The sequence below is a fragment of the Citrobacter sp. JGM124 genome (assembly GCF_018257795.1).
Lineage (GTDB): Bacteria > Pseudomonadota > Gammaproteobacteria > Enterobacterales > Enterobacteriaceae > JGM124.
This window is the reverse complement of sequence record NZ_JAERJD010000003.1, coordinates 288,358-346,028: the sequence shown is the minus strand read 5'-3', so window position 1 is coordinate 346,028 and position 57,671 is coordinate 288,358. Positions and strand designations below refer to the sequence as shown.

At 47.7% G+C, this 57,671-nt stretch carries 48 protein-coding genes and 1 riboswitch (2 of these 49 only partly in view); of the genes, 20 read left to right on the top strand and 28 right to left on the bottom strand.

The window, feature by feature from the left end:
* Together hisF and hisIE are read left to right on the top strand one after the other, a co-directional pair.
* Positions 1-362: the 3' end of an imidazole glycerol phosphate synthase subunit HisF gene (gene hisF / locus JK154_RS06245; RefSeq protein ID WP_211991646.1), read on the top strand. 415 nt of this gene lie to the left of the window's left edge; 362 of the gene's 777 nt are visible here — the last part of the coding sequence; the start codon falls outside the window, past its left edge; the stop codon is at positions 360-362.
* Entirely contained in the window at positions 356-976 is a 621-nt protein-coding gene (gene hisIE, locus JK154_RS06240) for a bifunctional phosphoribosyl-AMP cyclohydrolase/phosphoribosyl-ATP diphosphatase HisIE (RefSeq protein ID WP_211991645.1), read from the top strand. The genes hisF and hisIE overlap by 7 nt, the downstream gene beginning before the upstream one ends.
* Positions 977-1,165: 189 nt before the next feature.
* Here the strand turns inward: hisIE and wzzB are convergent, their stop codons facing one another.
* Positions 1,166-2,143, bottom strand: coding sequence for an LPS O-antigen chain length determinant protein WzzB (wzzB, locus tag JK154_RS06235; RefSeq protein ID WP_211991644.1), 978 nt, complete (start codon positions 2,141-2,143; stop codon positions 1,166-1,168).
* 512 nt (positions 2,144-2,655) lie between these two features.
* On the opposite strand from wzzB, the gene JK154_RS06230 reads away from it, so the two are divergent.
* Positions 2,656-3,660, top strand: coding sequence for an NAD-dependent epimerase (locus JK154_RS06230; RefSeq protein ID WP_211991643.1), 1,005 nt, complete (start codon positions 2,656-2,658; stop codon positions 3,658-3,660).
* A gap of 122 nt (positions 3,661-3,782) precedes the next feature.
* Here JK154_RS06230 and ugd read toward each other — a convergent pair whose 3' ends face one another.
* The 15 genes from ugd to udk form a co-directional block, all read right to left on the bottom strand.
* Positions 3,783-4,949, bottom strand: coding sequence for a UDP-glucose 6-dehydrogenase (gene ugd, locus JK154_RS06225; RefSeq protein WP_211991642.1), 1,167 nt, complete (start codon positions 4,947-4,949; stop codon positions 3,783-3,785).
* 79 nt (positions 4,950-5,028) lie between these two features.
* Entirely contained in the window at positions 5,029-5,907 is an 879-nt protein-coding gene (gene rfbA, locus JK154_RS06220) for a glucose-1-phosphate thymidylyltransferase RfbA (protein WP_211991641.1), read from the bottom strand.
* The gene (rfbB, locus tag JK154_RS06215) at positions 5,904-6,986 is read right to left on the bottom strand and encodes a dTDP-glucose 4,6-dehydratase (protein WP_211991640.1); all 1,083 of its coding nucleotides are present in this window, start codon (positions 6,984-6,986) and stop codon (positions 5,904-5,906) included. Before rfbB ends, rfbA begins: the two co-directional genes overlap by 4 nt.
* Before the next feature lie 143 nt (positions 6,987-7,129).
* Complete coding sequence (gene gndA, locus JK154_RS06210) at positions 7,130-8,542, bottom strand: NADP-dependent phosphogluconate dehydrogenase (protein ID WP_211991639.1); 1,413 nt, start codon at positions 8,540-8,542, stop codon at positions 7,130-7,132.
* Between the two features lie 235 nt (positions 8,543-8,777).
* Positions 8,778-9,560: a hypothetical protein gene (locus JK154_RS06205; RefSeq protein ID WP_211991638.1), complete on the bottom strand. Its 783-nt coding sequence runs from the start codon at positions 9,558-9,560 to the stop codon at positions 8,778-8,780.
* Positions 9,553-10,782 carry a hypothetical protein gene (locus JK154_RS06200; RefSeq protein ID WP_211991637.1) on the bottom strand — a complete coding sequence of 410 codons (1,230 nt, stop codon included), beginning with the start codon at positions 10,780-10,782 and terminating at the stop codon, positions 9,553-9,555. Before JK154_RS06200 ends, JK154_RS06205 begins: the two co-directional genes overlap by 8 nt.
* On the bottom strand, positions 10,766-11,974 hold the full coding sequence (locus JK154_RS06195) for an O-antigen ligase family protein (RefSeq protein ID WP_211991636.1): 1,209 nt from the start codon (positions 11,972-11,974) through the stop codon (positions 10,766-10,768). Before JK154_RS06195 ends, JK154_RS06200 begins: the two co-directional genes overlap by 17 nt.
* Complete coding sequence (locus tag JK154_RS06190; protein ID WP_211991635.1) at positions 11,971-13,092, bottom strand: glycosyltransferase; 1,122 nt, start codon at positions 13,090-13,092, stop codon at positions 11,971-11,973. The genes JK154_RS06195 and JK154_RS06190 overlap by 4 nt, the downstream gene beginning before the upstream one ends.
* Before the next feature lie 183 nt (positions 13,093-13,275).
* On the bottom strand, positions 13,276-14,031 hold the full coding sequence (locus tag JK154_RS06185) for a glycosyltransferase (protein WP_211991634.1): 756 nt from the start codon (positions 14,029-14,031) through the stop codon (positions 13,276-13,278).
* 13 nt (positions 14,032-14,044) lie between these two features.
* Positions 14,045-15,151 carry a glycosyltransferase gene (locus tag JK154_RS06180; RefSeq protein ID WP_211991633.1) on the bottom strand — a complete coding sequence of 369 codons (1,107 nt, stop codon included), beginning with the start codon at positions 15,149-15,151 and terminating at the stop codon, positions 14,045-14,047.
* 460 nt (positions 15,152-15,611) lie between these two features.
* Positions 15,612-16,508 (bottom strand): UTP--glucose-1-phosphate uridylyltransferase GalF, encoded by an 897-nt coding sequence (gene galF / locus JK154_RS06175; protein ID WP_211991632.1) that lies wholly within the window; start codon positions 16,506-16,508, stop codon positions 15,612-15,614.
* Between the two features lie 481 nt (positions 16,509-16,989).
* Positions 16,990-18,090, bottom strand: coding sequence for a glycosyltransferase family 9 protein (locus tag JK154_RS06170; protein ID WP_211991631.1), 1,101 nt, complete (start codon positions 18,088-18,090; stop codon positions 16,990-16,992).
* A gap of 747 nt (positions 18,091-18,837) precedes the next feature.
* The gene (gene asmA / locus JK154_RS06165; RefSeq protein ID WP_211991630.1) at positions 18,838-20,670 is read right to left on the bottom strand and encodes an outer membrane assembly protein AsmA; all 1,833 of its coding nucleotides are present in this window, start codon (positions 20,668-20,670) and stop codon (positions 18,838-18,840) included.
* 28 nt (positions 20,671-20,698) lie between these two features.
* A complete protein-coding gene (gene dcd, locus JK154_RS06160) occupies positions 20,699-21,280 on the bottom strand; it encodes a dCTP deaminase (RefSeq protein ID WP_211991629.1) in 582 nt (193 codons plus the stop codon).
* 151 nt (positions 21,281-21,431) lie between these two features.
* On the bottom strand, positions 21,432-22,073 hold the full coding sequence (gene udk / locus JK154_RS06155; protein WP_211991628.1) for a uridine kinase: 642 nt from the start codon (positions 22,071-22,073) through the stop codon (positions 21,432-21,434).
* 344 nt (positions 22,074-22,417) lie between these two features.
* Here udk and JK154_RS06150 point away from each other — a divergent pair, with 344 nt between their 5' ends.
* The 10 genes from JK154_RS06150 (at position 22,418) to yegS (ending at position 41,224) form a co-directional block, all read left to right on the top strand.
* Complete coding sequence (locus tag JK154_RS06150) at positions 22,418-25,750, top strand: diguanylate cyclase (RefSeq protein WP_211991627.1); 3,333 nt, start codon at positions 22,418-22,420, stop codon at positions 25,748-25,750.
* 209 nt (positions 25,751-25,959) lie between these two features.
* Positions 25,960-27,312: a molecular chaperone gene (gene yegD, locus JK154_RS06145; protein ID WP_211991693.1), complete on the top strand. Its 1,353-nt coding sequence runs from the start codon at positions 25,960-25,962 to the stop codon at positions 27,310-27,312.
* 222 nt (positions 27,313-27,534) lie between these two features.
* A complete protein-coding gene (locus JK154_RS06140) occupies positions 27,535-28,764 on the top strand; it encodes an MdtA/MuxA family multidrug efflux RND transporter periplasmic adaptor subunit (RefSeq protein ID WP_211991626.1) in 1,230 nt (409 codons plus the stop codon).
* A complete protein-coding gene (locus JK154_RS06135; RefSeq protein WP_211991625.1) occupies positions 28,761-31,883 on the top strand; it encodes an MdtB/MuxB family multidrug efflux RND transporter permease subunit in 3,123 nt (1,040 codons plus the stop codon). Before JK154_RS06140 ends, JK154_RS06135 begins: the two co-directional genes overlap by 4 nt.
* The gene (gene mdtC / locus JK154_RS06130; protein ID WP_211991624.1) at positions 31,884-34,970 is read left to right on the top strand and encodes a multidrug efflux RND transporter permease subunit MdtC; all 3,087 of its coding nucleotides are present in this window, start codon (positions 31,884-31,886) and stop codon (positions 34,968-34,970) included. It abuts the gene before it with no gap.
* A gap of 119 nt (positions 34,971-35,089) precedes the next feature.
* On the top strand, positions 35,090-36,505 hold the full coding sequence (gene mdtD / locus JK154_RS06125; protein WP_211991623.1) for a multidrug transporter subunit MdtD: 1,416 nt from the start codon (positions 35,090-35,092) through the stop codon (positions 36,503-36,505).
* Entirely contained in the window at positions 36,502-37,896 is a 1,395-nt protein-coding gene (gene baeS, locus JK154_RS06120; protein WP_211991622.1) for a two-component system sensor histidine kinase BaeS, read from the top strand. Before mdtD ends, baeS begins: the two co-directional genes overlap by 4 nt.
* Positions 37,893-38,615 (top strand): two-component system response regulator BaeR, encoded by a 723-nt coding sequence (baeR, locus tag JK154_RS06115; protein WP_211991621.1) that lies wholly within the window; start codon positions 37,893-37,895, stop codon positions 38,613-38,615. The genes baeS and baeR overlap by 4 nt, the downstream gene beginning before the upstream one ends.
* Before the next feature lie 120 nt (positions 38,616-38,735).
* On the top strand, positions 38,736-40,100 hold the full coding sequence (gene yegQ / locus JK154_RS06110; RefSeq protein ID WP_211991620.1) for a tRNA 5-hydroxyuridine modification protein YegQ: 1,365 nt from the start codon (positions 38,736-38,738) through the stop codon (positions 40,098-40,100).
* Positions 40,101-40,324: 224 nt separating this feature from the next.
* On the top strand, positions 40,325-41,224 hold the full coding sequence (gene yegS / locus JK154_RS06105; protein ID WP_211991619.1) for a lipid kinase YegS: 900 nt from the start codon (positions 40,325-40,327) through the stop codon (positions 41,222-41,224).
* 42 nt (positions 41,225-41,266) lie between these two features.
* Here the strand turns inward: yegS and fbaB are convergent, their stop codons facing one another.
* Positions 41,267-42,319, bottom strand: coding sequence for a class I fructose-bisphosphate aldolase (gene fbaB / locus JK154_RS06100; RefSeq protein WP_211991692.1), 1,053 nt, complete (start codon positions 42,317-42,319; stop codon positions 41,267-41,269).
* A gap of 328 nt (positions 42,320-42,647) precedes the next feature.
* Between fbaB and JK154_RS06095 the strand changes: the two genes are divergently transcribed.
* The 5 genes from JK154_RS06095 to JK154_RS06075 are packed head-to-tail and all read left to right on the top strand — an operon-like array spanning position 42,648 to position 46,059.
* Entirely contained in the window at positions 42,648-43,088 is a 441-nt protein-coding gene (locus JK154_RS06095) for a PPC domain-containing DNA-binding protein (protein ID WP_211991618.1), read from the top strand.
* 35 nt (positions 43,089-43,123) lie between these two features.
* Entirely contained in the window at positions 43,124-43,702 is a 579-nt protein-coding gene (locus tag JK154_RS06090; protein WP_349291097.1) for an ECF transporter S component, read from the top strand.
* 2 nt (positions 43,703-43,704) lie between these two features.
* Entirely contained in the window at positions 43,705-44,409 is a 705-nt protein-coding gene (locus tag JK154_RS06085) for an energy-coupling factor transporter transmembrane component T (protein WP_211991616.1), read from the top strand.
* Positions 44,400-45,245 (top strand): energy-coupling factor ABC transporter ATP-binding protein, encoded by an 846-nt coding sequence (locus tag JK154_RS06080; RefSeq protein ID WP_211991615.1) that lies wholly within the window; start codon positions 44,400-44,402, stop codon positions 45,243-45,245. The genes JK154_RS06085 and JK154_RS06080 overlap by 10 nt, the downstream gene beginning before the upstream one ends.
* A complete protein-coding gene (locus JK154_RS06075; protein WP_211991614.1) occupies positions 45,229-46,059 on the top strand; it encodes an ABC transporter ATP-binding protein in 831 nt (276 codons plus the stop codon). Before JK154_RS06080 ends, JK154_RS06075 begins: the two co-directional genes overlap by 17 nt.
* A gap of 19 nt (positions 46,060-46,078) precedes the next feature.
* Here JK154_RS06075 and thiD read toward each other — a convergent pair whose 3' ends face one another.
* From thiD to JK154_RS06055, 4 genes are all read right to left on the bottom strand, one after another.
* A complete protein-coding gene (gene thiD, locus JK154_RS06070) occupies positions 46,079-46,879 on the bottom strand; it encodes a bifunctional hydroxymethylpyrimidine kinase/phosphomethylpyrimidine kinase (RefSeq protein ID WP_211991613.1) in 801 nt (266 codons plus the stop codon).
* Positions 46,876-47,646: a hydroxyethylthiazole kinase gene (gene thiM / locus JK154_RS06065; RefSeq protein ID WP_211991612.1), complete on the bottom strand. Its 771-nt coding sequence runs from the start codon at positions 47,644-47,646 to the stop codon at positions 46,876-46,878. Before thiM ends, thiD begins: the two co-directional genes overlap by 4 nt.
* A 36-nt stretch (positions 47,647-47,682) precedes the next feature.
* Positions 47,683-47,780: riboswitch (TPP riboswitch) on the bottom strand.
* A gap of 523 nt (positions 47,781-48,303) precedes the next feature.
* Positions 48,304-49,641, bottom strand: a complete 1,338-nt coding sequence (locus JK154_RS06060; RefSeq protein WP_211991611.1) for a GGDEF domain-containing protein — start codon at positions 49,639-49,641, stop codon at positions 48,304-48,306.
* A gap of 276 nt (positions 49,642-49,917) precedes the next feature.
* Positions 49,918-50,106, bottom strand: a complete 189-nt coding sequence (locus JK154_RS06055) for a hypothetical protein (RefSeq protein ID WP_211991610.1) — start codon at positions 50,104-50,106, stop codon at positions 49,918-49,920.
* A gap of 187 nt (positions 50,107-50,293) precedes the next feature.
* On the opposite strand from JK154_RS06055, the gene JK154_RS06050 reads away from it, so the two are divergent.
* The gene (locus tag JK154_RS06050) at positions 50,294-51,160 is read left to right on the top strand and encodes a hypothetical protein (protein ID WP_211991609.1); all 867 of its coding nucleotides are present in this window, start codon (positions 50,294-50,296) and stop codon (positions 51,158-51,160) included.
* Here the strand turns inward: JK154_RS06050 and JK154_RS06045 are convergent.
* On the bottom strand, positions 51,144-51,746 hold the full coding sequence (locus JK154_RS06045; RefSeq protein WP_211991608.1) for a hypothetical protein: 603 nt from the start codon (positions 51,744-51,746) through the stop codon (positions 51,144-51,146). The two genes, JK154_RS06050 and JK154_RS06045, sit on opposite strands and share 17 nt — an antisense overlap.
* Before the next feature lie 354 nt (positions 51,747-52,100).
* Between JK154_RS06045 and JK154_RS06040 the strand changes: the two genes are divergently transcribed.
* Positions 52,101-52,442 (top strand): hypothetical protein, encoded by a 342-nt coding sequence (locus JK154_RS06040; RefSeq protein ID WP_211991607.1) that lies wholly within the window; start codon positions 52,101-52,103, stop codon positions 52,440-52,442.
* A 147-nt stretch (positions 52,443-52,589) separates the two neighbouring features.
* Here the strand turns inward: JK154_RS06040 and JK154_RS06035 are convergent, their stop codons facing one another.
* The 6 genes from JK154_RS06035 to dgoR all read right to left on the bottom strand — a co-directional run.
* Positions 52,590-53,534, bottom strand: a complete 945-nt coding sequence (locus tag JK154_RS06035) for a 2-hydroxyacid dehydrogenase (RefSeq protein ID WP_211991606.1) — start codon at positions 53,532-53,534, stop codon at positions 52,590-52,592.
* Between the two features lie 14 nt (positions 53,535-53,548).
* On the bottom strand, positions 53,549-54,856 hold the full coding sequence (locus tag JK154_RS06030; protein ID WP_211991605.1) for an MFS transporter: 1,308 nt from the start codon (positions 54,854-54,856) through the stop codon (positions 53,549-53,551).
* Positions 54,857-54,970: 114 nt separating this feature from the next.
* Positions 54,971-56,119, bottom strand: a complete 1,149-nt coding sequence (dgoD, locus tag JK154_RS06025) for a galactonate dehydratase (RefSeq protein WP_211991604.1) — start codon at positions 56,117-56,119, stop codon at positions 54,971-54,973.
* Positions 56,116-56,733, bottom strand: coding sequence for a 2-dehydro-3-deoxy-6-phosphogalactonate aldolase (locus JK154_RS06020; RefSeq protein ID WP_211991603.1), 618 nt, complete (start codon positions 56,731-56,733; stop codon positions 56,116-56,118). The genes dgoD and JK154_RS06020 overlap by 4 nt, the downstream gene beginning before the upstream one ends.
* Positions 56,717-57,592 carry a 2-dehydro-3-deoxygalactonokinase gene (locus JK154_RS06015; RefSeq protein ID WP_211991602.1) on the bottom strand — a complete coding sequence of 292 codons (876 nt, stop codon included), beginning with the start codon at positions 57,590-57,592 and terminating at the stop codon, positions 56,717-56,719. Before JK154_RS06015 ends, JK154_RS06020 begins: the two co-directional genes overlap by 17 nt.
* A protein-coding gene (gene dgoR / locus JK154_RS06010) for a D-galactonate utilization transcriptional regulator DgoR (protein WP_211991601.1) crosses the window boundary here: on the bottom strand, positions 57,589-57,671 show its final stretch. 607 nt of this gene lie beyond the right edge of the window; 83 of the gene's 690 nt are visible here — the last part of the coding sequence; the start codon falls outside the window, past its right edge; the stop codon is at positions 57,589-57,591. The genes JK154_RS06015 and dgoR overlap by 4 nt, the downstream gene beginning before the upstream one ends.

Genomic DNA, 57,671 nt, shown 5'->3' with positions numbered 1-57,671 from the left:
AATACCACGTCAACCAATATACCGGGGACGAGAATCGCACCCGGGTAACCCAGTGGCAGACCGAAGACTGGGTGCAAGAAGTACAACGCCGGGGAGCGGGGGAAGTCGTCCTGAATATGATGAACCAGGATGGGGTGCGCAACGGTTACGACCTGGAGCAACTGCGTAAAATCCGCGCCCTGTGCCATGTCCCCCTTATTGCTTCTGGTGGTGCTGGCACCATGGAACATTTCCATCAAGCCTTCCGCGATGCGGACGTTGACGGCGCTCTGGCCGCATCCGTATTCCATAAGCAAATCATTAATATTGGCGAACTGAAAACCTATTTAGTTCACCACGGAGTGGAGATTCGAGTATGTTAACGGAACAGCAACTGGCCCGGCTTGACTGGGAAAAAACGCAGGGTTTGATGCCAGCCATTGTGCAACACGCCCAGTCAGGTGAAGTGCTGATGCTGGGTTATATGAACCCGGAAGCCCTGACACAAACCCTGGCAAGCGGCAAAGTGACCTTTTTCTCACGCAGCAAACAACGCCTGTGGACCAAAGGGGAAACCAGTGGCCATGTATTACGCCTGGTGAGCATCACCCCGGACTGCGATAACGATACACTGCTGATCCTCGCCAACCCAGTGGGGCCAACCTGTCATTTGGGTAACAGCAGTTGCTTTGCCGACACCCACCACGACTGGCACTTCCTGTATCAACTGGAACAGCTGCTGGCATCCCGTAAAACAGCCGATCCCGACAGTTCCTATACGGCGAAACTCTATGCCAGTGGCACCAAGCGGATTGCACAAAAGGTCGGGGAAGAAGGGGTCGAAACTGCCCTGGCTGCCACCGTCAACGACCGGGAAGAGCTGACAAACGAAGCCTCGGATCTGGTTTATCACTTACTGGTTCTGCTTCAGGATCAACAACTGGACTTGGGTGCGGTGATCAACAACCTGCGCCAGCGTCATCAGGGCAAAAAATAAAGCAGCAGAACACGGCGCCTGCCCCCGCAGGCGTCATGGCTGGCCGTGGAGGCCAGGAGAGTGTGAATAACCGGGGCGTGCCGACAGGACAGGGCAATATCAGGCACCGCCCGATTAAGCGGATAAGCAAAAGAGCCTGATCAGACAGGCTCTGAAACGATCTGACCACCACCCGGCCGCGCCCCCGGATTAATGGGATTTTTTGTAGTCCCGTAAGGCCTTACGCCCCATCACCACCCCACAGCCAATAAATAACCCCAGTACCCCCCCCAGCATCAGGGAGAGCACCTTTCTTGGGCCATCACGATGAATCGGCAGCGTGGGCTTTAACACATAGCGATAGGCGCTGAGTGTGATTTTGTCGGCATTCAGATCTGTTATTTCAAACAGCTGCTGACGGGTAAGAAAGTAACTGCCCGGGTAGGTCAGTGGCCGCGTGGACTCACGCTCCACCATAGCACTTAAAGCCTCACTGCCCAGTAACAACAGGGTGTCCTGGGTGGCATTCTCCCCCTGACGGATCTGGGGGTAGCTAATGTTCGCCGCCTCAGCAAATTTAAGGGCTTCTTTAATTTGCTCAATACGCAAATCCTTCTGCTCCTGGGCAATTTTTTCCTGGGTGACTAACGAGCTGTTCAGCGTCGTCACTTTCTGCCGCAGATTTTCCTGCAGGTCAGCCAGCAGATCATGGGCTATTTTTTGGTCCGTCTGATCAATATAGGCCGCTAACTTTGCCTGTGCCTCCCGGGCACTGGTAGCCTGATATGACACTTTTAACGGTAAACTCTGCCCTTTCACGGAAGGATCAATAGTGAGATTTTCCTGATGCTGCTGGTTATGCAGCGTATCCGCCAGGGCCGCAAAGGCCACGGCAAAACGGCTAATCGCCCGGGACTCTATCTCCCGTGAATCCGGGGCACTTCTGCCGTCCAGCACACTGATTGCGTGAGTATAACTGGCAATCTGGGCGCTGTCCGGGCGTGTGATAATCGCCACCGAGCTCCATTTTTGTGGTGCCAGACTCACCCACACCCCGCTGATGACCAGCCCCAGCACCACAAACAGTGCAATAACCCCCCTGGAACGCCACAACTGTAACATTAGCTCAATAATATCAATTTCATCCGCATCCCGACCCCGGGGTTGCGTTTTATCGTTCTCTTTCATATGCACTCCATGCATTGAGTTAAACCAGACAACAGACTATCCGTTGTATCAGAAACACGTTTAAACCAAAGCCAAATAAGCCTAGACTAAATTGGCGAAAAAAGGAGGGTGACCACTGCCAACTGATTATTGACTGAGCAGTTTAACAAATTCCCCGCCTGTAGCGCCAGAAGTCACACATAAGTCACCTGTTGCGAATTGGGCAACTCAGTCACACAACGCGCTATGCTAGCTTAAAGCAAGGCTTTTTTTAGCCAGAATAAACCGAATAATTCCAGAAAACGGGCGTTAATCAGCCCCACTCCTGATTTTGTTTATAGGACAGATAGCGGTATGATGGCTGCGCTAAATTTTCATCATAAGGGCTTATCCCCGCAGGCATTGTGATGCCCGTCAATGTGGGCACACACGGCAGGCAAAAATCTGGCCTGTTCGTCCCGGGCCAGCATGGCTGGTAAAACAGCCTTTATGGGATAAGTGCCAAGAATAATATCAGTGTGTAAAGGAGTGGTATGAAATTTCTGGTCACAGGCGCTGCTGGCTTTGTAGGTTCGCAAGTATGCCAGCGTCTTCTCGACATGGGGCATCAGGTTGTGGGTATCGACAACCTGAATGTCTATTACGATGTGACGCTCAAACAGGCTCGTCTTGACGCCATATCAGGCCATGCCTTTACTTTTCATAAAATTGATATCGCTGAAAAAGAGACAGTGGCCGCCCTGTTTGCCGCCGAACAGTTTGACCGGGTAATACACCTTGCCGCCCAGGCGGGCGTGCGTTACTCACTGGAAAACCCGTCCATCTATGCTGAAGCCAACCTGATTGGCCACCTGAATATCCTTGAAGGTTGCCGGCATAATCAGGTCGGGCACCTGTTGTATGCCTCTTCCAGCTCCGTGTATGGCATGAATAAAAAGATGCCCTTTTCCACCGATGATACGGTGGACCACCCCGTTTCGTTATATGCCGCCACCAAAAAAGCCAACGAACTGATGTCCCACACCTACTCTCACCTGTACCAGCTGCCCACCACCGGGTTGCGTTTCTTCACGGTATATGGCCCCTGGGGGCGCCCGGATATGGCCCTGTTTAAATTTACCAAGGCGATGCTGGAAGGGAAGCAGATTGATGTCTACAACTACGGGAAGATGAAACGGGACTTCACCTACATCGATGATATCGTGGAAGCCATTGTCCGCCTGCAGGACGTGATCCCCACACCGGATGCAAACTGGACGGTGGAAACGGGTGCCCCTTCCCACAGCTCCGCCCCTTATGTGGTATACAACGTGGGGAACAGTAATCCGGTTGAGCTGATGGACTATATCACCGCCCTGGAAGAGGCCTTAGGGGTTGAGGCGGATAAAAATATGATGCCTATCCAGGCAGGGGATGTGCTGGAAACCAGTGCCGATACCCGGGCCCTGTATGAGGTGATTGGCTTCAGGCCGCAGACCACCGTAAAAGAGGGTGTGAAGAAGTTTGTTGACTGGTATCGGGACTTTTATAAAGTCTGATGCGAACCGGGGAATAAACATTGCGGGGATAAACTCATGCAGGACGCATGGCGATAACCCCAAATATGTAAACCTGACGCGGTATCCCCAGTACGGTATACCGCTGATTGATTTACACAGACTCAGTCATTGCCAAACAGATCCCGGGTATACACCTTATCCGCCACATCCCGCAATTCGTCTGACATACGGTTGGAAATGATCACATCAGACTGCTGCTTGAATGCTTCCAGGTCACGCAGCACTTTGGAGTGGAAAAACTCTTCTTCCTCCATCACGGGTTCATAAATAATGACCTGCACCCCTTTGGCCTTGATCCGCTTCATGATGCCCTGAATGGAAGAAGCACGGAAGTTATCGGAATCGGTTTTCATAATTAACCGATACACCCCCACCACTTTGGGTTTACGGGCGAGGATCGAGTCCGCAATAAAGTCTTTGCGGGTGCGGTTCGCATCCACAATCGCGGAAATCAGGTTGTTGGGCACGGACTGGTAGTTGGCCAGCAGCTGCTTGGTATCCTTCGGCAAGCAATAACCACCATAACCAAAAGAAGGGTTGTTATAGTGGTCCCCAATGCGCGGATCCAGGCAGACGCCCTGAATAATTTGTTTGGTATTCAGCCCGAGGCTTTCTGCGTAGCTGTCCAGCTCGTTAAAGTAGGCCACGCGCATGGCCAGGTAGGTATTGGCAAACAGTTTAATGGCTTCCGCTTCGGTAGAGTCAGTAAACAGCACATCAATATTTTCTTTAATTGCCCCTTCCTGCAACAAGGCGGCAAAACGTTCCGCACGGGCTGAACGCTCACCAATCACAATACGTGAAGGGTGCAGATTGTCGTAAAGTGCCCGCCCTTCCCGTAAAAACTCCGGCGAGAAAAACAGATTATCAATGCCCAGCTGTGCTTTTATTCCCTGAGTAAACCCCACCGGAATGGTGGATTTAATCACCATCACCGCCGCGGGGTTAATGGCTAACACATCTTTAATCACGGACTCCACACTGGTGGTATTAAAGTAGTTAGTCCTGGGGTCGTAGTCAGTGGGGGTGGCAATAATCACATAGTCCGCTCCCTGGTACGCCTCTTCTTTATTGGTAGTAGCACGAAAATTCAGCGGCTTATTGGCTAAATAAGACTCAATTTCCTTATCCGCAATAGGGGAACGCTTATTATTAAGCAGATCCACCTTCGCCTGGACAATATCCAGCGCCACCACTTCGTGGTGCTGGGCAATTAAAATCCCGTTGGAAAGCCCAACGTAACCGGTTCCGGCAATAGCAATTTTCATTCAGTTCACTTCTCTTGGTTCGGCCCCTGGAATAACTCAGGGTAATTATTTCACTTTCTGTTAAGCTCGCAGACGGGGGTTATACAGCACGCGAGGCGCCAATTAACTGCAGCAGATACTGCCCGTAAGCCGTTTTTTCCATCTGGGCTGCGCTTTCTTTCACTTGCTCTGCCGTTAACCACCCTTTACGGAAGGCTATCTCTTCCAGACAAGCGACTTTAAAACCCTGTCGTTTTTCTATGGTATGAACAAACTGTGAAGCTTCGATCAAACTGTCATGGGTGCCTGTATCAAGCCAGGCAAACCCCCGCCCCAGTAATTCCACATTTAACTGATTCATCTCCAGATACATTTGATTGATGCTGGTAATTTCCAGTTCGTTACGGTGGGAAGGTTTAACCTGACGAGCTAAATCCGTCACTTGATTATCGTAAAAATAAAGCCCAGTCACAGCCCAATTAGATTTAGGTTTGAGGGGTTTTTCTTCTATCGATAGCGCACGGTAGTTATCATCAAACTCAACTACCCCAAAACGCTCGGGTGACATAACCTGATAACCGAAAACTGAAGCCCCTTTGGTTCGCTGCGCGACCATTTCAAGCTTGCCACCAAATCCCTGACCAAAGAAAATATTGTCACCTAAAACCAGGGCACAAGGCCCGCCATTGATGAACTCCTCACCAATAATAAAAGCCTGTGCCAGACCTTCTGGCCGGGGTTGTATCTGATAACTTAATTGAATGCCTAAATGACTACCATCCCCCAGAAGACGCTGAAAAGAAGGTAAATCATCCGGTGTCGTGATCAATAATATTTCCCGAACCCCCGCCAGCATCAGCACCGAGAGGGGATAATAGATCATCGGCTTGTCATAAATCGGCAGTAGCTGCTTGGAAACCCCTTTAGTAATAGGGTAAAGCCGGGTACCTGAGCCACCAGCAAGAACAATGCCTTTCATATTATATCCTTCACATAATATTCAGATGCTAACCCCTGGCGTTCGCGAGCATAAGAGCCGTCTTTAATTCTTTGCCACCATGATGGGTTATCCAGATACCATTCTACCGTTTTTCTAATGCCTGACTCGAATGTTTCCTGAGGGGTCCAGCCCAGTTCACGCTCAATTTTACTGGCATCAATCGCATACCGCTGATCGTGCCCTGGCCGATCGGCCACAAAGGTTATTAACTGTTCAAACTGCGTGATACCAACAGGCTTATCCGTAATAATGTCATCCAGCAAATGGCAGATGGTATGCACAACATCAATATTTTTACGTTCATTATGCCCACCAATATTATAGGTCTCCCCTGTTTGCCCCCTGGTCAGCACCCTATAGAGTGCTCGGGCATGGTCTTCAACATATAACCAGTCGCGCACTTGTCCGCCGTCACCGTAAACCGGTAACGGCTTCCCTTCCAGGGCATTCAGAATAATCAGTGGGATCAGTTTTTCAGGAAAGTGATAAGGGCCATAATTATTGGAACAGTTAGTGACCAGAACAGGGAAACCGTAAGTTCGGGCCCAGGCTCGAACTAAATGATCACTGGCCGCTTTTGAAGCAGAGTAAGGGCTGCTAGGGTCATAGGGAGTACTTTCCGTAAACAACGCACTACTCTGGTCAAGGTCGCCATAGACTTCATCAGTAGAAATATGATGGAAACGAAACCGCTGCTTATCGTTAAGCCCGTTCCAGTAACCACGGGCAGCCTCAAGCAAGGTATACGTCCCAAGAATATTGGTTTCGATAAAAGCAGCAGGACCATCAATAGATCGGTCCACATGGCTTTCAGCGGCCAGATGCATTACTGCATCTGGCTGAAAACGTTGAAAAATATTGTCAAGCATGGGCCTGTCACAAATATCAGCCTGCTGAAATGAATAACGCTTGTTTTCAGCAACCGGGAGCAGTGACTCAAGATTACCGGCGTAAGTCAGTTTATCGACAACCAGAACTTCATCTGGCGTATCATTAATCAGGTAGCGAACCACCGCAGAACCGATAAACCCGGCCCCACCCGTTACAATAATTTTCATACTGCCTTTGACCCTTAACCGTTTATCCTGCCAGCTGATGATAGCAGTTATCTGACATAAACTTTTCGGCATATAATAACAAAAAACCAGTGAGGAAACCCCACTGGTTTACAAGTAAAAAGATGCCGTATCAGTAAGTTGGCTTAGTCTTGCAGCCACTCGGTGTGGAACACACCTTCTTTATCTGTACGCTTATAAGTATGGGCACCAAAGTAGTCACGCTGGGCCTGGATCAGGTTAGCCGGCAGCACTGCGGCACGGTAGCTGTCGTAATAGGTAATGGCGGCGGCAAAGGTCGGCACCGGGATACCATTCTGTACGGCGTAGGCCACCACATCGCGCAGGGCTTGCTGGTATTCATCCGCGATATTTTTAAAATAAGGGGCCAGCAGCAGGTTGGCGATGGCCGGGTTAGCGGCATAGGCGTCGGTAATCTTCTGCAGGAACTGGGCACGAATAATGCAACCCTCGCGGAAGATCTTCGCAATTTCGCCGTAGTTCAGATCCCAGTTATGCTCCTCAGAAGCGGCACGCAGCTGAGAGAAGCCCTGAGCGTAAGAGACGATTTTACCCAGGTAAAGGGCGCGACGCACCTTCTCACTAAATTCAGCTTTGTCGCCGGCGAAGGCATTAACCTGTGGGCCAGTCAGTACTTTAGAGGCTGCCACACGCTGATCTTTCAGGGAAGAAATATAACGGGCAAAAACGGATTCCGTGATCAGTGACAGGGGTTCCCCCAGGTCAAGGGCGCTTTGGCTGGTCCACTTACCGGTGCCTTTGTTAGCCGCCTCATCGAGGATCACATCAACCAGGTATTTACCTTCTTCATCTTTTTTGGTGAAGATATCTTTGGTGATATCAATCAGGTAGCTACTGAGCTCGCCCTGGTTCCACTCAGTAAAGGTGGTGGCCAGTTCTTCATTAGACAGGCCCAGGCCGTGTTTAAGCAGGGAGTAGGCTTCCGCAATCAGCTGCATATCCCCGTACTCAATACCGTTATGCACCATCTTCACATAGTGGCCGGCACCGTCAGGACCGATATAGGTCACACAAGGCTCGCCGTCTTCCGCCACGGCGGCAATTTTGGTCAGGATAGGGGCGACCAGCTCATAGGCATGTTTCTGCCCGCCAGGCATAATGGATGGGCCTTTTAATGCCCCCTCTTCACCACCGGAAACACCAGTGCCGATAAAGTTAAACCCTTCCGCAGACAGTTCACGGTTACGACGTATGGTGTCCTGGAAGAAGGTATTCCCGCCATCGATAATAATATCGCCTTTTTCAAGGTAAGGCTTCAGGGAGTCGATGGCACTGTCCGTCCCTGCACCGGCTTTGACCATCAGCAGAATACGACGTGGGGTCTCCAGGGACTCAACAAACTCTTTAACGGTATAGTAAGGAACCAGCTTTTTACCTGGGTTCTCTGCCACGACTTCTTCAGTCTTGTCGCTGGAACGGTTAAAGATGGACACAGTATAGCCACGGCTTTCGATATTAAGCGCCAGGTTGCGCCCCATAACGGCCATACCGACAACGCCGATTTGTTGCTTGGACATTCTTTACTCCTGTCAGGTGATAGCTTAACTTATGTAAATGAGAAAATTTATAATTACCATCATATACTATATTTTCATAGTGAAAAATATTTATCTAACGTAATTTTTCACTACAATCTATTTGCTATTAAATGTTATGATAGCTTTATTCTGAAAAATCATAGTTATATACTTTTGGTTATATTCTCACTAAAGAATAATAAAACACATCAAAGATTATATTAATTTAATAAGTTCATTTCATCTTCTTGATGAATTTATTTTCATATGAATTAACCTCTTCAATAGAACCATGTTGAAAATAGAGGAAATCATCATCCAAATTAAATGGTCGTATTCGTCCATACCCGATACTCATAAAGTTTATTGATACCAGTTTTCTGTAAAGATACCTAAAATATCTATTTAAAAACAAAGCTTTTGGAAGGAATCTTGCTATAGGATCTACTGCAATAGCAAACTTATACTCAGGGCCAATATCTTGATCTGAATATTTTATATTATGAAGCGCACAAATAAACTCAGGAATAAATTCTTTTTTTATAATAAAAAAAGATTGTTGCAGTGGTTGAGGCGTATTTCCTGGCGAACCGAAAATATATTTCTTATTGTTTTTCTTCATTTCTGCTATTAAAGAATCAACAATCCCCCCTCCAGCTAAGAGAACGTCCTGTTCTACATAAACAAAATATTCAGTATCACAAAGGTATGCATACTGCAAAGCTAATAAAACTGATGCACTCCAGCCACAAAATTTATTGCTCAGTCCCATTTTAGTTGAATGACCCAGATTTGTATTGAAAGATATAAATTCAATCCTACCATCATTCAAATTTAATTCAGGCTTTACTGGTGAATTACTATCAACTATTAATATTTTTTGTGGGTTAGTGTTTTGAATTATACTATTGTACCATAACTTGTGGAAATCCTTACCGCGTATGATATCATCACCATTAGTATTTCTTCCAACATTTTCACCACACCACCATCCACTCCCTATGATATATTTATTCATTATTAATCCTTTTATATAAAGTCAATTTCGCTAGACATAACACTGTCAAACTAGATGCAATTGAACCCAAAATAATTGCCAGCCATGATAAATAACTTGCCATGAATATAGAAATTAAAGAAGCTATAATAGAACCTAAAAGCATATAGAAAAGTCTTTGGTTTTCAAATCCAGAACTATTTAATACATTTAAAAAAGTGAATGTTAGCAACTGAAATGGACATAGAAAGAATAAGCAAATGAAAATATAAAAGCACTCCTTCGGATAAGATATATATATGCCTATTGCTACAGCGCCCCAGATTGGGATCGAGTAGATTAAATATTTTATGGTTTCATGGTTTATTAATTTAACTTCTTCATATAATTTTATTAATGATTCTTCAGCTATCTGATATAGCCGAGCCTCTTTAACACCAGAAAAACTATTTAACATCATTAAAAATACATTGAAGAATCTAAAAGAAATTGCATAATACCCTGCAATTTGTGGCCCGAGAATATTCAGAATTAAAATTCTATCAAGGTTCAAATAACCATTTCTAAAAACAGCAGAAACCATAAAGCTATGACCAGAAGAAAATTGCATTCTCAAAGCTAGAGGAATCATTTTTATTGACGGCAACCTAATTTTTCCCCTCCATAAAAACACCCTAAGAAAAAATGACAACAATCCTACTATTGGGTATGAAAATAACCAAAATCTATATAGATCAATTTTATCTTTAAAGAAAAACATAGAACATGCAGTTAATAGTAAAAGAATAGCTGTTACTATATTTGTCAGTGCATCTACAAAAATATTATTATCATATGCAGAAAGTGCGTACGCCTTAAATAATGAAGGAATAGAAGTGAAAAAAAACTCACCAATAAATATCACCAACAAAACTTTAGTGCTTATATTTAATATAGAATCAAATGATAGTGACAATGAATATAGAATGATAGAAAAAAATATCAATGCTAAAAAAGAATTAACAATATATTCACCCAAGACTGATTCTTTTAATTCACCCTGAGAATTTCGCCGCATAAACAAATTATAATTCCCATATGTACATATACTCAAGAGTATTGCACTAATCGAAATAGATGTTGTAAACTCAGCTAATTCTTCAGTATCTAAGAAGAATGTTAATAAAATAAAATAAAAAAATCTTATTGAAAAAACACCAAGATTCCCACTTAAATATGAAATTAGTTTATTGTTTATAGCCATAGTTTAAGAATAAAGCTCCAAGAATTAGCGATTCAGGATAAGTTATAAAAGAAGCAGGAAGAGCGAATACAACCCAACTTAAAATAAGAACTGGAGTAAACAGCGTTTTTAAATCCCCTGTTTTTATAAAAAACATAGAATATTTCACCCCATAATAAAAACCATATACTAACAGTAGTAGCCAAATAAGTGGCCCATATACTAGTCCTATATATAAATGTTCATTATCAGTAGCTGAGGTATCATCACCAAAATAATCTTTCCCCCATCCAATGGCTGCATATAATGGGCTATTTAGGGCACGAGTGATCATCTGATCTCTTTTTTCAACTCTTAATTGATACGACCCTCTATCTGTTCCTTGTTCAAAAAGGGTCGATAAGTAATATAACCCACCATCTTTGCGACTCAAATCGTTTAAAATATTACTATTTGTAAGGAATATTACTAAAAATAACCCAAATATACTGGCTGGCAATATTAGCTTAGATGGTTTTCGTATAACGAGCATTATTATTATATATGTTATAATAACACCTAATGTAACTAATCCAGTCTGTGACTGTGTAAGTAAAATAGTAAAAAAACCGCAGAGTAAGGCTGCTATTTTTAAAATTCTAGTAAAGAAACCAGTTACTTCATATCTAAAAAAAATAAATATTACACAGAGTAGAGATATTACTGCATTACTATTTGGGCCCATAGAGAACCCAAGGGCTCGTGAATTCAGTAATAATGACTCTTGAAAATGGACCGGTGAATTAAAAATATAGCCAATTATCTGCACTAGAACAGACGATTCTTTGAATAGATACTGGAAGAGACTTACTACAAAATTTGAAATAAGATAAAAAATAATAACATTAAAGGAAATACTACCAGCCTGCCTAAATTTTGGTGCTAGCATTAATATAAACAATAGAGGAACATATCTGAAAATTTCAAAAAAATCGCGAAGATTATCTCCTTGAATAATGAAACGAATTGATGTTCCAATTAACCAATAAAAAATAAACAAAGATAATACTATTAATGCATTGCTCAACCTGATTTTAGAGCCTAATAATAGAATTGCAAGTGGGATGATTACGACAATATGATATAGATAAAAGTAATTAACTGGAAAAAAAAACACAAGTAATAAAAATATACTCATGATTTTTTTTTGCACGTTAGAAATCTCTTCACTCATTTAAAAAAGACTCCATGCATACGATCACTAATAGCATTAATATGTTTATTAAAAGAATGTTTTTTATTGAAAATCTTAATCCATTCCAATGCTATTTTTTCCATATCATAACGTTCACGAAAAGTCATTGACATAATACGAGGAGAATAGTTTTTGAGAGACCTTTCTATTTCGTATGATACATTAGACCTAATTCTTATAACACTATTTTTATTCTCTACTGAATCTCGCTGACCACCCCGATTGTATGTAAGAACATCACAACCAAAATATTGAGCTTCTATCATTCCCATACCAGCAGATTCTGCAGCACCATATTTATTTAAACCACACAACAATAATTTCCTTTTTTGCAATTCCTCATAAATCACTTTCCTTGGTTTTTTACCATGAAAGATAATAGTATTATTTTTTTTCAATTCATTGATTTTTCTAATAATGAAATCTGGAAAATCATCAGTTTTAACTTCAGATTTATTTTGTTCATATAAATTCGTACTCCCATATATATGTAATGGTTCCCTTCCTCCATTTATATAGTAATCGTAATATGCATTTATTACTTCATAAAATCCTTTTTCAACGGAGACATTCCCAACGTAACATATACCACTACGAGAATTATCTGAAATCTTTATTTTTTCTAGAAGTTCGAAATCTAACGAATTTCTTACATAATTATATTTAGAATCAAAACCATACTTATACAGCGAGCTCATGTGGTGGGGAGACACACAAATAATACCAGAAATCTTCTTTCTTTTTAATAAAAAAGAAACACTTTCAATTTTCAAATAATTATGATGCCAGTGATATATTTTACCTTTATTAAATAAAACGATGCTATCCAGAATAGTATGTGCATGTCCAACTGATATGAAAACATCATATTCATTATCACGACACCATGTAATACTTTCTTCTTCATTTGCTTTTATGTATTTAATTCTATCAATTACAGCAGTTTCAGCATTTGATAAAATAATCACCTCATTACCAATTAGAGTCAATCCTTTCGATAAATTAAGCATAGCTAAGACCGTTCCAGATGATGGAATATCCATCAATTCATTATGGTGAACACCGATCTTATCATTATGAAAAAAAACTATTTTCATTAAAAACACTCATTTCATACCATTATAAATAAGAATTATAATTTATTTATAATTATATAGTGAAGATAAAATGATATTTTAAGAACCATGCGAATATTGGTTTTTAATAAAATATCACACATATGGTATTTAAAATAAAATTCAAATATTTTAACTATGTGGTAAGTTATTTAAAGATAGTCATTATATACGTTTAATTGCTCTCCATGCATAATGAAAAAAACTCACGCTAGAATTATAAAAATCCAACCCTTCTAAATCTCTATATATCTCCCATTGCCTCATTGCTTTTTTAAATTTATTTCTAGAAATTGAACCAGGGGTAATTCTATATGATGTGAGAATTTTTTTTAGAAGGTGTGCTTCCTCTCCACTTTTCAATATTTTTAACCAAAATGCATAATCTTGTCCTGTTCTTAATAGAGGCATAGTAAGATCATCAATCGCAGATTTTCTTAACATAACTGTAGAACATCCAAGAGTAGCTCTCTTTTTTAGAATGTCATTATATTTATATGTAGATAATTTATTTTTTATATCAATTTCTTTTCCCGTTTTAATACCATTATTATTAATGATATCATATGAGGTAAATGAAAAATTAATATTTTGATTAGACATAAAAAGAAGCTGTAATTCTAATTTATTAGGGTACCAGAGGTCATCACTATCAATAAAAGCGACATACTCACCATTAATGGATTTAAGGCAACGATTTCTAGAATGAGCAGCACCTAAATTTTCTTTGTTTATTTTAATAGTAACTCTCGAATCTTTACTTGCAATATCGTTAAGTAACGATACTGTTCCATCTGTAGAATTATCATCGGTTACAACCCATTCCCACTTTTCATGTGTTTGATTTAGTATTGATGAATAAACATTTTTTATATATTTTTCAGAATTATATGTAGCAGTAACGATAGAAATGAGACTCATGTTAAACTCCGATTTAAACTAAAAACTCTTTTATTTGACAGCAAACCTCTTCCCTGCTGAAAGAATGTTTAACTCTCTCTATCTTATCGTTCCAATCTATATCATCAGCTTTTCTATCATATGCCATCTTTATTTTATTTGACAAGTCTTCAATTGCCAAACCTCTATTTTCTGACGGGTTAAAGAATCCTAAATATTCATATTCAGGGAAATATTTATTTATTATTTCTTTAGGCCCGAAATCACATTTTGAATATATCACTCTTAAATTCAACGCCAATGCTTCAAGAATAACCAAACCAAAACCTTCAGCATATGAAGGTACTACAATATTTTTTGATTTAGCCATAGCTCCATAAGGATTATCTAATTCACCAAGAAAAATAACATTCGCTACTATTGAGCTTCTATTTATTTTTTCTTCGAGCATCCCTTTCATTGTCCCATCACCAATAATAGCAACTCTAATTTTATTATCCAAAATCCAATCAGATATATAAATAAGAGAATCAATAAACACATCACAACCTTTGACTGTTTCAATTCTCCCTACGAAAATAAAATCAATTTCATCATTGTTGTTGTATGAGTTTATTTTTGACTTTTCATTTATAACATCACAATCAATAAAATTAGGTATTGTCTTTATTTTTTTAATCCCATAGTCAGCTCTTAACTCATCTTCTATACCTGATGATACACATATGACTTTCAAGTCTAAAATAGCGATTATTTTATATGTCAGTTTAATAAAAAATCGATTAATTATGGGTCTTTTACTAAAAGCAGCCCTTGGTGCCGTATGCACTGATGCACAATAATCAACACCTGCTAATAAACACGCCCATAAACCTAAAAAATTAGCCCTTTCAAGATAGCACAAACATTTATCAATATTAAATTCCTTGAATTTTCGCGCCAACTCAAAAAATTTTATTTTTGAGCTAATGTAAACAAGAGATATTCCATCCTTTACAGTTAATGTAGTGGCGTTGTTTTTTTTATTTAAAACAAACAATACTACATTATCATCCTCATTTTTTAACCCCGATGCAGTTTCGATCGCTATTTTCTCTGCCCCACCAACTGTGATCGTAGGGACTAATATACCTATATTCATTTTAATTTAATAATCAAGTAGTGAATGGGAATTAGATGATATCTAAGATATTATCTTGTTGAATCTTTATTAAATCTATTTAATATATGCAATGAATGTTTTTCATGGTGAAGTAAGTCTTCATAAATGATAATCACTTCATCATCGTAATTTATTTATATAGATAATCAATTTCAATATCTTTATATATAACTTTTGTCATGCTACCGCCCCTGGCTCAATAGCTACCAGTGCACTGCATGACTTATGACTGACTGACGCAGCCAGCTTTTCCTGCTCACAGCGAAAAGAGGCGAATATCCCTAAACCTGCACTGATAGTGATACGCTGACTTGCCGATATTAACGCTGTAAATTCACACAAAAAAAAACGGCACCCTGATATCCCGGATAATATTATTCAGGAGTCAGGCTACCGTTATTATTTCATTTGCTGGTAATCTTTTATTGTGATCACGGGGTCATTTCTCAAGCAGGCTCAGTAAGTGTGCTCGAAACTTCTGCCCTTCCTTGCGGTTACGCAAGCCGTACTGGACAAAGGCCTGCATATAGCCCAGCTTTTTGCCACAGTCGTAGCTTTCACCGGTCATTTGCATGGCTTCCACGGGCTGGTGTTTATTCAGTTCTGCAATGGCATCGGTAAGCTGGATACGGCCCCAGGCACCTGGTTGTGTTTTTGCCAGCAGCGGCCAGATATCTTCCGACAGTACATAGCGGCCAACTGCCATCAGGTCGGAATCAAGGGTTTGTGGCTGGTCTGGTTTTTCAACAAAGTCGACAATGCGGCTGATATCCCCTTCGCTGGTGAGGGCAGTCTCAGTTTTAATCACCGAATATTCAGACAAATCACCACTCTGGTGTTTGGCCAGTACCTGGCTGCGCTGGGTGTCGTGGAAGCGGGCAATCATCGCCGCCAGGTTGTAGCGTAGCGGGTCGGCGCTGGCGTCATCAATGACCACATCTGGCAGTACCACCACAAACGGGTTATGGCCGATAATATGCCGGGCACAAAGAATGGAGTGCCCCAGGCCAAGGGGCTGTGGCTGACGTACGTTCATGATGGTGACGCCCGGCGGGCAGATGGACTGCACTTCTGCCAGTAACTGACGTTTCACCCGCTGTTCCAGCAGGGCTTCCAGTTCGTAGGAGGTGTCAAAGTGGTTCTCAACCGCATTTTTAGAAGAATGAGTCACCAGCACGATCTCTTTGATACCCGCCGCGACTATCTCATCGACGATGTACTGAATCATCGGTTTATCAACGATGGGGAGCATCTCTTTAGGAATGGCCTTCGTGGCAGGTAACAGCTGCATTCCCAGTCCCGCTACCGGGATCACCGCTTTTAAATTCGTTGTCATGCTGGCGTGCCTCATCCGGAGAGCCTTTCCGGTCATGGTTGAGCTATATTGTTGTTCACCTGGCTACTGGGTGATTTAGCTCACTCGTTTTTTGTTAATGTAGCAAGCAAACGGACTTGCCTTCGTTGTTTCATCGGGACTTCAGCCAAATGGATGCATGCCCCAGGTAAAGGTAGCCGCTGCTGCCTGCTTTCCTTGGTAGTTTACCTTATTGTAACTTGTGAACGAATGCTTATGAAGTGTATCTGGCATAACAAAGTGACAATTAGATTCTTTTGGTGCATTAATTCAGATAATTGTATAAATTTTACTCTTAATTATTGATTCTATAAGCTATTTCTTCCAACGCAATAGCGTAATATGAGGTGCCAGTAGCTGCCTGTGACCCGGCAAAAATTCGTGTCACCCTTTTTAGCTTTATCTTCAGGGGTAACTTATCACTCTTTTTAGCCTTGCGCGGAAACTATCGACCCGAGTCAGGTTAGCAAGGTGCCCGGGCACTCTCATTAAGGTCTGATGCGATACGATTAATCAGCAGTGAAATATCAAACTTGCTGACATCATCCCCATTGTCTGACCCGATAAACTCATTGGTGTAGAACGGTACCGCCAGGGAGCTGTTGGGCCCCCAGGCAATATTATTCTCAAATTTTTCGTTAAATTTACGATTATTGTATATACAGTATTGCTTAATATTCAGTATTGATGAGAGATGGACAACTGATGTGTCGACAGTAATAACAAAGTCAGCAAATTGCACTAATGCGAATGATCTTGGTATATCTCTGAAAGGGTTCAGCACAATATGCTGATATTTTGATAAATCAATCTCCACACCCAAATCAAAAATCACCGTAATATGACCTGTTAATTGCTCCAGATAATCCAGCACGCTGTATATCTGTGACATAGAAAGAGAGCGAATATTCATTGATGCAAAGGGGTTAACGATTATCAGTTTTTTCCCCAGAGATTCAGCGAAATGCCGGGTATCCGCCATCACCGCATCCTTAAACACTAACAGTGGGCTGAGATTTTCCTGAATACCCAGCAGGGATAACACGCGGGTCATACGTTCAGTGATATGCACCGACTCGGGTGTGATAATGTTGGTATCATAGGTGGTGTTGACCGGGTTATTGAAGCCTATCGCATGCTTGCAATTTATCAATGAGAGTGTTTTTTCCCTCAATACACTGGTGTTTTCAAAGTCAGAGAAGTCAACAACCAGGTCAATGCCCTTCTCCTTTAGTTGTGACGCGATTGTTTTTACATTTTTATGATCAATGACGTAAACGGCATCGGCAGTCAGCATGGAGTCAAACAGTGTGGCGATTTTTTCATTAACCACGACTGAGACATCGAAACCTTGTTGCCTTAATCGGTTAATAAACCCGCTGGTTACCAGTGCGTCACCTATCATTTGGGCGTGCAGGAACACACAGACTGAATGATATTCACTGGCGTTTAGTGTGGTTTTTCCCCGGTAGAATAAACGATACTTAAATAGCCGAGTTGCATTTTTTATTTTTTTTGTTTTTAAATTACGTGCCCGATTTAAGGCTTTTATTTTACGCATCATATATATAACGTACCACAATTAACAAATTGTCAATCAGCAGATACTTCTGAACCTGCCATAAAATCGTGCCGATGACTAACGCATGGCATGCACCTAAAGTTTTTCATTGCAGGTGCAAAATAATGCCTTTTCACAGGCGCAGACCGGCATTCTCTGGTCTGCCGGTGGAAAATCTATCATTTATTTCGGATTTCGTTACCCCCAGACCAACCGGTATTTAAGGCTATCTGTCATGGAACTCTCATAAATTTAAGGAAAGCTACCGCCCCTGGCTCAAAAGCTACCAGTGTACTGAACAACGATTGTTTGGTGATGACAGGGCCAGTTTTTAAGGGGTATCCGCCATCAACAGTGGGCTTATTCCCTGCCCCTCCCAAAATGCCCATCCAAAATAGGCGCTATTTACAAGTCTGGCTACCCTTAACTTGGAAATTGTGCACAATTTTGTCTGTGATAGTGACAATCAGAAGACCAGGTATCAATGTACGGGGAGATAGATGCCCTAACGTCTGCGCATCGGCAACAGGGCCTTGAACCAATAAAACAGGCAATGCCCTGCCTGTAGCCCGGTTTCTTGCCACGGCCCCTGTTTTCCCTGATCACTTGTATTGCGTGCGCGGGCTGGCGGGTAACCGCTGCATTCCCGATCCCGCCGCCGCCTGGGGGAGTATCACACCTGATGATAAAAAGGGCTTTCCGGGCCCGGGGCTGAGGGATCATTGCCATCCGCCCCGGGCGGCCTGGCCGTTACAGGCCATCCAGCAACTGTTTAATATCGTTCACGCCCCGGCGTTCCACATTATTATCCAGCCATTGGCTCACCCGTTGTTTCACATTGTTTTGTAACAAGTTACGCAGGATTTGCTCAATGGGTAAACTGTAGCTTAATTGCTGCCATGGGCCGTAGACCCGTAATGGGATAGAAGCACTTTCCAGTAAACTTATCAGTTTGTTATTGCTGCCCTGCCAGCCGCCGTTCACCCGGATATGAAACTCCATATCACAGACTTCACGTACCAGATTCACGTTACCACTCCCGGTGAGAGACAGCATGCTCGACTGGCCTGACAGGGCGTTCAGGGTCACATTGCCGTTATTTAACCGAGCCTGGGTACTGAGGCTATCCAGGGCGGTGGTATTGTCGTAGTTATTGAGAATGCTAATACCATCAGTAGAGCGGCTTACGGCCTGTTGGATAAGTTGCTGGAAGTTCATCCCTTCCAGGCGGGCCTGATTCAGGGATATTTTTGCATCCCCCTGCCATTGGTTACGGAACGCTGCGGCACTGAGATCATGCCCCGTAAGGTTACCCGTGAGTGACAGTCGGCCATTCACCACCTGGGGATAGTCAAATGCCCCAAGAATGGTTCCCATATCGATATTTTTCAGCTGGGGCTGGAATCGGTATTCTGGCACCGAATTGCGTACATCCAGTGAGCCTGGCAGGGAAAGGGTTCCCGACCCCAGGGTGCCGTTGAGCTGCTCAATGGTTAACAGGCCCTGGTGGTTAGTGAGCTGAGTCTGCAGGCCGGTCAGGTTAAGACCACGCCAGCGCAGGCTGTCGGCTGAAAGGTTGATCACCGCGTTGGTGGTGCGCAAACCCTGGTAGTCAGGTTCCTGATGTTCTGCAACCACTGGGCGGGGTTGATTGGCCACGATATCCGGGCCTTTGCCTTTATCGTTAATCAGCAAGTTATCGATGTTAAGTTTGCGGGCGTGCAGGTTTACCACCAGATCAGCCGTCTCCCCCTGGGTATAACTCACGTCGCCCTGCAGGTCGCTGTCGTTGGCACTGAACTGTGCCACACTCAGGCTCAGTTCAGGGGCACCCTGCCCGTCTTTCCAGTGTAACTGGAATTCACCGGTTCCTTTAATTCCTTCTGCCAGTAACCCGGCCCCCTGGTACTGATAGCTCAGGGAGGAGACTTGAGCATTTAACTGATTAGGGTAGTCACTGAGGTCGAGGCTTGCTTCCAGGGAGAAGCTTAAATCACGCTGGTCACGATTAATCTGGCTACTGAGCTCAATTTGTGCCTGTTTGTTCGCGTCCTGTTGCATATCAAGGTTGATATTGCGAACCGTGATTTGTTCTTCATCCGGACGCTGTAATACCAGTACCGAATCCACCACCTGTAATTTGCCAATATCAAATGACCAGCCATGTGAGCGATGCGGGGCGGGCTGGTTATCTTTTGGAGCGACGGGAGCATTGGCTGATGTCTGTTTCTGGCTCTGGGGGGTGAGCTGTACAACAGCGTCTTTGATCATGACCTGATTAACCCGTAACTGATGGGACAGTAACGGCATTAATGCCACATCAAGGCGCATATTTTCAGCACTGACGACAGGCTGGCTGGCTCCCGGGGCTGTCAGCGACATGCGCCCGGACAAAATGCTCAGTTGCGGCCAGACATGCCAGCGCAGTGGCCCTTCAAGCTTGAGCTGATAGCCGCTGCGCTCTTCAACCTGCTGCACCATATAGGCACGAAAGTCATTGGGATTGACCAATAAAATTAATGCAGAAAGGCCTGCCACTATGACCACCAGTAAAATCATCAATGTGGTTAAAAGTCGTTTCATAGCATCCTCTTCTCATGGTGAGCAGGCTTTAGTCTTTATCGATACGGCTCGCTACAGCCCCTTGCTGATCACGATATTTCGCATCCTGACGGCGATTATAAGGGCGGGCAGCGGGCCCACTCAGGGGTTCAAAACTCAGGGCGCCAATCAGCATACCCGGACGCAGGGCTAACGGCAATTTACCTGAATTATAGAACTCCAGAACAATACAGCCGTGCCAGCCGGGATCAATACGATGTGCCGTGACATGCACCATCAGACCCAGTCTGGCAAGGGAGGAACGCCCGTCCAGCCAGCCAACTAAATCCGCCGGCAGGGTAACGGACTCCAGGGTTACCGCCAGGGCAAGCTCCCCGGGGTGGAGAAAGAAAGCCTCCCCCTCATTAAGGGAGATTTCTTCGCTCATCACCCGTTCCAGAGCGGCACTCACTTCGTCTTTTGGGCCACTCAGATCGATAAATGCGGCGGTATGCCCGCTAAAGGTTCTGAATTTATTCCCCAGACGGACATCCACCGTGGCTCCGTTAATGCGCTCAACAGGTGGACGGGGGGAAATGGTTAAACGGCCGTCGTTCAGCCAGGCCTCGATATCGCTGTCACATAAACGCATGAACGGTTCTCCTTATACAATTCAGTAAGCTATCAGTCATCAGAACTTATCCCACACAGGTTACTGGCACAGGGTTCAGCCCCGGAGGGGGCAAAACGAGGCCAGGAATAACCGTTGTCTGGATAAGTCCCTCACCCCACTACAGGATATCTTATTCAAAAAACTGCGAAATTTTCGCTTTCAGGATATCGATAGCAATACGGTTTTTACCACCACGGGGCACAATAATGTCGGCATACTGTTTGGAAGGTTCAATAAACTGCAGGAACATAGGTCTGACCGTTTTTTGGTACTGAGCCATAACCGAGTCCATTGAACGCCCACGTTCATTAACATCACGCTTCATACGACGCATCAGACAGATATCCAGGGGGGTATCAACGAAAATAGAGAAATTCATCTCGTCGCGCAAACGGGCATCCGTAAGCAGCAAAATACCTTCAAGAATAATCACTTTCTTCGGCACCAGATGGATGCTTTTTTCCATGCGGGTATGTTCCACATAGCTATAAACCGGCAGTTCAATCGGGTGCCCGGCTTTCAGCATTTGTAAATGCTGAAACAGCAAACTGTGATCCATGGCGCTGGGGTGATCGTAGTTGGTTTTTACCCGTTCTTCCATGGAGAGATGGCTTTGATCTTTATAATAGCTGTCTTCTGGTATGACACCGATGTGCTCATCACCTACTTGTTCACGTAACTCTCGGTAGAGAGTACTGGCAATAAGGCTTTTCCCTGAAGCCGATGCGCCGGCTATTCCAATAATGACGCATTGATGAGACTGTTCAGTCATGTTTTTACGGCCTGAATACAAAAAGTTATATGGGAGGGAGGCAAATGCATGCCAAACCTCGCAATTATAGAGTTAACCGCTGACTGATACCAGCCTGAAACATTGCCTATTTACTGGATCCATTGACATAACGCCCGGAGAATTCATTTTTATTTACTGAAACAGGCTATTTTCCCGGTTAACCGACGGTGTGCCGTTCCCGATTCGGCATCATCTTTACCCTATGATATCGGATATTTTTAACAAAAGGTTCGTAGGAATTATCAATAGTTTGTACTAGCATAGTTCAAATTCATTTTTTTTATTATCTTCGCCCTGGGCTATTGCCTGGCGGATGGGCAGTAATGACGCTAAATAAACGACAACAAGAAACCGCACAGCGGGCACGGATACTGTTATTCAGTCTGGGATTATTGAGCTTTATTTTCACTCTCTATACGCTGACCCTGGCAGATATTAACGGGACAGTGACGCCCCTGTGGTTAGTCAGCGCATTGATGATGGCGGCGTTTTATCGTAACCCCATTAAACGGTGGCCTTTTATCGCCTTGTTTTGTGTCGCTGGCAGCTATATTGCGACTTATCTTTGGCACTCGTCCGGTTTTATTAAACTGGCTTTTGACATTATCAACATTATTGAAGCGCTAACTGGCGCCCTCTTATTACGTCGTTTCCTGCCCCAGGAAAACCCCCTGTCCAGCCTCAATGACTGGATAAAAATGATCCTCTGCGGGACGATTATCCCCCCGCTTGTTGGCGGGATACTGGCAACCTTCGTGATGCTTTCCGCTAATATGCCGGCTACAAAGGGGTTCTTTATCTGGTTATCCTCAGGGGCAGTGGGGACCCTTGCCTTGTTACCCGTGGGTCTGCTTTATCAGCCCGGGATACTCTCCCGGCCCGTTGATCGACGCTGGATGGTTGAAAGCTTTTTTACCCTGGTAATAACCTTAGTCCTGGGCTATTTATCCCTGCGCTTTTTACCCTCTCCCCTGACTTTTATCGTGGTGTTCTTAATGTGGAGCGCCATTCGCTTACCCAGACTGCATGCATTTATCCTGTTTTTTGTTGCCTTGCTGGTACTGTCAACCGTGATTTCTATGGGGCATTTTCTGCAGGGGACGTCAAACACTGAGGTGCTGGCCTATACCCCCTGGCTGCCTTTTTTAATGCTGTTACTGCCAGCCAATACCATGACGATGGTGATGTATGCTTTCCGGGAAGAGCGTAAGTTAATCAGTGAGAGTGAGACACGCTTTCGCAATGCCATGGAATATTCCGCTATTGGCATGGCGCTGGTCTCAACCGAAGGGCGGTGGCTACAGGTGAACCATTCCCTGTGTCAGTTCCTGGGCTATTCGGTTAATCAGCTACAGGCGCTGACTTTTCAGCAGATCACCTGGCCGGGGGATTTAAAAACCGACCTGCATAAACTGGGTCTGCTGGCACAGGGTGAGATAAACAGTTACTCCATAGAAAAGCGTTATTACACCAGCGAGGGGAATATTGTCTGGGCGCTGTTGACGGTCTCGGTGGTACGGGATCAGGCCAGTGAGCCTCTCTACTATATTGCGCAAATTGAAGATATTAATGAGCTGAAACACAGTGAGCAGGTCAACCGGCATTTAATGGAGCGAATTACTCTGGCAAACGAGGCCGGTGGGGTAGGTATTTGGGAATGGGATTTAGTTAACAAATCCATGAGCTGGGATAAGCGGATGTTTGAATTGTATGAAATGTCCCAGCAAACGGTTCCCACCTACAAGCTCTGGTTGCAATTGGTCTTGCCGGAAGATCGCCCCAGTGTAGAAAAATTTATTCAGTCTGCCTTAAAAAATAATGAACACTTTAAGCTGGAATTCCGCATCAGGGTAAAAGAAGGCATACGCCATATTCGTTCCTTTGCTAATCGTGTGCTCGCCAGAAATGGGGAAACAGAGCGCCTGTTGGGCATTAATATGGATATGACAGAGGTGAAAGAGCTGAATGAGGCGCTGTATCAGGAAAAAGAGCGCTTACATATCACCCTTGACTCTATCGGTGAGGCGGTCATTTGCACCGATATCCATATGACGGTCACCTTTATGAACCCCATCGCCGAAACGCTCAGTGGCTGCTCCCAGAAAGAGGCCATTGGCCAGCCGATTCAGCGGGTGCTGCATATGACACTCGGGGATAGTGGCCCCGAGCTGACGGATATTTATAGTGGCCCTATTTCTCATGCGCTAAATGAACAGGACGTGGTACTGCATTCACGCCATGGGGCCAGTTACGATATTCATTATACACTGACCCCGCTGACCACCCTTGACGGTAATAATATTGGTTCGGTGATGGTGATTCACGACGTCACCGAGTCAAAAAACATGCTCAAACAGCTCAGTTATAGTGCTTCCCATGACAGTCTGACTCACCTGGCAAACCGTTACAGTTTTGAAAATCAGCTCCGCCAGTCCTTGCAAGAAGCCATCGAATATCGCCAGCAACATGCGCTGGTCTTTATCGATCTTGACCGTTTTAAACAGGTGAATGATTCCGCAGGCCATGCAGCGGGGGATGCCCTGTTACGGGAATTATCTGCCATGGTACTGAGCTTGCTGCGTACCGGGGATCTGCTGGCACGGTTAGGCGGGGATGAGTTCGCCCTGCTGCTGCCGAATTGCTCAGTGGAAAATGCCCGTTATATTTCAGAGTCGATTATTCATAACATTAATCACTATAAGTTTATCTGGGATGGGGAGCAGTACCGCATCGGCGCCAGCGCCGGGATCACACGTATTGACAGTAATAATGCCGTTGCCGAGGAGGTCTTGTCACAGGCCGATATCGCCTGCTATGCCTCGAAAAACAGTGGCCGTGGCCGGGTGACCCTTTACGATCCCCAGCAGTTTAATGCCTCCGGGGGGGATGAGCACCTGCTCGCCCAGGAGCAGCATGATATTATTCACCGAAATCCGATGATGATCGTTGCCCAGCCGATTGCCCATAGCCGTGTCTCGACGGCAACCAGTTTCTATTTTCTTTCTTTGCGATTCTGGCGTAATGACTCAGAAGTGATTAACGAAACCACATTCCGGGCACAATTACAGAACCCAGGTTTGCAGTACGAGCTGGACAAACGGGTGATTAAAGAATTCTTTAATCGATTTGCTACCCCCCTGACCCAGAAAGGTTTCGGCTTTACCTTGCCGATATCAGCTGTTGGGCTGTCCAGTAAAGTATTAATCAATGAATTGTTGAATGCGTTGGCTATTCATAAAATGCCTGCACGTTTATTGCATTTGTGCATTTCCAGTGAAGCACTTTGCCATGCCTCACAACAGCTGAGTGATAACCTGCAGTACCTGCATAAATCTGGTTGTCGGTTACTTATCAGCCATGTTAATCGGGCCCCTGAGATGCTCAATACCCTCAGCAGCCACCTGTTCGACTATGTGATGATTGACTCTGATTTGATGGTGAATATTCACGATAATGTGATGAATGAGATGATGGTCTCGATTATTCATGGCCATGCCCATCGCATGTCACTGCGTTCTATTGCTGGCCCGGCTGAAACCCAACAACAGTTTGATACCCTGTCCGCCATTGGTATTGATTTACTGTTTGGCGAAGCCGTTGCCGCTGCCCAGCCCCTGGATTTGCTGCTCAGTCAGAGTTACTTTGCCATTAACTAAGGCCCCTTTTCAGGGCCTGGCGCGGCCCCGTAATACCGGGCATTTGGATACTCAGGCCACGCATCCCCCCGCCTTCCCTGTCTCACCATGGGGGGAATTTGGCGGGAAATCACGCTGTTACCAGCCCGGAAGACGTTCTGGAGTTGCTCAACGGCGTTCATTCCGCTAAAGTCGCCGCCTTCTCAATGGCATGGGGATGGACAGCAAACATGAATATTGGTTTTGATTATGGTACGGCAAACTGTTCAGTGGCCGTCATGCGCGAGGGTAAGCCGCAGCTTCTTGAAATGGAACAGGGTTCCCCTTTTCTGCCTTCAATGCTTTGTGCTCCAACACGTGAGGCTATCAGTGAGTGGCTGTATCGTCACCAGGGCGTTCCGGCTGATGCCCAGGAAACCCAGGCGCTCTTACGCCGGGCGGTGAGCTATAACCGGACAGAAGATATCGATGTACTGCCAGACAGTGTGCAATTCGGCCTGCACTCCCTGGCGCAGTATATGGAAGATCCGGAAGAGGTCTACTTCGTTAAATCCCCGAAGTCGTTTCTCGGGGCCAGTGGCCTCAAACCTCAGCAAGTGGCGTTATTTGAAGATTTAGTCTGCGCCATGATGGTGCACATTCGCCAGCAAGCGGAACGACAGTTAACGGAAGCCCCCACCCATGCGGTGATTGGACGCCCGATTAACTTCCAGGGTTCCGGTGGTGAGGAAGCCAACCGTCAGGCTCAGGATATTCTCGAACGGGCGGCGCACCGGGCCGGATTCCAGCAGGTGGTGTTTCAGTTTGAACCTGTCGCTGCCGGGCTGGATTTTGAAGCCCAATTACAAGAAGAAAAGCGGGTGCTGGTGGTGGATATTGGCGGAGGTACCACCGACTGTTCTCTCCTTCTGATGGGGCCTCAGTGGCATACCCAGACAGACCGTGCCGCCAGTCTGCTTGGTCACAGTGGCTGCCGGGTGGGCGGTAACGACCTGGATATTATGCTGGCCTTTAAACAACTCAGCCCCCTGCTGGGCATGGGGGGCGAGATGCAAAATGGCAATGCGCTTCCCCTGTTACCCTGGTGGAATGCGGTGGCGATTAACGATGTTCCTGCACAGAATGCGTTTTACGCCAGCGCCAATGGCCAGGCACTGGCAGAACTGCAGTTCAACGCTAAAGAGCCAGAAAAGGTGGCCTTTTTGCATCAGGTATGGCGTCAGCGCCTGAGTTATCGCCTGGTTCGTGCAGCCGAAGAGAGCAAAATAGCCCTTTCCAGCGCGGAACAGGTGGCAACATCGCTGCCCTTCATCGCCCGGAATGTGGGTTGTGATATCACTCAGCATGCCCTGGAAGCCGCCATTAGCCAGCCACTGCAGCGTATTATGGAACAGGTGACACTGGCTATGGAGAGCAGCAATGTCAAACCCGAAGTGATTTACCTCACTGGGGGCAGTGCACGGTCGCCGTTACTGCGTGAGGCGTTGAGTCGCCAGTTGCCGGGTATCCCTGTCGCAGGGGGGAATGATTTCGGTTCCGTGACCCAGGGGCTGACCCGCTGGTCCGAACTGATTTTTCGTTAAACATCCCCGTTAGCCTCATCCTCCCTGTTACACAGGGGGGATTATTTCACCCTCGCCCCGGCGAATAGCCCGCCTCTTAAAAGTGATGCTTTATTCAGTCCCCTGGTTATTGCACAATATCAACCATACAGTACTTCATATTTACTCCATTATTCTGCGGTACTACCTCATTATACTAGCGTTAATCCCCCCTATCGTTTTAGTAAGGAAACAGAGAGTCCTATGGCAGGCAGAAAAATTTCACGCGGACTGTGGCTGACAGGGGCCCTGGTTGTTCTGGCCCTGGCCGCAGCCGGGTTCTGGTATTCCCAACAAGGCACCTCGACAAAACACACTCAGGGCGCTGGCTCAAAAAGGATGACCGGGGCCGGGCCTCGTGGAATGCCCGGCAGGGAGGCTCTCGCGCCGGTTCAGGTAGCCCTGGCGACACAGCAGAAGGTCCCGTATTTTCTGAGTGGTTTAGGCACGGTGACGGCAGCCAATACCGCCACGGTGCGTAGTCGGGTTGACGGGCAACTGGTCGCGATTCACTTCCGGGAAGGGGAGCAAGTGGCTGCCGGCACTCTGCTGGCGGAGATAGACCCCAGCCCGTTTAAGGTGGCTCTGGCCCAGGCGGAAGGGCAGCTGGCTAAAAATCAGGCAACACTGAATAATGCCCGCCGTGACTTGGTTCGTTACCAGCAACTGGCTAAAACGCAGGTGGCATCACGCCAGGAACTGGATGCACAACAAGCCCAGGTTGAAGAACTCATCGGGGATGTTGCTGCCAGTAAGGCCGCCGTCGCCAGTGCCCAGTTACAGCTGGACTGGAGCCGTATTACTGCCCCTATTTCTGGCCGCGTGGGGTTAAGGCAGATCGATGTCGGTAACCAGATTACCGGGAGTGATACCCTTGTGGTTATCACCCAGACTGACCCTATTGATGTGGTGTTCACCCTGCCGGAAAATGATATTGCTACCGTGATCAAGGCTCAGAAGACACAACCTGAATTACCGGTTGAGGCCTGGGATCGTAACCTCCGTAACTTACTCAGCACAGGCTCGTTGCTGAGTCTCGACAACCAGATAGACGCCACCACCGCAACAATTAAACTGAAGGCCCGTTTTGCGAATGAGAACGGGCAATTGTTCCCTAATCAGTTCGTTAATGTGCGTATGCAGGTGGCCACACTCCAGGATGCGGTGGTGATCCCCACCTCCGCTTTGCAAATGGGCAGTGAAGGGCATTTTGTTTGGGTCGTTGGCTCAGGGAACAAGGTCAGTAAAAAACAGGTCACCCCTGGGGTGCAAAATAATCTTTCAGTGGTGATTCAGGCCGGGCTTTCAGCAGGGGCGCGAGTCGTTACGGATGGGGTGGATCGCCTGACTGATGGCGTCAGCGTTGAAATCGTGGCCCCAGCGGATGTGGCGCCCACAGTACCGGCCCAATCCCAGGGAGTGGCTGCCTCATGAGTGCGTTACCTCCCCGCCCGCCTGGCGGCCCTTTTCGGCTCTTTATTATGCGTCCGGTGGCCACCACCCTGTTAATGGTGGCCATTTTACTGGCGGGCATTATTGGCTATCGCTTTTTACCGGTATCCGCGTTGCCTGAAGTGGACTACCCCACAATTCAGGTCGTGACACTTTATCCAGGGGCCAGCCCTGATGTGATAACGTCTGCCATTACTGCCCCGCTGGAACGGCAGTTTGGGCAGATGTCCGGCTTGCAGCAGATGGCTTCCCAAAGCTCGGCGGGGGCGTCGGTCATCACCCTGCAATTTCTGCTCAGTTTACCCCTGGATGTTGCGGAACAAGAGGTGCAGGCAGCGATTAATGCGGCCACCAATTTGCTACCGGATGACCTGCCTAATCCTCCTGTTTACAATAAAGTTAACCCGGCTGATCCACCGATTATGACCCTGGCAATCACCTCCAGTGACATGCCAATGACGGAAGTTCAGGATCAGGTAGAAACGCGTATTGCCCAAAAAATATCCCAGGTTTCCGGTGTCGGGCTGGTCACGCTTTCCGGGGGAATGCGCCCGGCGGTACGTGTCCAGCTAAATCCCCAGGCGCTGGCAGCTCTGGGCCTGACCAGTGAAGATGTTCGCACCGCAATTACCGGGGCGAATGTGAATTCCGCCAAGGGGAGTATCGACGGCCCGGAGCGGGCAATTACGTTGTCAGCCAATGATCAGATGCAATCCGTCCAGGAGTATCGGGACTTAATTATTAGCTGGAAAAACGGGGCGCCAGTACGCCTGGGAGATGTGGCAGAAATTGAACGCAGTGCTGAAAACCGCTGGCTAGGTGCCTGGGCCAATAAACAACCGGCGGTAGTGTTAAATATTCAACGCCAGCCAGGGGCGAATATTATCGCCACGGCGGACAGTATTCGAGCCCTGCTCCCGTCGTTGACCAGTAGCCTGCCAAAGTCAGTCAGTGTGACGTTACTGAGTGACCGCACCACCAATATTCGTGCCTCTGTGAGCGACACTCAGCATGAGCTGATGCTGGCGATTGCTCTGGTGGTGATGATTATTTATCTGTTCTTGCGTAATGTCCCGGCGACAATTATTCCTGCTGTGGCGGTGCCATTATCATTAATGGGCACCTTTGCGGTGATGGTCTTTCTCGATTTTTCCATTAACAATTTGACGCTAATGGCCCTCACCATTGCCACGGGGTTTGTGGTGGATGACGCGATTGTGGTTATCGAGAATATTTCCCGCTATATCGAAAAGGGTGAAAAGCCCCTCGATGCGGCCCTCAAAGGCGCGGGGGAAATAGGCTTTACCATTATTTCACTCACCTTCTCGTTAATTGCCGTTCTGATCCCGCTACTGTTTATGGGGGATGTCGTGGGCCGGCTGTTCCGTGAGTTTGCCGTGACACTCGCGGTGGCGATTCTTATCTCCGCCGTGGTCTCCCTGACACTCACGCCAATGATGTGTGCCCGGATGCTCAGTCATGCATCGCTGCGTAAACAAAACCGTTTCTCTCGTGCCAGTGAAGCATTATTTGAGCGTATTATTGCCGGTTACGGTCGTTTGCTGGTTCCCGTATTGCGCCACCCCTGGTTAACCCTGAGCGTTGCCCTGGGGACACTGGTACTGACGGTGGCACTGTGGATCATGATGCCGAAGGGCTTCTTCCCGTTACAAGACAACGGTATGATTCAGGGCACACTCCAGGCCCCTCAGTCGGTCTCCTATGCCAATATGGCCGAGCGCCAGCAGCAGGTGGCGACACGTATTCTGCAAGACCCGGATGTGGAAAGCATCACCTCATTTGTGGGGGTGGATGGCACCAACCCGTCACTCAACAGTGCCCGTCTGCAAATCACGCTCAAACCACTCAGCGAGCGTAAAACCCGTATCCCGGCGATTATCACGCGCCTGCAACAGAGTGTTGACACCCTGCCAGGGCTGTCGCTCTATTTACAGCCGACCCAGGACTTAACCATTGACACCCAGGCCAGCCGGACTCAGTACCAGTTTACCGTGCAGGCCACATCACTGGAGCAACTCAGTCGCTGGATACCGCAACTGGTCGCGCGGCTTAATACCCTGCCACAGTTATCCGATGTCAGTAGTGACTGGCAAGATCAGGGCCTGATGGCTTATGTGAATGTGGACAGGGACAGTGCCAGCCGGCTGGGTATCAGTATGCAGGATGTGGACAACGCCTTGTATAACGCCTTTGGGCAACGGCTTGTTTCGACCATCTACACCCAGTCAAATCAGTACCGTGTGGTGCTGGAAAATGCCCCCCATTCTGGCGAAGGAATACATGGGCTGGAGGGGATCTACCTCACCAGCAGTGAAGGGAAACCTATTCCTTTAAGCACCATTGCGCATATTGAACAGCGCCTTACACCGCTGGGGATTAACCACTTGGATCAATTCCCGTCGGCCACGCTGTCATTTAATGTCCCGGCACCCTATGCCCTGGGGGATGCGGTGAATGCCGTGCTGGAAACGGAAAAGGCGATCGATTTACCTCAGGATATGACAACCCAGTTCCAGGGTAGCTCACTGGCCTTCCAGGCAGCGTTAAGCAGTTCGGTCTGGTTGATTCTCGCCTCCGTGGTTGCCATGTATATTGTGCTGGGTGTGCTTTATGAGAGTTTTATTCACCCGATTACCATTCTTTCGACCTTGCCCAGTGCCGGGGTGGGGGCATTACTGGCGCTGATGCTGTCGGGGGCTGAACTGGATATCATTGCCATCATTGGTATTATTCTGCTAATTGGTATCGTTAAGAAAAATGCCATTATGATGATCGACTTTGCCCTCGCTGCCGAACGAGAGCAAGGGATGACCCCTTATGAGGCCATTTATCAGGCCTGTCTGCTGCGTTTCCGTCCCATTCTGATGACGACTCTCGCGGCCCTGCTCGGGGCTCTGCCATTAATGCTGGCAACAGGGGTCGGGGCGGAGTTACGCCAGCCGCTGGGGATCGCCATGGTCGGCGGATTACTGGTGAGTCAGGTACTGACTCTGTTTACAACACCGGTTATCTACTTACTGTTTGATCGGCTATCCCTGGCCACTCGTCGCCGCTTTGGCAAGCCGCAACAGGGGGTCTAGGTGAAATTTTTTGCATTCTTTATTTCTCGCCCTGTCGCCACGTTGTTACTGACCCTGGCGGTGACCTTATGTGGGGTGCTGGGGTTCCGGTTATTGCCCGTGGCCCCGCTTCCCCAGGTAGACTTTCCCGTTATTATGGTGAGTGCCTCCCTACCGGGGGCGTCTCCCGAGACGATGGCATCCTCCGTGGCGACACCACTGGAGCGTTCACTGAGCCGTATTGCTGGGGTGAATGAGATGACGTCCAGCAGTTCACTGGGCAGTACCCGTATTATTCTGGAATTTGATTTTGACCGGGATATTAACGGAGCCGCCCGGGACGTGCAGGGGGCTATCAATGCCGCCCAGAGCCTGCTCCCCACAGGGATGCCTGAACGGCCGACCTATCGCAAGATAAACCCTTCAGATGCCCCGATCATGATCTTGACGCTCACCTCAGACACTCTGACGCAGGGGGAATTGTATGATGTGGCCTCTACCAAACTGGCCCAGGCCGTGTCGCAAATCGAGGGCGTTGGGGATGTGGATGTGGGTGGCAGCTCCCTGCCCGCAGTAAGGGTCAATCTCAACCCGCTGGCGCTATTTAACCAGGGTGTGTCACTGGATGCGGTTCGCTCTGCGATTAGCAGTGCCAACGTGCGCCGCCCATTAGGGGCGGTGGAAGATACCAGGCATCGCTACCAGGTACAGACCAATGATGAGCTAAAAAAAGCAGCAGATTATCAGCCGTTAATTATTCACTACAACAACGGTGCTGCGGTTCGTTTAAGCGACGTAGCCAGTGTGGTGGACGATGTTGAGGACGTGCGCAACGCGGGGATGTCTGATGCAAAACCCGCTATTCTGTTGGTGATAACCAAAACCCAGCAAGCCAATATTATTGCCACGGTTGATCGCATCAGGGCAAAGCTGCCAGTGCTGCAACAACTGCTCCCGGCATCCGTTAAGCTGAATGTTGCCCAGGATCGTTCCCCCACTATCCGTGCTTCACTCATCGAGGTAGAAAAGGCCCTGGTGATTGCCGTCGCGCTGGTTATCCTGGTGGTCTTTTTGTTCCTGCGTTCAGGACGCGCGACGCTTATCCCCGCGGTCGCGGTGCCCGTTTCGTTGATCGGGACCTTTGCGGCCATGTACCTTTGTGGCTTTAGCCTCAATAACTTGTCCCTGATGGCGCTGACCATTGCCACAGGTTTTGTGGTGGATGACGCTATCGTGGTACTGGAAAATATCACCCGTCATTTAGAAGCAGCCATGAAACCGATGCAGGCGGCTCTTATTGGGGTGCGTGAAGTGGGGTTCACGGTTTTTTCGATGAGCCTGTCATTGATCGCCGTCTTTTTGCCACTGTTGTTAATGGGGGGGATCTCCGGGCGGTTATTTCAGGAGTTTGCCATTACCCTGTCAGTGGCGATTCTCATTTCCCTGGCCGTCTCCCTGACCCTGACGCCAATGATGTGTGGCCGGCTACTGAAGAGTCGCCCTGCAACATCCCCTTCCCCCCCGAAAGGAGCGGCTCGCCTGCTGGCCGGGTTACAGAAGGGGTATGGGCGTTCACTGGGATGGGCTCTCAATCATACCCGTTTTATTGGCCTGATCTTTTTAGGCACCATTGCCCTGACGGTCTGGCTCTATATTTCCATTCCTAAAACGTTCTTCCCGGAGCAGGATACCGGCCGTCTGATGGGGAATATTCGGGCTGATCAGAGTATCTCCTTCTCAGCAATGCGTGGAAAGTTGCAAGATTTTATGAAGATCGTTCATGACGATCCCGCAGTAGAAACGGTAACAGGTTTTACCGGGGGCTCTCGCGTCAACAGCGGGATGATGTTTATTTCCCTTAAACCCCTGACAGAGCGGCGAGACAGTGCCCAGCAAGTGATTGATCGCCTAAGGGGAAAACTGGCAAAAGAGCCTGGAGCCAGCCTTTTCTTGATGCCTGTTCAGGATATTCGTATGGGGGGACGCCAGGCAAATGCCAGTTATCAGTATACCCTGCTGTCTGACAACCTGACGGATCTGCGAGAGTGGGAGCCTAAAATTCGCACCGCACTGGCCGCATTACCGACCCTGGCCGATGTAAACTCCGATCAGCAAGACAAAGGCGCTGAGATGGCACTGACGTATGACAGGGATGCCCTGGCAAGGCTTGGGGTCGATGTATCCCAGGTCAATAGCCTGCTTAACAACGCCTTCGGCCAGAGGCAAATATCAACTATTTATCAGCCACTTAACCAGTACAAGGTGGTGATGGCCGTGGACCCTCAGTATGCCCAGGATGTCAGTGCTCTGGATAAGATGTTTATCATCAACAAGGCCGGGGCGCCTATTCCTTTATCCCAGTTTGCCCGGTGGCAACCGGCAAATGCACCGCTGTCGGTGAACCATCAAGGTCTGTCTGCTGCCTCGACAATCTCTTTTAACCTGCCAACAGGGGTATCCCTTTCCCAGGCCAGTGATGATATTAACCGTGCCATGACCGCGCTGGGTGTGCCAGCCTCCGTACAGGGAAGTTTTGCTGGTACTGCCCAGCTGTTTCAGCAAACCCAGAACACGCAGGTGATGCTGATCCTGGCGGCTATTGCCACGGTCTATATTGTGCTTGGCATTCTGTATGAGAGCTATATTCATCCTTTAACGATATTATCCACATTGCCTTCAGCAGGGGTCGGCGCACTGCTGGCGCTGGAACTCTTTAACGCGCCCTTCAGTCTGATTGCCCTGATTGGTATTATGCTATTAATTGGTATTGTGAAGAAAAACGCCATTATGATGGTGGACTTTGCCATCACGGCCCAGCGTCAGGATAACCTCGGCCCTAAAGAAGCCATCTTTCAGGCCTGTTTACTGCGGTTCCGGCCGATTATGATGACCACGCTGGCAGCCATGTTTGGTGCCCTTCCTCTGGTGTTAAGCCACGGGGATGGTGCCGAGCTACGCCAGCCGCTCGGGATAACCCTGTTGGGTGGCCTGCTGGTGAGCCAGCTACTGACACTGTATACCACGCCGGTCGTGTACCTGTTCTTTGAAGGCTTACGTACGCGTGTTAAGCCTGGCAAAGTACCGGATTCCAGCCCCGATATACACTAGCTCCCCCGTTGCAGAGCGCTGCAAGCGGGCAGAACCCGAATCACGTCCTCTGTTCAGTGATTCGGGTAAACAGACCTGATAACCACGGGTTCCCCGTCGCGTTAAGGATAGAAGATTGCATGAATGACCTGCCCCCAGGGGTTCGCTGGCAATTGTGGATAGTCGCCTTTGGCTTTTTTATGCAGGCGCTGGATACCACTATTGTCAATACTGCTCTCCCCAGTATGGCAAAAAGCCTGGGGGTAAATCCGTCACAGATACATTCTGTGGTTGTGGCCTACGTCTTAACCGTGGCGGTGATGCTCCCCGCCAGTGGCTGGCTGGCGGATCGAGTGGGGGTACGGAATGTATTTTTTACCGCCATTATTCTGTTTACCTTCGGCTCCCTGTGTTGTGCCGGGGCATCCAGCCTGAATGAGCTAGTGCTGGCACGTATAGTACAAGGGGTGGGCGGCGCCATGATGGTGCCTGTCGGGCGTTTAACCGTCATGAAGATTGTGCCCCGCGCCCAGTACATGGCGGCCATGACCATGGTCACTATCCCTGGTCAAGTCGGGCCTCTGCTCGGCCCGGCACTGGGGGGAGTACTGGTTGAATACGCATCCTGGCACTGGATCTTTTTAATTAATATTCCTGTGGGGATTATCGGTGCAGTGGTGACCATCAGGCTGATGCCGAATCACACCATGCCCACCGGGCGTTTTGATCTTCGTGGTTTCTTACTACTCGCCCTGGGGATGGCGACACTCACCCTCGCCCTGGAGGGGCAGCACGGGACGCCCCTCTCGGACTGGTTACTGGTGTTATTCCTGGTCTGTGGTAGTGGTGCCCTGCTGCTGTATCTGCGACATGCATACGGAAATCCGGGCGCGCTGTTTACGCTCTCTTTATTTAAGACCAGAACCTACGCCATTGGCTTACTGGGGAGCCTGTGCGGGCGTATTGGTAGCGGGATGCTGCCATTTATGACCCCGGTGTTTCTTCAGCTGGGGCTGGGGTTTTCCCCGTTTCATGCGGGGCTGATGATGGTGCCTATGGTGCTTGGCAGTATGGGGATGAAGCGCATTGTGGTACAGGTGGTGAACCGCTTTGGTTACCGTAAGGTGCTGGTCGCCTCTACCCTCGGCCTGGCCTTACTGTGTCTGTTGTTTATGGGAACAGCAATGCTGGGCTGGTATGCATTATTACCTGTCTTGCTGTTCTGCCAGGGAATGGTCAATGCCATGCGGTTCTCGTCCATGAACACCTTAACCCTGAAAGACTTACCCGATGATCTCGCCAGTGGTGGTAACAGTCTGTTATCGATGGTGATGCAGCTCTCAATGAGTATTGGGGTCAGTATCGCAGGGCTGCTGCTTGGGGTATTTGGTCATGCGGCAATCGCCCCTGACGGCGGTATGTTGCACCAGGTCTTTATCTATACCTATAGCAGTATGGCACTGATTATTGCCCTGCCTGCGCTGGTCTTTCTCCGGGTGCCGAACGATGCCACGAAAAATTTTGCCATCACACGACATAAAAGGAACCAACCATGAAACTCTGGCGACCGGGGATCACGGGTAAACTGTTTTTTGCTATTCTCTCAACCTGTCTGATGGTGCTGGCCATTATGCACTGGGGGATCAGGCTCAGTTTTGAATATGGTTTTATTGACTATGTTAAGCGTGGCAACGAACAGCGTCTGGAATGGCTCAGTGATGCACTGGGGGAGCAGTATACCCAGCACGGTGACTGGAAGTTTCTGCGCCACAATGAACGGGTGATGTTTAAGCTATTACGTTCCTTTGAACAAGACAGCATCAATGAAAACCCTTTACCGCCCCATGGCTGGCGCGCGAAGTTTTGGGTACTGGATCAGAAAAGAAAAATCCTGGTGGGCCCCAAGAATGAACTTCCCTCGGACGGCATGCAGCGGGCCATAATCGTCAACAATCACACGGTTGGCTGGGTCGTCTCCTCCTCCATGGAGCGTTTAACCCGTAATGCCGACATTAATTTTGATCGCCAGCAGCAGCGTACCAACTGGATTATCGTGGCATTATCATCATTACTGGCGGCTGCGGTCACCTTCTTTCTTGCCCGGGGCTTGCTGGCACCGGTAAAACGACTGGTGGAGGGCACGCACAGGCTGGCTAAAGGGGATTTTGCCACTCGCGTGACCCCAGGCAGTAATGATGAACTGGGAAAACTGGCCCAGGACTTTAATCAGCTGGCCAGTACTCTTGAAAAAAACCAGCAGATGCGGCACGCCTATATGGCCGATATTTCCCATGAATTACGCACCCCGCTGGCGGTTTTACAGGGGGAACTGGAGGCGCTGCAAGACGGAGTACGGCAGTTTACACCAGACTCACTGACTTCACTGCAAATGGAAGTGGCCACACTGAGTAAACTGGTTAATGATCTGCATCAGCTATCTCTTTCTGATGAGGGGGCTTTAGCCTACCAAAAAGCCTCACTGGATATCATCACCCTGCTGGATGTCGCCGCCGGGATATTTCGCACTCGTTTCGCCGAACGGGGAGTCAGTTTGCATGTGACACTGCCTGAACATGCCAGGGTGTTTGGTGACAGTAACCGCTTGATGCAATTACTGAACAATGTGCTGGAAAACAGCCTGCGTTACACGGACCCGGGGGGTGAGTTACGTATCCTGGGCAATATAATGGATGACCAGCTGATATTACAGTTCACTGATAGCGCCCCTGGCGTGAATGATGAGCAGCTTGCCAACCTGTTTAACCGCTTCTATCGGGCGGAAGGCTCACGTAATCGTGCCAGTGGCGGGTCTGGGCTGGGGCTGTCCATTTGTCAGAATATTGTGACGGCCCATGGGGGAACATTACGCGCCAGCCACTCCCCCATCGGGGGCGTCACAATGACCATCACGCTGCCACTGGAAACCTGTTTACCGAGAATACTATGACTGAAATTCCTGTTGATGACCTGGCACCACGTATTTTAATTGTTGAGGACGAGCCCAAACTGGGGCAACTCTTGATCGATTACCTGCGCGCGGCAAACTACAACCCGGCGTTGATCACCCACGGTGATCAGGTGTTGTCCTATGTGCGCCAGACGCCCCCGGATTTGATCTTGCTGGACTTAATGCTGCCCGGTATGGACGGCCTGAGTTTATGCCGGGAGATCCGTCGTTTTTCCGAGGTTCCGATGGTCATTGTCACCGCCAAGATAGAAGAAATTGACCGTTTACTGGGGCTGGAACTGGGAGCCGATGACTATATTTGTAAGCCCTACAGCCCACGTGAAGTGGTCGCCCGGGTAAAAACAATTTTACGCCGTTACAAACAGACTCAGCCCCTGAGTCTCCCCCCTGAAAATAACCCGTTAGTCATCAATGAAGGGCGGTTTCAGGCAAGCTGGCGGGGTAAAATCCTGGACTTAACCCCGGTGGAATTCCGGCTATTAAAAACCCTCTCTTGCGAGCCTGGAAAAGTCTTTTCCCGGGAAGTGTTGCTCAACTACCTCTATGACGACTATCGCGTGGTAACCGATCGTACTATTGATACCCATATTAAAAATTTGCGGCGCAAACTTGAGGCACTCGATAACGAGCCCTCTTTTATTCGTGCGGTCTATGGTATCGGTTATCGCTGGGAGGCTAGCCCCAGCACCCTGCTCTGAGGCTAGTTTCCCACACTAATACGCGTTACAATCCCCATCCGTTAATTGTGGGAATAACTTCCCTGATAATCCGTCTCACTCGGTGAGGCGGTTCTGACTTGATATCAGACTGAGACCAACATGTTTAAACCTGAACTCCTCTCCCCTGCGGGAACGCTGAAAAACATGCGTTACGCCTTCGCTTATGGTGCCGATGCGGTTTACGCGGGCCAGCCCCGTTATTCATTGCGTGTCCGTAACAATGAATTTAATCACGAAAATCTGCAAAACGGCATCAATGAGGCCCATGCTTTAGGGAAAAAATTCTATGTGGTGGTCAATATCGCGCCCCACAATGCCAAGCTTAAAACCTTTATTCGTGATTTAAAACCGGTGGTGGAGATGGGGCCGGATGCCCTTATTATGTCAGACCCGGGGCTCATTATGATGGTGCGTGAAGCCTTTCCTGAAATGGATATTCACCTGTCTGTTCAGGCAAATGCCGTCAACTGGGCCACAGTAAAGTTCTGGCAACAAATGGGGCTGACACGCGTTATTTTGTCTCGTGAGCTTTCTTTGGATGAGATTGCTGAGATCCGTGCTCAGGTGCCAGAAATGGAGCTGGAAATTTTTGTGCACGGTGCCCTGTGTATGGCTTACTCGGGGCGCTGCCTGTTGTCAGGCTATATCAATAAGCGCGACCCTAACCAGGGAACCTGCACCAATGCCTGTCGCTGGGAGTATAAAGTCCAGGAAGGCAAAGAGGATGATATCGGGAATATCGTCCATATTCATGAGCCCATTGCCGTTCAGAATATTGAACCCACTCTGGGTATTGGTGCCCCTACGGATAAAGTCTTTATGGTTGAAGAGGCCCAGCGTCCGGGCGAGTATATGACCGCCTTTGAAGACGAGCATGGCACTTATATCATGAACTCTAAGGATCTGCGGGCGATTGAGCATGTTGAACGCCTGACTCAAATGGGCGTTCACTCGCTAAAAATTGAAGGGCGCACTAAGTCCCACTACTACTGTGCCCGTACCGCACAAGTTTATCGCCGGGCCATTGATGACGCCGCCGCCGGTAAGCCTTTTGACCCAACACTGCTGCAGACCCTTGAAGGCCTGGCACATCGCGGTTACACGGAAGGCTTCTTGCGTCGTCATACCCATGACAGCGCACAGAATTATGATTATGGTCATTCGATTTCAGACCGCCAGCAATTCGTCGGGGAATTTACCGGGGAACGACGTGGTCACCTGGCCGCCGTGACGGTGAAAAATAAGTTTGTGGTGGGTGACAGCCTCGAACTGATGACCCCCCAGGGCAATGTGGTATTCACTCTTGAGCACATGGAAAACAACAAGTCACAGTCGGTGTCAGTCGCCCCCGGTGACGGCCATACCATGTGGCTGCCCGTTCCCGAAGATATGGATCTGAGTTATGCGTTACTGATGCGCAATCTCAACGGCCAGACTACCCGGGATAAAAAAATTGCCAGTTAGACAAGATGTGCTTTTTATTACTCAATAGTTAGAATTTGATCACATACTGCTCAACAGTCAAGGGTTATTATACTGGGGCTGAAAAATGCTAACCAGAAACAAGCAGCTTTGTTAAAACCACCTCCTTAGTCTGCGCAATCTCCCTTGCGCAGACTCTCTTTTTTCTACTCTTTGTATTTCTTGCCCTACACTTAGAACCTATCTTGTCTGAACAGAGGTGACTCATGGCAACTTATCCCGTTTCATTGGTAATTCTTAATGGTAAGAGTGCCGAAAACGAGGCAGTGCGTAATGCAGTAAAAGTCCTGCGTGACGAAGGGTACACACTGCACATTCGCGTCACTTGGGAAAAAGAAGACACTCCACGTTATGTTGATGAAGCCCTGGCACTGGGGGTGGATACGGTTATTGCAGGGGGTGGGGACGGTACCATCAATGCCATTGCCACCTGTCTTGCCAAACTTGACCCCGGCAAACGCCCGGCACTGGGTATTTTACCCTTAGGTACTGCCAACGACTTTGCCACCAGCGCAGGTATTCCTCTTGACGCAGAACCCGCTTTACGGCTGGCGATAGTCGCCAGCGCTATCGACGTGGATCTTATTCAGGTTAATCACGATGCGTTCTTTATCAATATGGCAACGGGCGGTTTTGGTACCCGGATAACAACAGAAACGCCGGAGAAGATGAAATCCGTACTGGGTAGTCTTTCCTATTTTATTCATGGGCTAATCAGCACCGATACCCTGAAACCAGACCGCTGTGAGATTCACGGGGACGGTTTTAACTGGCAGGGAGATGCATTAGTGATAGGAATAGGCAATGGGCGTCAGGCCGGCGGTGGCCAGCAGCTCTGCCCTGATGCGCTGATTAATGACGGGCTACTGGATTTAAGAATTTTCACTGGTGAGGAGCTCTTGCCCGCGTTAATGACACAGCTGACGGACGTTTCAGAGTTCTACGATGTGACGGAGGCCCGTTCAGCCTGGTTTTCTGTCACAGCCCCGAATGAAATCACCTTCAATCTTGACGGTGAGCCGTTAAGTGGCCGGGAATTTCACCTGGAAGTTCATCCCCATGCCCTGGCGTGCCGGCTGCCGCCGAATTGCCCACTGATCAAGTAGTCTCTTACATGCCCTTCCCCTGCCGGGGAAGGGCATAACACATCAGGCCAGTGTGATTTTTTTGTCCAGGTAGACATCCTGCACAGCGTGGATCAGTTTCACCCCTTCCGGCATGGATTTTTTAAACGCTTTACGCCCTAAAATCAGCCCCATTCCCCCTGCTCTTTTATTAATAACCGCAGTACGGACAGCATCGCTCAAGTCATTTTTGCCCCCTGATGCGCCCCCGGAGTTAATCAGCCCGGCACGGCCCATATAACAGTTGGCTAACTGGTAACGGACCAAGTCTATCGGGTTATCCGTGGTGAGCTTGCTGTAGACTTTTTCGTCCGTGTAGCCAAAATTAACGGCTTTATAACCGCCATTATTTTCAGCCATTTTTTGCTTAACAATATCCGCCCCAATAGTGGCAGCCAGGTGATTCGCCTGTCCGGTTAAGTCAGCACTGGCGTGGTAGTCCACACCGTCTTTTTTAAATGCGGGGTTACGCAAGTAAGCCCACAACACGGTGACTAAACCTAATTCATGAGCCCGTTCAAAAGCGGCTGAAATTTCTTCAATCTGGCGGCGCGATTCCTGCGATCCAAAATAGATAGTGGCACCCACCGCCACAGCACCCATGTTGAAGGCCTGTTCCACGCTGGCGTACAGGGTCTGGTCGTACTGGGTAGGGTAACTTAACGTTTCATTATGGTTAAGCTTTACCAGGAAAGGAATACGGTGGGCATAACGGCGTGCCACCGAGGCCAGAACACCATAGGTGGAGGCCACGCAGTTACAGCCAGCTTCAAGGGCAAGTTCAACAATATTTTTCGGATCAAAATAGAGTGGGTTAGCCGCGAAAGAAGCCCCGGCAGAGTGTTCAACCCCTTGGTCAACAGGCAAAATAGAGAGATAACCAGTGCCAGCCAGGCGTCCTGTATTATAGAGTGTTTGCATATTACGCAGCACGGTTGGCGAGCGGTTATTGTCAACCATCACCCGGTCAACATAGTCGTGGCCCGGAAGATAGAGGCTATCCGCAGGAATCGTCATACAACGGTGTTCCAACAGCTCCGCTGCTTCTTCACCCAGCAACTGTAAAATATCAGTCATCATTCATCCTCGTTGTCTGCACTGTAGATATATGAATTTAATAACCTGAAAAACGTTGGTACCCATAAGGTATCTGCGGGTATCCCCTCTGATATCCTTTAACTGACTCTATTTACCCTAGCACATCATGGGAAAACTGCCGGGCTAATGCAGCCGGCGGCATCATGCTGAGAAAAAATACAGGCCTTATGGTGTTATTTACCCCCGCACAGGTCGGGGTTTTTATAATTAATTGCTATATTTTATGGACTCTGGTTCTTGTCACCAGACAAATAATACGGGCACACTCGTATCAACTTATTATTTAATAATGATCAAAGGAAAAATAATGTCTCAGCCTGTTACGCCTTTTTCCAGCGCGCGTTTTTTAGCGATTAGATTATTACCCGGAGAGGATGTGTTACCCGCATTACGCAAGTATGTGAAGCAATACAATTTGCAGGCTGCTTTTATTGCTGGCTGCGTAGGAAGTTTAACGAATGTTGCGTTGCGTTATGCAGGGCAAAGTTATGCCGGAAAAAAAGGAATCGATTTTCTCACGGGTAAATTTGAGGTGGTGTCATTGATAGGCACGCTGGACGCCAACGGAGAGCACCTGCACCTGGCGGTGTCCGATGAGAAAGGCGTGATGACCGGCGGACATATGGTTGATGGCAGTACCGTAAGGACAACTCTGGAGCTGGTTATTGGTGAACTCGAACAGGTGACTTTTCAGCGGGAAACCTGTGCCTTGTCCACCTATGAAGAGTTAGTTGTTACCCCGCGATAAATTAATCTAATAATAAACTTTATAAAGCTAACTATATTATGAAAACAAAAATATCCAGCAGTACCCTGGTGTTAATAGTCATTTCAGTAGCGATTAATATTATCGGCAGTCAGTTGAGTGATATTGTTAAATTACCCATTTTTCTCGACTCAATTGGTACCATTATTAGCGCATTATTAGCAGGCCCATGGATTGGCTTATTAACCGGCCTATTAAGCAACCTGCTTAGTGGCCTGGTAAGTGGCCCCATTGCCGTTGCTTTTGCCCCCGTCGCGATGGTGATTGGCTTAAGTGCCGGTTTAATGGCCCGGGCTGGTTTCTTCCGCACGTTACCACGTGTCATCCTGTCGGGGGTGGTCATCACGGCGGTATTAACCCTGGTCGCGGTACCCATTCGTATTTATCTGTTTGGTGGTACATCAGGCAGTGGGGCAGACTTCTTTATTGCCTATCTGCATGCGGTCGGTGAAGGCCTGTTTATGTCCGTTTCCTTTGCTGTTATCGGCACAAACCTGGTGGATAAAATCCTCTCAGCGATTGTTGCCTGGTTACTGATCCGCCGCCTGCCACAACGTACACTGCGCCATTTCCCACAGATAGCCCGAGTACGCTAGTTATGCACCCCTTTACCTCATTAACAATTTGGTTATGGGTCTGTGCCAGTTCCCTGTTCCTCCCTCTGGGCTGGCCTCTGGCAGCCTTGAGTGCGGCGTCATTTATCGCCCTGCTTGCCTGGTCCCCGGCACGCTACCGCTGGCGCTTTGTCGCCTGGCTGGTGATCCCAATGGCGCTGGGGTTATGGATGGTTCACAGTGGCTGGCTGGCACACTGGATAACCGGCGCACCGCTGGATACCAGCCGTCAAAATAATGCTCTGGCGCTCTGGCTACGCTTAGTGGTGATCATCAGTGGGGCGCAGATCTGGCTCCAGCTTGTTTCCACCGAACGTTTTATTCGTGCGTTGTTTGCCAGCCGGTTACCTGGGAGTTTCTCCTATTTACTGGCAGGCCCGCTCCTGTTGGTTGAACAACTCGGCCAACAACTCACTCATATCCGTGAAGCACAGATTGCCAGGGGAGTGCCCCTTGATGGTAATGTCTGGCAGCGTTTTGCCTCGCTGCCAGCACTGATACTCCCCCTGGCGGGTCAGGCACTGAGTGAACTTGCGGTACGTGGGGCAGCGCTTGATTTGCGAGCCTTTCGGGCAGTACCGCGGCGCACGACATTACATGCCCCTGCGGATAGCCGCACACAATGCGCGTTACGCTATGGTCTATTGGTACTGATACTCATTGAGGGGGGGCTACGCTGGTGGTGGTAAATCTGCAGCAGTTAACCTTTACGCCGAAGGGGGCAGAAGCCCCACTACTGGGGCCTTTAAATATACAACTTGCCGCGGGCCAATGGCTGGCAGTATTAGGGGGTAATGGCAGTGGTAAAACAACACTGGCCCAGTTACTGACAGGGGGTCTGGGTGGATTACTCCATGGTGAACTGGCTGGCGAAGGTCTGGTACAAGGAGCCGGGCTGGCTGAAGGAACATTGATTGCCTGTGCCGCTCAACGTCAGCTGGTGCAACAATCGCCCCAGTTACAGCTCTCAGGGTGTGCTTTCAGCGTGGAGCAGGAAGTGGCATTCGGCCCGGAAAACCTCGGTTTAGCCCCCCATGAAATAATCGAACGTGTTAACCTGGCGCTGAAACTTACCTACAGTGAGGCATTGCGTTTACGCCATCCTGCTACCCTGTCCGGGGGAGAAGCCCAGCGGGTAGTGATAGCCAGTGCTTTGGCAATGCGCCCCCAGTTACTTCTACTGGATGAAGCCTTTAGCCGTATGACTCCCAGCATGACACAGCGAATACTGGAACAATTAAAATACTACAGTGCCCACCAGGACTGCACTGTGGTGCTGTTTGAACGCACCTTGCTACCGACGGTGACCTGTTGTGAGCAACTCGTATTGCTGGAGCATGGCAAAATCACCGCCAGCGGTACGCTACAGGATGTTTTTGTCCCCGCACTGAGGACGATTAACGCCCCGGATGCCTGGCGTGCCTTGGGTAAACTCGTCGAGCTGGGGGAATGGTCACACCCAATTCCCAAAGATGATCAGGCTTTACTCACCGCGTTTAAGGAACATTATGCTACAGCTCGATAATCTCAGCTACCGCTGGCCTCATACCAGTAATAACTGTATTTCAGACCTGTCATTGCAGCTAACGCCGGGGGAGTGGGTTGCCCTGGTGGGGGATAATGGTGCAGGAAAATCAACACTGCTACGCCTGGCCGCAGGCTTGCTGACACCCAATAATGGTGAAGTACGGTTAAAAGGGCAGCATCTTGCAGATTACAGCGCGCCCCAGCGGGCCAACCATATTGGGGTTCTGTTTCAGGAAGCAGAACGGCAGATTTTCTATAACAGCGTGTTTGATGAGGTCGCTTTCGGGCTGCGCCGTCAAAAACTTCCGTCTTCGGAAGTCACCCGCCGAACCCAGGAAGCACTGGTGATCTGTGGGCTGGAAGATGTGGCAACACAGCATCCACTGGATCTACACGCGGGGCAGCGGCGCATGGTGGCGGTAGCCTGTTTATGTGCCACGGCTCCCTCGATTCTGCTACTGGATGAACCGAGCCGTGATTTTGATGCTTACTGGTTATCCCGCTTTGAATACTGGCTGGAAACCCAGCGGGCGGCAGGCACCGCTATTCTCGCCATCAGCCATGACCTGGATTTTATTGCCCGTCACTTCCCGCGGGTGATCCACCTCGACGCAGGGACGTTGATTGCCGATGGTTCACCCGAACAGGTATTACGTGCCCCAGCCTTACAGCCACCGTCAGTTCTGCCCGCTCCTACACTCTATGCCTTGAGTGAAGCACAGAGCCTGGCTCTGGAAAGTGATCCCCATCGCTGGGCACAACTCTGGCTACAGGCACGACGGGAGCAAGATCAAACCATCCCTGTGGCTTAAGGTTTTCTGGCCCACCCCATTACCACCACTCGTGGAAATGATGCACCGGGCCGATTCCCTGCCCGACTTCCAGACTGTCCGCCTGGGCCAGTGCGAGGGAAAGCCAGGCCTTGGCCTGTTGCAATGTACTGCCCCAGTCGTTGTGGCGTGGACGTAAAGCCGCCAGGGCCGCAGAAAGAGTACACCCAGTACCATGCGTGTTTTTCGTCGCAATACGCCCGGCGGTGAACCGCTGCTCTCCTGTGGGGGTAAATAACCAGTCCGGGCTCTCGGTGTCTGTTAAATGCCCCCCTTTGAGCAATACCGCCTGGCAGCCCAGGGCAAGCAATGCCCTGCCCTGCTCTTTCATCTCAGCCTCGTTAGTGGCATGGGGGGCATCCAGCAAAGCGGCGGCTTCAGGTAAATTGGGCGTGATCAGCGACACCCGGGGCAACAGATGCCGCCGCAGGCTGTCCACCGCTTCCGGTGCCAGCAGAGGATCGCCACTTTTTGCCAGCATCACCGTATCCAGAACCACACTTGTCACACCATAGCGGGCAAGCTGGGCTGCAACGGTTTCAACAATATCAGCCTCAGCCAGCATCCCTATTTTTACCGTATCAATACGCACATCGCTCAAGACCGAGTCCAGCTGCGCTGCAACAAAGGCAGGCTCAATACGATACACTGACTGTACACCGCACGTATTTTGCGCCACCAGGGCGGTTATCACGCTCGTGCCATAGGCCCCAAGGGCAGAAAACGTTTTCAGATCCGCCTGAATGCCAGCCCCACCACTGGGGTCAGTCCCCGCAATAGTCAGGGCATTAATTCGTTTCATGCAGGCTCCCCCATGATGGAAAGAGCATCCAGTAAAGCCACAGCAAAACTTCCCAGGCCCCGGCTGTGTTGTGCAGCATAAGCACCGGCTTGTTTCATCATGCTGCATCCCCCGGCGATATTCTCCAGCCGGTCACCAGGTAAAGCACAGCAAGCGGCTACCACGGCGGATAACGCGCACCCTGTCCCGACAAGCTTTGTCATTAACACGGAGCCCCCGGTCACCGTGAGGGTACGGGCTCCGTCAGTGACATAGTCCACCTCCCCGGTCACGACCACAATGGCCCCAGTCTGTAGCGCCAGCTGTTGGGCTGCTGGCAGGGCACTCGCCGGGCTATCCGTACTGTCAACCCCACGCCCACCATGACTCAACCCTGTGAGGGCTATAATCTCCGAAGCATTACCGCGAATCGCTGCCGGTTTGCGGCTGATTATCTGCTGACAAAAGGCGCTGCGCAGACTGAGCATCCCTACGCCAACCGGATCCAGCACCCAGGGCGTGCCAGCCGCGAGCGCTCCATCAATCCCCCGCTGCATTGCCTCGGTCTGTCGCAGGGTTAAAGTACCAACATTAATTAACAGGGCATCAGCAATGGCCGCAAACTGTTGGGCTTCATCCGGGGCGGTGATCATGGCCGGCGAGGCTCCCAGTGCCAGCAGCACATTCGCCGTGAACGTCTGAACAACATCGTTTGTCATGCAGTGCACCAAAGGCGAGCACTGGCGGAAAGTCTGTAAGGTGGGTAAATCGGGCAGGTCAGGTTGCATGGTTTTAAAGCTCCTGTCCGGCGTGAAGAAGGGATACCGGCAGGTATCTGACTTCCCTACGCTGGCATTATCCAGATCAGGTGGTACGGGTATTTCTCAGCCTTCAACGAAGAAGGGCACCCCGAGTCATTTGCTACAAATTAAAAAAATGGGATTAATGGCTCCCATTAATTCCTGATCAGAATAATGCCAGCGGAAAGTCTTGTAAACGGCAAAAGTGGCCCTTTGGGGCGCATGGCTGATTTACAGGTACTGTTAACACATCAGCCACGTGTTCGTGGTGTTCCGCCCCCGGCGATTTGATTTGGTTCGGTTTTGATCTGATCGCCGGGCATGCCCAGCTGTGAAATTGCTGTCTCTGGCAGGCCAGCCAATCCATTATGTCTCCGAGTATGATGGCGTCCCTTCTGCTTCTCTCTTCAGGCCGTCAGCAGCCCTGATATCCTTCATGTGGCCGCCTTTACTCATGGGATCTTTTCACACCACGCTGATTAAGCCTACTGCATTAAAATAATACCAGGGAGACCATTTTTTATCGTATGCCGATCAACGTGAAATAAACCCGACAGCGTTCAGCTACACGATACTCTGCACGCCACTGAAGTCACGCTATGCTGGTGCACTTAATCATCTCACTATCTGCCCGCGGTTTTCCCATCAGGTGCGCTGTTTCTTCTTGTTTAAATACATGTCGTTGTCTGCATGTTCAAGCAACTGACGCTTGTCGGTGCCATGCTGGGGGTAAATTCCGATCCCGAGACTGGGGGCTATCGTCAGGCGGTTACCTTTGAGGGTAAAGGGTAAATGAAAAGCAGCACGGACCCTTTCCGCCACCACCGTCGCCTGCTCTGGCTGTGTTAACTTCTGTAGTAAAATCACAAATTCATCGCCACCAATACGCGAGACGGTATCTGACTCCCCCACACAGGATGCCAGGCGTGCGGCGGTTTCCTGCAACAATAAGTCCCCAATACCATGGCCCAGCGTATCGTTAACCTGTTTAAACTTGTCGAGGTCAATATACAGCAGCGCTAACTGGCCTTGATCCCGCTGCGCGGTAGAGAGCGCGATATCTATCCGGTCGTACAATAGGCCCCGGTTAGGCAGATCTGTGAGTTGATCGTACTGCGCCATGTGCTGCAACCGGGCCTGCATTTGCTGGCGCTCAATCGCGGTGACAATCTGCGTCGAAACAAACTGCAGTAATTCCTGATCCTTCTCCTTGTAGCCGACGCCGTCAAGGTAGCTTTTAATCATAAGGACACCAATAGTGCCCCTGTGGGATTTAAGCGGCACCCCTAACCAGCAGGAGGGTATCCTGCCATGGGAAAGCTGCCGTACTTCCTGCGGGGCACCCGTCATATCCGGTGTGTACAAAAGCGGCTGGCCTGTCTCAATAACCTCAGAGTACAGCGTGCCGGGGAGCAGCGTAAAAGGATCCGGTGCCGTGATAAATTCATCCACATGATAAGGGAAACTGAGCTGACTCGTTTCATCGTCGTAAAGCATGACGGAAAAATTATCGGCGGGAAGCAGCGTGCGGATGATCTCATGAATACGCTGAAATAATTCAAGTAAATCTTCGGTAGAATGGACAGCTTCAGTAATAGAATACAGTGCTGACTTTAATAATTCTGATCGTTTGCGTTCGGTAATATCCCGGGCAACGCCCACACGCAACTGCTCAGTGGGTGACCAGCGGGCTGACCACATAATGTTGACGATTTGCCCGTGTTTATGGACGTAACGATTCTCAAAATGAAACTGGGGATGGCCTGACATTACTTCCACCACGGAGTTTCTCGTCATTTCTCGATCTTCAGGCAGCATCATGTCAAACATGTTTTTACCGATCATTTCTTGCGGCGTATAACCAAAAATACGTTCACATGAGGCACTCACATAAACGATATTAGCCTCGGCATCCACGGCAAAGACGGCATCCAGCATGATATCAATAAAATTACTCAACGCTGCGCGGGGGTTTGATTCCATGGCGAAATTAAAAACCTGAATATAAGTGTGAGTACGGTTTACGTGCAGGAAAGAGACCCGTCGTCCATTAACACACAGAGCAATGCCCTGAACGAATGGTTAGAAGATAGTATAGCAACCAGCGAATATACAATGAAAAAATTGTCTGGCAGATCCCTGATATTCATCAGACCTTTTCTATACAAGCATAATGATAAATAGACTTATGATATTGTTAGAAATAATGTTCATACCAAAATACAGATAACAGTATATTTAAACACCGCTGAATAACGTTTATAACAATAACTCCAGTAACCATTTGATTGGCAAGCAGGCTGACAGCACCATGGGCAATACCATGCCAATCATTCTGGCTGAGTCACGGAGCCAGGAATGGAGCATCGCCCGGTACTGGCCCCAAGGCGGCCCCTGAAAAGAGCCGGTTAAAACTGGGGGCTTTTCACCGGAGATATTCCCCGCCATGCGAAAGACGCGAGTCAGTGCAGGTCTTTAATAAGCGGGAGCGGACGTAACAATGGAGATGGCTCAAAAGTATTTCCGCAACGCTATCGCAATAATTATTTTTACATTTGTAAAATAGAGTATACAATCATGTCAATTTATATGTCTGTATATTTTCAATACAGACTTGCGCGAATTCGGGGCTATAATGGACGTGTTTGTTACTAAAAATACACTGTATGCAATCTCAGGATTATTAGAGATAGACTACGACACCTCCTCCCGTGCGCGCGACTCCATTAATCATATTGTCCGTGAATATTCCACCCTGCATGTTTTATCTGATCCCGAGGTGGAAAGTTTAGTCAAACTCGTTTCCGTAAATGAAATACTTAATACTGAAACACCTGAAAGCATAAAAAACAGAATAAAGAGCAAACAACTCACAGTAGAAAAAAGAACCCGCCTTGTTTTCATACATAATAAAAAAACCTATCACTATTATGATAACTGCCCCAAGTTAGTATCAGATTATCAAAATTTCGTTATTCCAAATGAAATTCCTGAAAACAGGATTGAAGATTACAGAAGATTCTTTCTTGATAACATGTCTCTTTTTAATGAGAAGCCTGATGTTTTTTACTTTAAGGCCAGTGTGGCATTTGGCGTCAGTATCAAGAACATTGAAAAAATGCATTATAAAAATAGTGGCAAAGCTTATACTCAAGACATGTTAAACATACTGGAGTCTGAGAATGACCCCTGTAGCCAGAGCTTTTCTATGGCACTTGAATTATATAATAATAACAAGAAAACAATCCAAAAATTCGGTAGAGCATCACACTTGCGGGGGGAATTTTTAAAAGCCAATAAAATGACTCGTGATGAATATATCATCATTGATGAATGGCATGGGGCAAAAGAGAGAGTGAAAGGTGACATTTTTCAAAAAATAACAAAAATCAATAAAACCAGCGATCACGCCTACTCAAGCAGTATACTTGATGCACTTGGTTTTACCCCATGCAGTACCTGCACTGAGTTGCATAAAAGGCAGGCTACAGTTCAACAATAACAAAGTCACTTTTACTGAAAGAAATTTTTAAAAAAAGTGGTTCAATGCCTTTGCCTACTGATATATTGCCAATGTTCCCGCTTTGAACACCATTCAGTACCCTTTTTTTAAGATCATGATACTCTGATGACTCAAAAAAATTTTCTTTCCGGGTGGTGAGCTCAGAATACGGAATAGCATATATTTTTTTTACTTTCCTGTACCCGGAGGCGTCAACATACCCTAAGGCTATATTGATATTCACCGCCGGGCGTTTAACGGGGGTAGTTATACTCGACTGCCATGCCAGTGTTAAAGTATAAATTTCATCTTTAGCACTCTGCTCAATTTTCTCAAATAAATTATTATGATATTCCTCAGTGAGAAAAGTAATGATATCACCATTGATGATATCTTTTACGATAACAAACCATGCAGAATCTTTTACACTGTAGATCAATAGATGGACTTTCTGTATCCCTGGCTTGGAACCAAGGGTTATATAAATTTTATAATGAATGAGTTCATTGATTTCATCAACAGAAAGAGAAGAACGCTGGTGTAGCCGCAGTTGCGCGTGATCTGTCATTCCAATATATTTAGGCATACTGTCTGTCCTTTTCTTTTTTTTGAAAATATATCAATTAGATATAAAAATCAAATTTATTATGTCATTCTCTACTTAAACACCTGCCGCCATGGAGCACGGTATTCTTTAATTATTATGTCAGATTTTCATAATCGAATGTCAAAATAGAAAACAGGAATGTTATTGCGGTTCATTTCACAGCCTCAACATGAAACGATTTCATATAAATCCCATATGATTCAATGAATTATAGTTGAAAATATTCACAGACATTGAAAGGCAGAGATAACCTCTTGTTTTACTACAGTTTATTGATATAGGATGTTTTTTCAGGCTGGCTCACCACGGGTGGCTATTTTTTAGGAGAGGATCATGAATGGCTTAGTTAAAGGTCAGTATGCAATAATATCTGGTAACCCGAAGTTCCCTGAAAATAATGGTAAAATTGTTAAGTTAATAGATTTTGAAGGTCATGTGCAGTCAACTGACTATGTGATCAACAAGTATTGTGAAGAGTACCATGATATATGGCGTGTTGAAGCCACAACAAAAATGGATACCATTGGCCCTGGCATTAATTGTGGTGATATGTGCAGAATGAGGGCTTGCTATTTAACGCCCCTGATAAATGAAGTAACATCTTATGAAAAAGTTGTATCTGAAACTGACTTTCAGATACCTACGTATATCAGAAATAGAAATAAAGTGTGCTGACACCCGTCATGTCTAAACGAATAAAGCATTCGTGAGTATTATTCGGACGACTATTACCATTCTTAAATAGCTTATAAAATAAATTACTGCATCAGATATAATTCAAGTTGCAGATTGCAACTTGAATTATTCTAAAAATCAATAAGGCTACTGGCTCATCTCTGGGATGGGGGTCACCAGTGTTTTATTTTCCGCCCAGCTCGCGACGTTATCCAAAACCAACTGTGACATTGCCGTCCTTGTTGACCAGGTGGCGCTGGCCATGTGAGGTGTCACAACCACATTATTATGATGCAACAATGCCACGGGCACATTCGGTTCATCGCAGAATACGTCCAGGCCAGCCCCGGCAATAACCCCCTGTGTTAATGCTTCAACCAGGGCGGCTTCGTTGACAACACTGCCGCGAGAGATATTGATCAATACCCCATCGGATCCCAGTGCTTTGAGTACGGGCCCATCAATCAGCGCTTTATTTTCTGAGGTACCTGGTGTACACACCATTAAGAAATCACTTTGTGCTGCCAGGGCACAGATATCTTCCACCCAAGGATAGTCCACCCCGGGGATTTCAATACGGTCACTGTAGGAGATTTTCATCGAAAAACCTTCACAGCGTTGGGCAATGGCCTTGCCTATCCGCCCCATGCCGATAATGCCCAGCCGTGAGCCTGACACTTTACGCGTCCAGGGGAAACCACCTTGTTTCCAGCCACCAGCCTCAATAAATTTCTGGGCGCCAACAATCTGCCGGGATGTCGCCAGCATCAGGCCGACAGCTAAATCAGCCACATCATCAGTTAAGACGCCAGGAGTATGGCTGACCGCAACATGGTTATCCGCCGCGGCAGCAGTATCCACACCGTCATAACCCACACCAAATACCGCAATCATCTCTAGTGAAGGCAGGCTTTCAATAAGCTCACGGGTCACAACCGCTTCACCATTAGTGATCATAACAGTAAATTCTTTCGCCAGTGCTGCAAACGTTTCTGCTGAAAGCGTATCGTACTCACAGATATCATATAACAGTTCAAGTTTTTCAGTGAGCTGATCGGGTAATGATGCCTGTTTGAGAATCTTAGTTTTCATATATTTGTCTTCTTTTAAGATGAGAAATCAGAACTGTTTATTGATGTTGTTTTTTTCGTACGAGCCACGGCTATGCCAATTAGTCCGCCAAGAACAAGAGCTATTGCGACAATAAGCAAGCCATAGTGATAGCTGTTGGTGAGATCTTTAATTTTTCCTAGAATCGGTGGCAATCCCAGCCCGACAAAATTTGCTATGGTGTTAATAAAGGCAATCGAAGCCGCTGCCGCAACACCTGCCAGTTTTTCTGTTGTGACAGCCCAGAAAATAGGGGTCAGCGCGAAATTAAAGCCAACAGTAAGAACTAAAAGAATATATGAGATCAACAGATTATTGCTGTATATCGCAAGGGCTAATGAGACCCCGGCGAGGATAAGTGGTAATCCTAAATGTAATGAGCGTTCCTTAGTCAGATCGGAATGGCGGCCATTGAGATACATAAACAGGCACGCAAATATAAATGGCACTGCGGAGAGTAAACTAATAACAAAATTACTTTGCTCGCTGGCCATGCTCTTAATAATCAGTGGTAAAAATAATGTAATACCTATGGAGCCAAAAGCTTGTAAGAACCAGACCAGGCTAAGGATCAGTACGACTTTATTTTTAAATGAACTGAGCCATGAATGATTTTTCGTTAATACAGCACCTTGATTATCTTGTTGTAAGGTGGATACCAGCCATTTTTTCTCCGGTTCAGACAACCAATGCGCTTTCTCCGGGCTGGAAGGTAATTTCCATAATACAACGATACCCAGGATAACCGCCGGGAGGCCTTCCAGGCCAAACATCCAGCGCCAGCCGGCAATGTTCGCAATGCCATGCATGTCTAAAATAGAACCCGATAACGGCAAACCGATGACCGATGCCAGTACCGACCCCATATAGAAGAATGACATGGCTCGTGCGCGGTTACTCTTTGGAAACCAGCATGAAATATAATAAATGATGCCTGGGGTAAATCCCGCTTCCGCCATACCGAGAAGGAAGCGCATGACATACAGCTGAGTCGGTGTCTGGACTAATGACATCCCCGCGCTCACCAGGCCCCAGGTTATCATTATCCTTGCAATCCAGATTCGTGCCCCAACCCGGGTCATTATAATATTACTTGGGATCTCGAAAATAATATAAGAAATATAAAACATCCCTACCCCAAGGCCATACATGCTTGCTGTCAGCCCCAAATCAGCATTCATTTGTAATGCTGCGATAGAAATATTTGTTTTATCAAGATTCGCAATAAAATAACCAATGATCGCGAAAGGCAGTATTTTAATATTTAATTTTTTTAGCGTAGAAGTATAGAGGGCAATGCTCATAATTTATTACCTCATCACATAACATTTAATATATGACATATGTAATTCACAAGAGAAAAACAGAGATAAAACTAAAAATTAATTAATATTGATTTATCAGTATTTAATTGAATATTACCATTCAGCCACAGCACCATCAGCCAGACGCCATACTGGATTACGCCAGTCAGGTGCTTTTTTGCTGAGTTCAATGACTTTATCTTCATCTATTTCAACACCCAAACCAGGTTTCATTAATGGTTTGAAATATCCTCCTTCCATATTAAAGTCATCTTTATTTTTAACAAAATCAAGTAATTCTGCACCCTGATTATAATGGATACCCATGCTTTGCTCCTGGAATACCGCATTATGTGACACAAAGTCGATATGCAAACAGGCGGCTAAGGCAATAGGGCCCAGTGGGCAATGCGGTGCTAATGACACATCGTATGCTTCAGCCATACCGGCTATTTTGTAGCATTCGGTCAGGCCACCGGCATGAGATAAGTCAGGTTGTAAAATTGCCAGACCACCGGCATCCAGCACGCGTTTAAATTCAAAGCGCGAGAACATGCGTTCACCAGCAGCTAATGGTATTGAGGTTTGTGCTGCCAGGCGTGGATAATATTCTGCCTGTTCAGCTAACACCGGCTCTTCAATAAATAATGGGCGATATTGTTCTAATTCTTTAATTAATATTTTGGCCATCGGCGCACTGACCCGACCATGAAAATCCAGACCAAACTCAATATTATGACCAAACTCTTCTCTGATTTGGGCAACAACATCAACGGCTGCATCTACTTTATGGAAATTGTCGATGATCCCCATTTCTTCACAGCCATTGAGTTTGAAAGTATCAAAACCAATACTCTTTAATTTTTTCATGCCATTAATAACATCTGCAGGACGGTCACCGCCCACCCAGCTGTAGGCTTTAATTCTATCCCGTACGAGTCCACCCATCAGCTGCCAGACTGGGGCATTTAATACTTTACCTTTAATATCCCACAATGCCTGATCGATACCAGCAATAGCACTCATCAAGATCGGGCCTCCACGATAGAAACCAGCACGGTACATGACTTGCCATAAATCATTAATACGCGCGGGATCCTGCCCAATGAGATAGTCCCCCAGTTCATGCACTGCGGCTTCTACTGTACGTGCGCGACCTTCGATAACAGGCTCACCCCAGCCAACCACACCTTCATCGGTTTCTATTTTTAGAAACATCCAGCGGGGCGGTAAACGATAAGTAGTCAGTTTGGTAATTTTCATTGCATTGCCTCTTGGTACGCTTTAGTAAATCTGGCCGCTTGTGTTGCAGTTCGCTCAATAGATTGGCCCGCACGATAAAGGTCGCCCCCCAGTCCGGCCCCTACGCACCCTGCTTTTATCCACTCATGCAGATTTTCAGGTGTCACGCCACCAACGGCAAAAACAGGCACATCAGGTGGGAGCACTGCCTTGAGTGCTTTGATGTAATCAGGCCCAAAGGTTGAGGAAGGAAATATTTTTAGCGATTGTGCTCCCGCATCTAATGCGGTAAATGCCTCACTTGCAGTTGCACACCCCGGGCAGACCGTCATTCCAAAACTTACCGCCCGACGAATAACCTCAGGTTGTATATTCGGGGTCACAATCAGTTTGCATCCCATATCAGCGAGCTGATCGACTTGTTCGGCTTTAAGCACTGTCCCGGCACCAATCAGTGCTTTATCACCATATGCCTGAATAATTAAAGGAATACTTTTTTCCCACTCTGGTGAGTTAAGTGGGATCTCTATTGCGTCAAAACCCGCCTCGATAATCGCACCAACATGTGCGACGGCCTCTTTCGGGGTAATACCTCGTAAAATAGCAATAAGAGGAAGTTTAGTTTGCCATTGCATCTGCAATACTCCTTATACCTGTTTGAAATGCTACATCTCCGGAAACCACTGAAGATTTACGCCCTATTTCGTTAAACGCTTGTTGATAACGATGTGACAGAGAATCCCCAGCAACGATAGTTATCGGTTCGTCAGTCAAGTAATCACTCATGGAAAGAACCTCTGAACCAATTAACAGACCTGATAAAAACTCACTGACATGTTCACGTGGTAATGCACCCAAAACGTGTGAAGCTCGGACTTCAAACAATTTGGGAAGAATGGCTGGGGTTGAAAACCCATGTTCCAGGCCGGCTTTATAGGCCTCTGCACAATGTTCTTGCTCCGGCAAGCCTGCGCCAATTAGCGAGTGTTGCAGAAGCAAATAGTGCAATTCACCCGTCATCACCGTCCGAAAATCTGTGATCTGATCCCCGCAGACCCGTACCCACTTGCAGTGAGTCCCGGGCATGACATACACCGAAGACGGAGAAATGGCATGTGCTCCCATGAGCTGGGTTTCTTCACCGCGTATGACGTTATGATTATCACCCCGGGATACAGATAACCCCGGTACAATCCAGATATTGTGTGCGACAGGCAACAGCTGCTCACTAATGGCGGATAAATGTGTCGGCACAGGAAGATAAGGTGCAACTTTCCAACCCACATTGCTCCCAATCATGCCCGCCATCACGATAAGCGTGTCACTGTCCCACCAGTTTCCTAATACTTCAGCTAGTACCGTTTTTGGGGAACGACCATTGAGCCTGGTCACTCCTGCTTCTGAAAATCGGCTCCCGAGGCATTCATCATTTTGATAAAGCCAGGCGCGCAGATTTGTCGATCCCCAGTCAATGACGATATAGCGTGTTGTCATATTATTTCCTTAAGCCTTCGTGTTGAGCTCGCAATCATATTAAGCGCCGCTTTCTCTGCCGCATCACCATCTTGATGCC

What these genes read in the sequence shown, in the direction of transcription:
- JK154_RS06150 (WP_211991627.1), top strand. Translation starts at nt 22,418, where the DNA reads ATGACGCTAAATAAACGACAACAAGAAACCGCACAGCGGGCACGGATA.
- JK154_RS06205 (WP_211991638.1), bottom strand. Translation starts at nt 9,560, where the DNA reads ATGAATAAATATATCATAGGGAGTGGATGGTGGTGTGGTGAAAATGTT.
- JK154_RS06085 (WP_211991616.1), top strand. Translation starts at nt 43,705, where the DNA reads ATGCACCCCTTTACCTCATTAACAATTTGGTTATGGGTCTGTGCCAGT.
- ugd (WP_211991642.1), bottom strand. Translation starts at nt 4,949, where the DNA reads ATGAAAATTGCTATTGCCGGAACCGGTTACGTTGGGCTTTCCAACGGG.
- JK154_RS06030 (WP_211991605.1), bottom strand. Translation starts at nt 54,856, where the DNA reads ATGAGCATTGCCCTCTATACTTCTACGCTAAAAAAATTAAATATTAAA.
- gndA (WP_211991639.1), bottom strand. Translation starts at nt 8,542, where the DNA reads ATGTCCAAGCAACAAATCGGCGTTGTCGGTATGGCCGTTATGGGGCGC.
- JK154_RS06045 (WP_211991608.1), bottom strand. Translation starts at nt 51,746, where the DNA reads ATGCCTAAATATATTGGAATGACAGATCACGCGCAACTGCGGCTACAC.
- rfbB (WP_211991640.1), bottom strand. Translation starts at nt 6,986, where the DNA reads ATGAAAATTATTGTAACGGGTGGGGCCGGGTTTATCGGTTCTGCGGTG.
- JK154_RS06190 (WP_211991635.1), bottom strand. Translation starts at nt 13,092, where the DNA reads ATGAAAATAGTTTTTTTTCATAATGATAAGATCGGTGTTCACCATAAT.
- udk (WP_211991628.1), bottom strand. Translation starts at nt 22,073, where the DNA reads ATGACTGAACAGTCTCATCAATGCGTCATTATTGGAATAGCCGGCGCA.
- JK154_RS06015 (WP_211991602.1), bottom strand. Translation starts at nt 57,592, where the DNA reads ATGACAACACGCTATATCGTCATTGACTGGGGATCGACAAATCTGCGC.
- baeS (WP_211991622.1), top strand. Translation starts at nt 36,502, where the DNA reads ATGAAACTCTGGCGACCGGGGATCACGGGTAAACTGTTTTTTGCTATT.
- JK154_RS06135 (WP_211991625.1), top strand. Translation starts at nt 28,761, where the DNA reads ATGAGTGCGTTACCTCCCCGCCCGCCTGGCGGCCCTTTTCGGCTCTTT.
- JK154_RS06095 (WP_211991618.1), top strand. Translation starts at nt 42,648, where the DNA reads ATGTCTCAGCCTGTTACGCCTTTTTCCAGCGCGCGTTTTTTAGCGATT.
- dcd (WP_211991629.1), bottom strand. Translation starts at nt 21,280, where the DNA reads ATGCGTTTATGTGACAGCGATATCGAGGCCTGGCTGAACGACGGCCGT.
- rfbA (WP_211991641.1), bottom strand. Translation starts at nt 5,907, where the DNA reads ATGAAAGGCATTGTTCTTGCTGGTGGCTCAGGTACCCGGCTTTACCCT.
- yegQ (WP_211991620.1), top strand. Translation starts at nt 38,736, where the DNA reads ATGTTTAAACCTGAACTCCTCTCCCCTGCGGGAACGCTGAAAAACATG.
- JK154_RS06050 (WP_211991609.1), top strand. Translation starts at nt 50,294, where the DNA reads ATGGACGTGTTTGTTACTAAAAATACACTGTATGCAATCTCAGGATTA.
- JK154_RS06230 (WP_211991643.1), top strand. Translation starts at nt 2,656, where the DNA reads ATGAAATTTCTGGTCACAGGCGCTGCTGGCTTTGTAGGTTCGCAAGTA.
- galF (WP_211991632.1), bottom strand. Translation starts at nt 16,508, where the DNA reads ATGACAACGAATTTAAAAGCGGTGATCCCGGTAGCGGGACTGGGAATG.
- wzzB (WP_211991644.1), bottom strand. Translation starts at nt 2,143, where the DNA reads ATGAAAGAGAACGATAAAACGCAACCCCGGGGTCGGGATGCGGATGAA.
- asmA (WP_211991630.1), bottom strand. Translation starts at nt 20,670, where the DNA reads ATGAAACGACTTTTAACCACATTGATGATTTTACTGGTGGTCATAGTG.
- thiM (WP_211991612.1), bottom strand. Translation starts at nt 47,646, where the DNA reads ATGCAACCTGACCTGCCCGATTTACCCACCTTACAGACTTTCCGCCAG.
- thiD (WP_211991613.1), bottom strand. Translation starts at nt 46,879, where the DNA reads ATGAAACGAATTAATGCCCTGACTATTGCGGGGACTGACCCCAGTGGT.
- JK154_RS06195 (WP_211991636.1), bottom strand. Translation starts at nt 11,974, where the DNA reads ATGAGTGAAGAGATTTCTAACGTGCAAAAAAAAATCATGAGTATATTT.
- yegS (WP_211991619.1), top strand. Translation starts at nt 40,325, where the DNA reads ATGGCAACTTATCCCGTTTCATTGGTAATTCTTAATGGTAAGAGTGCC.
- JK154_RS06020 (WP_211991603.1), bottom strand. Translation starts at nt 56,733, where the DNA reads ATGCAATGGCAAACTAAACTTCCTCTTATTGCTATTTTACGAGGTATT.
- JK154_RS06140 (WP_211991626.1), top strand. Translation starts at nt 27,535, where the DNA reads ATGGCAGGCAGAAAAATTTCACGCGGACTGTGGCTGACAGGGGCCCTG.
- JK154_RS06170 (WP_211991631.1), bottom strand. Translation starts at nt 18,090, where the DNA reads ATGATGCGTAAAATAAAAGCCTTAAATCGGGCACGTAATTTAAAAACA.
- fbaB (WP_211991692.1), bottom strand. Translation starts at nt 42,319, where the DNA reads ATGACTGATATTTTACAGTTGCTGGGTGAAGAAGCAGCGGAGCTGTTG.
- JK154_RS06185 (WP_211991634.1), bottom strand. Translation starts at nt 14,031, where the DNA reads ATGAGTCTCATTTCTATCGTTACTGCTACATATAATTCTGAAAAATAT.
- JK154_RS06040 (WP_211991607.1), top strand. Translation starts at nt 52,101, where the DNA reads ATGAATGGCTTAGTTAAAGGTCAGTATGCAATAATATCTGGTAACCCG.
- JK154_RS06180 (WP_211991633.1), bottom strand. Translation starts at nt 15,151, where the DNA reads ATGAATATAGGTATATTAGTCCCTACGATCACAGTTGGTGGGGCAGAG.
- JK154_RS06035 (WP_211991606.1), bottom strand. Translation starts at nt 53,534, where the DNA reads ATGAAAACTAAGATTCTCAAACAGGCATCATTACCCGATCAGCTCACT.
- JK154_RS06075 (WP_211991614.1), top strand. Translation starts at nt 45,229, where the DNA reads ATGCTACAGCTCGATAATCTCAGCTACCGCTGGCCTCATACCAGTAAT.
- JK154_RS06060 (WP_211991611.1), bottom strand. Translation starts at nt 49,641, where the DNA reads ATGGAATCAAACCCCCGCGCAGCGTTGAGTAATTTTATTGATATCATG.
- JK154_RS06200 (WP_211991637.1), bottom strand. Translation starts at nt 10,782, where the DNA reads ATGGCTATAAACAATAAACTAATTTCATATTTAAGTGGGAATCTTGGT.
- JK154_RS06055 (WP_211991610.1), bottom strand. Translation starts at nt 50,106, where the DNA reads ATGGCGGGGAATATCTCCGGTGAAAAGCCCCCAGTTTTAACCGGCTCT.
- baeR (WP_211991621.1), top strand. Translation starts at nt 37,893, where the DNA reads ATGACTGAAATTCCTGTTGATGACCTGGCACCACGTATTTTAATTGTT.
- hisIE (WP_211991645.1), top strand. Translation starts at nt 356, where the DNA reads ATGTTAACGGAACAGCAACTGGCCCGGCTTGACTGGGAAAAAACGCAG.
- yegD (WP_211991693.1), top strand. Translation starts at nt 25,960, where the DNA reads ATGAATATTGGTTTTGATTATGGTACGGCAAACTGTTCAGTGGCCGTC.
- dgoD (WP_211991604.1), bottom strand. Translation starts at nt 56,119, where the DNA reads ATGAAAATTACCAAACTGACTACTTATCGTTTACCGCCCCGCTGGATG.
- mdtD (WP_211991623.1), top strand. Translation starts at nt 35,090, where the DNA reads ATGAATGACCTGCCCCCAGGGGTTCGCTGGCAATTGTGGATAGTCGCC.